This is a genomic window from Streptomyces colonosanans (assembly GCF_001866645.1).
Lineage (GTDB): Bacteria > Actinomycetota > Actinomycetes > Streptomycetales > Streptomycetaceae > Streptomyces > Streptomyces colonosanans.
Map to the genome: position 1 here is coordinate 57,672 of NZ_MLYP01000036.1, position 41,925 is coordinate 99,596.

Sequence of the window (41,925 nt, forward strand, 5' to 3'; positions counted from 1 at the left end):
CGCTGCCCCGGGCCCCTCGCCCGGCAGCCGCGGGCGGCATGAGGCCGAGGGACCCGTACGCCTGCAGGACGACGGAGGTAGCCCGGTTCCGGACGGGCCCGCCCTCCTCCCCCGCGCCGGTCGCCTCCAGCAGCTCTGCGACCGCGCGCAGCGCCGCGGCCACGGCGAGGCGCTGCGGCCGGTCCGGGTGCACGAGCCGGCCCGACACGGCCACTGCCCAGACCACGGCCGCTCCCGTCGCGGCCAGCGCGGTCTGCGGGAGGACATCGGCAAAGGAGGCGGGTGAGGCATTGGCCGCGACAGCGAACGAGAAGAGCAGCAGCACCGCGCCGAGCCCGCCCAGCCGTGTGGCGTCACAGGCGAACTTCGCCAGTCCCGCCACCGCGGCCATCGCCGCGACCACCACGGCGGCACCGGCTCCCCCCTTCCACGGCTGCGCCCACGCGGCGAGAACCGAACCACAGGCCACACATGCCGTCATGGCCACCGCGACCACCGCAAGGACCCGAGCACGCCGCGGGTAGGGCAGGTTCTGCCCGAACGTGGTGGTGAAAGAGCCCAAGATCGTGTAGACGGCGTACTCGGCCCGCCCGGCCGGCAACAACGGCAGGACGGGCAGTGCCGTGGCAATTGCGGCCTGCAGGGCATGGGTGAACGCCCCGTCCACCTTGCGCAGGGCAAGCGCACCGCGTGGCGAGAGCACGCGCGCCGCGGCCGCCGAACGCCGCCTGACCGCTGCGCCGCCGGTCCCGCTCGGGTATGGCCGCCGCCGTGGGTTCACTCGTGCCGCCGCTGCGGTGCGCGTCGCGGTCCGTGGTCCGCCGCGTCTGTACCAGGGACGATGTGCCGTTGACGCCTGAGCAGGGTGAGGGCTCCTGCGACGGTGACACCGGCGAACTCCGAGGTGAGCGCCATCATGCCGCCTTCACCGGCTGCGGCCCGCTCGACCACGTCAGCGGCATCCGACCATGTGGTGTGGATCGGCCGCAGACTGACCTCACCGCGGTGACGCACGCCGAGCTCCGTCAGCCGGTGCAGGACGTCCTCGGCGACCTCGCGTGCGACGACGGCCTCGATGACATCGCCGACAGGGCGTCTGCCGGCACCGTCGGCGACCGTGAGATGAGCGATGCCCGGTTCCTCCGTGAGAAGGCCCGTCATGGCGGCACTGTCACGGAATGCGCACACCACCCTGAGATGCCTCATGCCTGCAAGTATCAGGACAAGCGGGAGGCCTTACGCACAATGTTGAGCAAATGAACCACTGTGCCGATCGAGCGGGGTCCCCGCACGAGGACCGCAACGAGGCACGAGCGCCAGTCATGTCGATCGGCGTGTCGCCGGGGCCGCGCGCCGGTGGGCGTCACCGTCGGCCGTGCGCACCACCGGACAGCTCGGTGGAGACCTTCCAGATCGGTGAGATGGCGCCGGAGGCCCTCTCCGCCCCGCCGGGATGCAGTCAGTCGCGGGCGCGGAGGCTGGCTTCTTCGAGGTCGAGTTCTCGCTGGATCCGGCGCCGGGTGGCGCTGCTGATCTTGTTCGCTTTGTAGAGACGCTGGAGCTCGGCCGCCTCAATGGCGATGAGTGTCCGACGTATCTCTCGGTAGGCGTCGGCAGGACGTGCGTCGGGGTCGCTGTAGTGGGCGTCTTCGGCCTGGTGGATGCGCGCCTCCAGTTGGCGACGGGCCTGTTTCAAGGCGGCCTCGGCGGCGGCGCCCAGATCCGCGAGCTGATCCAGATCGCCCAGCTTTTTGAGCTCGTCGAGAGCGGCCTTTGCGATGTGTCGGCGGGTCCGGGCCTCTTCGCGCGCGGAGTGCTCCGGCTCCAGAGCGATGCCGGAGAGACGGACGACGGGGGCGAGGGTGAACCCCTGGAAGATGAGGGTGAGCGCGACGGTCCCGGTGGTGAGCATGAGGATGAGGGCCCGGTGCGGCAGCGGCGCCCCTGTGTCGGTGGTCAGGGGGATGGAGAGTGCGGCGGCCAGCGGCATGACGCCTCGGGTGCCTGCCCAGGACAGGACAGCCGGAACGCGCCAGGAGAGGCGGCTGTCGCCCTCCCTGTGCCGGTAGTGGATCAGGGCGGACAACGGGAAGATCCACAGCAGGCGGATCGCCAGCAGAGTGAAGACGATCACCGGGACCCACAGCGGCCAGCCGTGCTCGTCGTGCGCGAGCTGACGGACGGTAGAAGGGAGCTCGAGGCCGATGAGAGCGAAGACGACGCTCTCCAGCAGGAAGGTCACGGTGTCGTAGACGGCGTGGACCTGGAGGCGGACGGGGGCGCTGCTGAGCTTATGGCCGGTACTGCCGAGGACGACCCCGGACACGATGACGGCAGTCACGCCGGAGGTGTGCGTATCCTCCGCGATGACGTACGAGGCGTACGGAGTGACCAATGCGATGACGGTCACCAGCATGGGGTCCTCGGTCCGTCTGCGGATGAGGGTCACCACTCCGGCGACGACCGCGCCGATGAGGGCTCCTCCGCCTGCAAGGATCAGAAACTGCTCGACGGTTCCGCCTACGGTGACGGCGCTGCCGGAAACCGCGGTGACCACGGCGACCTTGTACAGGACCAGGGACGTGGCATCGTTGAACAGGCTTTCCGCCTGCACCATCGCCTGCACGCGCGGTGGGAGAGACAGGCGCCGTCCGAGCGCGGAAACGGCCACGGGGTCAGTGCTGGCCAGGACAGAGCCGAGGATGAACGCGGATACGGTGGTGAGCGGCGTGATCGCTCGGGCGACGTACCCGACAGCGACGGCCGAGGCGAGGACCAGGCCGAAGACCAGGCCGGTCACAGGCCGCCACACGGTGCGCAGGTCGCGGACAGAGATTTCCCCTGCCGAGGCGAAGAGCAGCGGCGGCAGCACCAGCACGTTGATCACATGAGGCGGCAGGCGGACCTCGGGAACCCAGGGCATCAACCCAACGATCAGACCGGCAACCACCAGGAGCGAAGGGGCGGGCATGCTCCAGTGCCGAGCGCCGGTCGTCACGGCTGTGGCCAGGACCACGAGCAGCAGGATGACGGTAAGGCCGGTCATGGAACGTCCCCAGTGGGTTACGGCTTGCTACCCCCTCTGACCAGGTGCTTTATCAACGTAACCGACCTCGGGCGGTAATGCAGCTGCGCCGGACGCGCCCAGCGCCGCCAACCACAGCCGATCCGTCGGCTCGTAGCGCACCGGCCTCGTGAGCTGCCTGCGGGGCCGACGGCGGCCACGCGGACGGGCAGGCCGCCGACGCATGATGTCGACGCCGTCTTCACGGGGACAATGCACGGGCGTGAGGAGGGCCAGGGGCCGGCCCGGCGCATCCTGCACACCCGCTCCAACCTGGGCGGACGAGGTTTTCGTCAAGGGCAGCGTCGGTCCGGCCGGTCCTGCGCTCAGCGGACGTACCGGGCCAGGCCCGTCGCCTTGGCCATCAGCCACTCGAGTGGCCCACGCTGTTGGAAGCGCGACCAGATGGTTGCGAACACCATGGCGACCACGATGAAGCCGAGCAGAACGTGCAGGGGCGATCCGGGCAGTTCGTCGATGCCCAGGAGCTGGATGGCGACGAGGTGGAAGACGTACGCGGTCATCGACATGGAACCGACTGCGATGACCGGCCGGGCCAGGGACCGGAGCCGTGGGAAGGCGTCCGTCGCGGCCAGACACGCGGTCACGACCATGATCGCCACACCCGTGTTGCCCAGGATCGACAGGGTGGTCTCACTGTGCGGGGAAGCAGCCAGCAGCCAGGCGGGGGTGTCCCCGGACGGATAACCCGCGGTGTCGGACCACCACACGCTCGCCCCATCCCCGGTCGACGTCGACGCGCCGATGGCGTTGGCAACGCCGGGAAAGAGGTGCAGCGCCAGCCAGGAGCCTCCGTAGCCGGTGATCGTGAGGGCGGCACCCGTGAGGGCCAGGCGTGTCCGGACGGCGGTGGCAGCCAGGTCCAGGCGGGCCACGGCCATACCGGCGATCACGAACGGGATCCAGGTCAGGGCCGGGTAGGCGCCGGTGAAGAGCAGCGAGACGATGCCGTCGGGCTCACCGGGCGAGCGGACGGCGCTGTCGCCGAGCGCCTGCTGCACGACGTAGAGCACCTGGGGCAGGACGAGGGCCGTTCCCACGGCGATCGCCGCCAAGGGGCCGGCGTCGAGCCGGTACAGCGGTAGTACGAGCAGGAAGTACAGGCCGTAGAAGGCAAGGATCACATCGACTGGGGTGCCGCTCATGGTCAGCCAGGTGCCCAGGGCCAGGAGGATCGCGGCCCGGATCACCACCTTGGCCACTGCCTGGCGCCCGGCCCGCCCCGTCTTCGGCGCCCCGCGTCCGGTGATGAGCACAACGGCGAAGCCCGCCAGGAAGGCGAAGAGCGCGGAGGATCTACCGTGGGCCAGCTCCATCACGAAGCCAGTCACCCCGCCCTCGTCAGGGTCGGGCCCCACATGAGCCGCGTACATGCCGAATACCGCCAGTCCGCGGGCCAGGTCAAGCCCGATGAGCCGGCCCGCCTGTGCCTTCCCGCCGTCGCGCACGGGGGCCGGGGCGTCTACCGCAGGAGCTGCGACGTCTGTGTACTGAGTCATGCCTTCCAGGTTTGAGAGTGGGGTGATCGCCGGGTATCCGGCAGATGTCCGGGCCGCCCTCGCCATCCGGCGGAGGCCCACCTGCCGGTTATCTGGAGCCGCTGCTCGCGGAGCCGCCCCGGTCGTCCGGGGCTTTGGGCTCGGTGCAGCAGTGCAGCAGGTGTGGACAGTCATCGGTGTATGTCGTTCGAATGTAGCCGACGGCCGCGATACAGACTGTGGGGCAGAACACATGTGACCCGGATCGCGGCGGTGGACGACGAGGCAGCGTTCCGATCCGGCTTCCGGCTCATCCCCGACGCGGCCGACGATATCCAGTAGAGCTCGCAGTCAGAGTCACCCTTGCGCGGCCGCGACCGTATCGTCAGTGGTCCACTCGCAGCGCTCGAGACCCTGCGTCCCGCACACCATCTCCCACCCAGTGCCCCAACAGGCAACGTTCGCCCCGTCGCGACGCCCGGCACGCCTCCCCCAAACTCTTCGAAAAGGGGGGACCCCCAGAGCACGCGCCGAACACCGCTCCTTGACAGGCGAACGTTGCCTGCCGGGACAGCACAACTAGGCCGTCCAGAGGCATCCGGATGGTGATCCGACGGATTACCGCGGACGATGGTGCTCGAGCCCGAGCCCCCGGGCAGCGCCGGGATTCCTGGGTCCGCCGCGGGGGTCGGAAATCCGCGACGCACCGCGAGGTACGTGCCGCAGGAATTCGGCAGGGGGCTTGTCGGAGGGCGCTTGCCCCGTTCAGTGCCTCAGTGACGGTCGAAGGAGACAACCCCGTGGGTTCTCTTGGCATACGCCGGTGCCGACCGGCGGGACTTCTCCCGGTCGGCTTGGGTGCGCATCCGGTCGCAGTCGGTCGGCACGGTCGGCGCATGGCGTGCGGCCTGCGGCCAAAAGAGGTGATCACGTGAGGACTCCCTCCAAGTCCGCCACCACCACCCGCCTGCGTGCACAACGGAACCTGGCGAAAAACAGACGGTCGCGGGTCTCCATGGTGGTGATCCTGCTGGTCCTCCTTCTGACTACCGGGTTGCTCAGCCGGTTCGGCGTCGAAGACTTCAGCGGGGCCCTGACCTTCCCCGGTCGCATCACCGGTGCCGTCCTCATCGTGGTCGCGTTCACCACGTTGCTGGGCGCTGCCGCGGTCGTGGACCACTGGGTCTGGCACAGCTTCCCCTACTCGGGACTGGTGGCGCTGATCGGCGCATTCGCGGCCTTGTTGACCAACATCCTGCTCCTGGCCGACATACTGAAGAACGGCGATTCCGTGGCCTACCCGGTGCTGGTCGGCGCGCTCACGGCGGGCTCGGCGTGGGCTGTCTTCGCGGTGTGGCGCACATCGGTCGTGATCCCCGCCCCGAAGCGGGTGGCCGCGGCACTGATCCTCTCCTCCGTCATCGCGATAGCCAATTTCGGCTACCAGAACCTCTACCAGCCGTCCCAGCACGAGGTCAGGCCTGTCATCAAGTTGACCACGGGCAACCCTGTGACGAGTCAGGACCACAAGGCATTCTCAGTTCCGGTCGACATCACGCTTGAGAACCGCAACGATGCGCGTTTCTACGTGCTCGGCACCGAATTCCACGCCATGGCGCAACGGGTGCCGCTCAGTTCGAAGGACCGGCTCCGCCAGCAGTGGCGGGCTGATGCCGAGCAGTGGACCAAATACCAGGAGATCAACCCGCTCTCCCGTAGGGAGATTCACCAACCCGGCGAGCTGATCGAGGCGCAACCGTGGCTTCCCACCGGACAGTGGATCGAGGCGAACGACACCTTCTCCACCCGGATGGTTGTGCAACTGCCCATGGACACGCCATACGATCAGGTAGCGTTCTACGCCAGCGCAAGTCTCGCACACAAGGACCGCGTCATCCTGAAGCAAATCGATTTCCAGGGTTACTCCTGGCGCGGCGGCAAAGTGCCCCCATGGATGAACACGAAGGAAACCGACTCCCTCATCTATCGCGGCAGATTGCACGAAAACAACGCGATCGACGAGCACACGAGGGTCCCTCGCTTCGTAACTGTCTATTGGACCTTCGGCGCGCAGGGCGCGGGCATACGGGAAACCATCACGCGTCACGGCAGCGAAGACCACACCCAGGCGGAGTTGGTGAGCCGGTACGGTCTTGTCGACGTCCTGACGGGCCCGATCGAACGAACCCTGTGGGACATCAAGAGCCGGCGATGACCGGCACGGCCGCGCCGAGTGCGGGGGGACGCCGGTCCAGTCGCTCCAGCCACACCACCAGGGCGAGCGAGCTGTTGAGACGATCCCAGGCGTACGCGTCCCCTAGGCCGAGTTGAGCCTCCCCCACCGCCTGGCACAGCGTGTCGATGTTGAACATCTCCGCAGTCAGCGGATGCCTGGCGGAGTGGCAGAGGTCGAGAAGTTCGTTGCCGTGTGTCCGCAGGCCGCGGGCGTAGAGCTCGTTGAACGGAACCTTGACCACCCGGCCGCGGATCCCGGGCGGGAGCAGATCTGCCATGGCCTCGCGCAGAACCGCCTTCGGGCGGCCCGGATGGAACGTCGCGTCGGCGGGGAGGCGGCGCATCGTGGCGATGACCTCCGGGTCGAGGAATGGATGCGAGAGGACGAATCCGTCCTGCGGTGCACGGTTCCAGGACAGCGGGTCGGGGGCGGCAACGTAATTGGCAGCGTCGTAGCGGGACTGTTCCGGTGTGCGCCCGAACACGAAGCGGCTCTCCGCGATGCTGGCCTCGCGGTAGCCGTGCGCCCGCGCGAATTCGGATCGCAGCCATGGGGGGCGGGCGAAGTTGCCGAGGCCGCCGAGCACCGTTCCGCGGCCGTGGACGAGTGCTGTGACCCGTTCGGCTGCCAGCGGAAGAGCCGGCTGCACTACGTAGGCGGAGACGACGTCCCACAAGCCCCGCTCACTGCCCACGGCCCAGGCGCGTGCCTGCTTCGCCAGCCGCCGGAGTTGTGCTGTGCGGGCCAGCCTATGCAGGTGGAACGGGTTGACGTCGACGATCGGATCGGCCCCGCAGCCGGTCAGGAGGGTGTCACAGCCCAGTTCCGCCGCAGCGGCATGCAGCCTGCTCCAGAACGGGGCACGGAAGGCGTGCGCGTGAGGCTCGTCCGTGTCCCCCGCGTGGTGCTGGAAGTCGTCGAAGTCGGCCACGTCGTCGACGTCGACGATCATCGGGCGGGCTGCGGGTGCGTGACGGCGGATCGCCTCCATCGCCTCGTCGAGGTACGGCTGTTCCCCTGCCAGTTCTCCCCTGCCGAAGCGTCCGGCGAGCAGGACGAGTTCCCCCAGGTGGCCCTGTCCCGCGGCCAGCTGACGTGCTGCGAGCAACGCGACGCTGGTGGAGTCGGTGCCGCCGGAGACGTGGCATGCGGTCATCCTGCCCACACGGCACCGGACAGCGCTCTCCAGTGCGAGGCGCAGGTCCTTCGCCGCCCCACCGAAGTGGGGTCCGTCTGCTGCCGGTACCGATGGCTCGTGGGCCTGACGGCCGCGGCGCATCACCCGACCGTGCATCTCCCCGGTGATCGACAGTTCCACCACCTCGCCGCCAAGGACACGGTGTACCGCGACGAACGGGGTGAGTTCCCAGTGCGGTTGCGCCATGTTCCCGGTCAGGTAGCGGCAGAAGTAGCGACGTTCCAGCTCTGCGATGTCGCCCAGGCAGCGTGCCGAGGTACTCACCGCGGTCACACGGCCACCGGACTCCCTGAAGAACAGGGGGATACGTGCCTGCGCGTCCCGCACCAGCAGAACCCGGTCGCGGCACACCAGGACGGCCGCATAGTCGCCGATCGGCAGACGAGGTACGGCTCCCGGTCGGCCGAAGTCCTCGAGGAGGCCGCGTGCGCCCGCCACACGGTCACGGACCGAGCCGACCCAGCCGACGACCGCCGCGGTGCCGGCATCTGAGGAGACCGTCGTCACGAGTCCCTGCCGCGCCATGGCCTCGGCTGTCCAAAGCTTCGGTGCGCCCCCGACCCACGCGAGGCGGAGCGCTTCCATGTCACGGTCCTCCGCAGCCGATCGAGAGCACCGGCGTGAAGGCGTGCCCTCGCGGATCGGCGTCAGGGATGCACAGGCCGGCCGAAGACGTCCAGGCGTGCAAGGCGAACGGGTGCTCGCGCACACCGACGTGAAGCACGGCCTTCAGGCCGCGCCGCCGCAGCAGGACAAAGGCCGTCACGGCCTCGGCCTTGCAGTCGTCGTTGACGAACCAGCTTCTGCGGCCGTGTGATTGCAGTGCCTGCTTCAGCCGCATGACGTCCTCGGCTGAGGGGAGGTCCGCACGTGCGTAATCGGGGGCTGCCAAGGACAGCAGCCGAAGGACGCGCCCGAATCCCATGGTCCGGATCAGCAGGTGCACTCCACGCAACCAGAGCCCGACCTCGACGCGCGGATGCGTCTTTCGGCGGGTCGCACACCCGGCGCGAACGAGACCCGTGACGAGTTCCGCGCGTTCCTCGGAGCTTCCGTCAGCGAACTTCTGGACGTCTGCCGTCGCCATTCCGAGAAAGCGCGTCCGCCTCCAGTCCGCAATCAACGCTCCGCTGGACATCCTGGTGACACGGCAATGCGGTGACAGGATCCGCGCCATGACCACCAGGGCATCGGTGTCCTCTGCCACCGCACATCCTCCAAGGTCGGCCCGTCGACAGCGCCTTCGCGGCAGCGGACGGTGTCAGGACTGGTATCCGTGACCGTCGTAGAAGCCGCCGCTGAAGCCCCGGATGAGTCGGCCGTTTCCGAGAAGAACAAGCCGATGCGGCCTGCCACGCCGCAGCAGTCGGAAAAACATCGCTACCTCCAGGATTCAGGCAACGTCGGTCGATTCCACGCTACTCTGCCCTGGATGGCCCGCAACCGGACTGCCGAGTGCGTGCTGGGTGCGGCGTCCTTGCTGAGTTTGTTCCTCACATGCTCGGAATGAGCTTCGCGGCGACGAGGGTGTTGTACACACCTTCAAGGTGAGAGGTCTGGGTCCGGGCAGGGTTGTCGCCCTTGGAGACGGGGACGACAACACCGGCCAGCGGGTCGTCATCGCGTGGATGTTCCAGGGTCAGGACCTCTCCGATGCCGGGGGCGGCGTTGTCGCGGGCGGTGAGCGGGGGCAGGCCCCAGCGCTGTTCGATCGTCTTGAGCACCGAGGTGTGGTCCAACGGCACGCTGTCATCGGGGACACGGAAGACGGTCCCGGGCTCGATGAGGGGGGAGACCAGCACCGTAGGCACCCGTAGCCCGAACCGGCTGAAGTCGAAGTCGAACTCCACGCCTTTGATGTTGTCGGGCGGCGTCGCGCCGGCGGGTGGAGGTACATGGTCGTAACAGCCGCCGTGCTCGTCGTAGGTGATGACCAGCAAGGTCTTGGCCCAGTCCGGTCCGCCGCGCAGCGCCTGGTAGGTGTCGTAGACGAACTGTTCGCCGGAGGCGACGTCATCGTTGGGGTGTTGGCTGTTTCCGCTGTAGCCCCAGGAGGGCTCCAGGAAGGTGAACGCGGGCAGCGAGCCGTTGGCTGCGGCGTTCTTGAAGTCCATGAAGTGGCCGAAGTGCCGTTTGTCGGCCTGATGGGCGTCGGGGAAGTCGGCGGGGGTCAGCGGCAACTTGTTGTAGCCGTAGACCATCCAGTCAGTGTTGTTGTCACTGAGCCGGCCGAAAATACTCGGCGTGTCGAACATGGGCCTTTTCGTCTTTTTCACCAGATCCATGCTGGTCTTGTCGATCAGGTAGCCCAGGCTGGTCCCGGCGAGGGCGAAAGCCCGGTTGGGCAGGGTCTGGGTCGGCACCGAGCAGTACCACTGGTCGCACACCGCAAAGCCGCGGGCCAATCCGGACAGCACCGGCACCCCTTCCGGGGTGAAGCAGCCCATGATGTCGCTCGGGGTGACACCCGGGGAGTTGCCTCTCCGCTTCGGAAGCATCTCCGCGTAGTCGGTGACGAAGCCTTCGTTGGTCGCGGCGGGGGTGGGTGTGGGCGGATCGGCTGTGCCGAACAACTGGATGTTGACTCGGTCGAACTCCTCCCCGGGGATGGAGCCCGGCATGAAGTACGCCCCGGGTTTGGCCGGGTCGATCCGGAAGACGGTGACCTTGCTGCCGTTCCCGTCCGGGTTGGACTCGGTGCCGGTCAAGCCTTCGAAGGGCTGGCCTGACGGGGTGCGGTTGCCCTGGTCGGTGTAGAGGAACCCGAGCATGTTGTCGAGGGAGCGGTTTTCCAGCATGAGGACCACGAGATGGTCTATCCGGCTCAGAAGTGTGGAATCCGATGTCATCTGGCACCTCCCGCAGATCGCGCGGGCTGGAGGGGCGAGGCCCCCACCGGCCTCGGCCGTGGCCTCTGTTACCACCGTAGAACGAAGGCCCATACCTCGCTCGACGGCCCCGCGCACGCGGAAGGTGCCGCCCTGTACACCATGCTGGCGAATCCAGCCCACAGACCGGGAGAGCCGCCCCGTGCCAGGGGACCAACGCACTATGAAGAACCACTCATGCGTCTGCACCATCGTCCCGCCGCACATCATCGACGCTCTGGCGCAATGCGGCGATCCCGAACTGCGCGAGATCGGCCGGCGTAGCGGGGAACTCGACCGGCAGCACCGCCAGCAACGGCTACAGGCGGCCCTCGCCGCGCCGGGGGCCGCTGCTGACCATCCCGACCGCACCATCTTCGACGCCAGCCACCGCACGAACCTGCCGGGCAATCGCATCAGACGCGAGCAGGACCCGCCGACCGCCGACCCGGCCGACAACGAGGCATACGACGGCCTGGGGGCCACTTTCACGTTCTACTACGAGGTCTTCCAGCGTCGTTCCGTAGACAACGCCGGGCTGCCCCTTGACGCGTCCGTCCATTACGGCCGTAACTACCTCAACGCCTTCTGGAACGGCCAGCAGATGGTCTTCGGCGACGGGGACGGCAGAACCCTCCAGAACTTCACCGGATGCCTGGACGTCATCGCGCACGAACTCACCCACGGCGTTACGCAGTACTCGGGGGGCCTGGACTACCAGGGCCAGTCCGGCGCGCTCAACGAGTCGATCTCCGACGTATTCGGCTCCCTGACCAAGCAGTACGCCCTGCGGCAGACCGCCGAAGAGGCCGACTGGCTGATCGGAGCAGGAGTTCTCGCTCGCGGTATCAACGGCGTGGCACTGCGCTCCATGAAGGCACCCGGCACCGCCTACAACGACCCGCTGTTCGGCAAGGACCCCCAGCCTGCGGTGATGGACGACTACGTGGACACCAAGCTCGACTCCGGCGGGGTGCACATCAACTCGGGAATCCCCAATCACGCGTTCTACATCGTGGCCGACGCCCTGGGCGGCTATGCCTGGGAGCAGGCCGGACACATCTGGTACCAGACCCTCGTCTCAGGCACCCTGCCCTCCGACGCCGACTTCGCCACCTTCGCGCGTGCCACCATTGAAGCCGCCCACTCCCTGTACGGGGCCGGAGCCGAGGAAGACGCAGTACGCAAGGCATGGGGCCAGGTCGGCGTCAACAGCAACGGCTGACCCACACGCCCACGCAGAGGAGCCCCATGCGTATCCGTGTGACCCGCAGCGGCGGCCTCGCCGGTCTCACCCGCCACGCCGAGGTGGAGACCGGCGACCGCCCTGAGACGGCCGAACTGGAACGCCTCGCCACGGAGGCGGTCGCCGCCGGCCACCCTGAGCCGCCTCCCGGCGTCCCCGACGGCTTCCACTACGAGATCACGGTGGATGACCACACCGCACACTGCGCCGACCCTCACCTGACGAACGCCCAACGCGAACTGATCCAACACCTGCTCCGCGAAGGCGCCTGAGCCAAGAGCGGAGGTGATGTCCCGTAGTTGCGGCATGCTCCAACTGGTGCCGCGCACCCACGGCGGCTCCACCGCCCCGTCCGCCGGGCCGGCCATCTGCCGGCCCGACGGCTGCCCGCTCGGACGATCCCGCGGACACCAGTACTGAAGAGGCCGCGGCATTCCTCCGGTACTTGCGTCAACTCTTCGCGGCGCTCGTCCACCGCTGGTGTCCCGCGCGCATGCTGCACCGGCTCGTTCCACCGGTCCTCCGGGACGGCAGGCCGCTCGCCGAGCCGCTGACGCCGCGCGAGGAGGAGGAGGAGGAGGAGGTCGCGGCGCTGGTTGCCGGGGGGCTGTCCAACACCGACATCGGCGAAGAGCTGTTCATCTCGCTCACCACCGTCAAGTCCCATGTGGTCAGCCTTCAGCGCAAGTTGGCCGCCCGTAACCGGGTCGGCATCGCCGCCCGGGCCTGGGAGTCGGTCTGGGGGCGGTTGGGCGTCCCTGATCAGCCGGATCAAGGACGCCCGACAGTGCCATGGGGGCGGACTGCGTCGGCGAGGGCCGAGCGCTTGCAGGCACTGCCCCAGCTCCTACCGGATGAATTGACGTGCTCCTCGGGTTGAAGCCCGAGGATTCTGGCCGTCCCGCGGGTTGCTGTGCCGCTACGCGGCACGGTTTCCGTGTGGGATTCCCTGGCTTCCTGTTTCTTCACGCTGTGCCAGAACGGGTTCTGGTCTTACCGGCGCTCCGCAGGCTGTCACCGCCAGTCCGGCGGCCGATTTCACGTTCTTCGCGGCGTTGTGGTCCCGGTCGTGGACCGTGCCGCAGGCGGTGCAGGTCCATTCCCGCACGTGCAGGGGTTTGGGGCCGTCGTGGTGGCCGCAGATGGAGCACACCTGGCTGGTGGGCTCGAACCTGCCGATCTTCACGAAGGTCCGCCCGTACCGGGCCGCCTTGTACTCCAGCATGCCCACGAACTGGGACCAACCCGCATCGTGGACACTCTTGGCCAGCCGCGTACGCGCCAAGCCTTTGACCACCAGGTCCTCCACGGCCACCGCTTGGTTCTCACGGATCAGCCGAGTGGACAACTGGTGGTGGAACTCACGGCGCGCGTCGGCCACTTTTGCGTGGGCGCGGGCGACCTTCAGGCGGGCCTTGGCCCGGTTCTTCGATCCCTTCTGCTTGCGGGACAACTCCCGCTGTGCCTTCTTGAACTTCTTCTCCGCGCGGCGCAGGAACCGCGGGGAGTCGATCTTCGTGCCGTCGGACAGGACGGCGAAGTGGGTCAGTCCGAGGTCGATGCCGATGCTCTGGTCGGCCTGGGGCATGCGGGCCGCGTCGGCGGCGGGGTCGGTGTCGATGACGAAAGAGGCGAAGTACCGGCCCGCAGCGTCCTTGATCACGGTGACGCTGGACGGGACAGCCGGCAGGGTGCGAGACCACTTCACCCGCACCTCACCGATCTTCGGCAGGTTCAGCCGCCCGGACGGTGTGAGGGACCAGCGGGCGTTTGCGGTGAACCGGATCGACTGCCGTGCGTCCTTACGGGACTTCATGCGCGGCGCGCCCAGCTTCGGTCCCTTGCGTTCGCCTTTCAGCGAGGCGAAGAAGTTGCGACAGGCGCTCTCGGCGTCCCGCAGGGACTGCTGCAGCACCACTGCGGAGACCTCGCCCAGCCAGGACCGCTCGGCGGTCTGTTTGGCCCGGGTGATCAGGGTGCGGGACAGGTCCGCGGCCTTCGGGAACGGCAGGCCCTGCCTACGGGCGTCCTCGCGGGCGCGTACCGCGTCGTTGAACACGACACGAGCGCACCCGAACGCCCTGGCCAGCGCAGTGCGCTGGCCTGGCCGCGGGTACAAGCGGAAGCTGTACCGAAGCTGCACACCGAGGACTCTACGTACCTGAGTTATGGCGGAGATGCAGAATATCCGGATCGGTCGGCAGTGATTTTTCGTGATGCATGTTCACTGGGACTTTGTGACCGAGTTCCGGTACAAGGTGTTCACGGATGATCATCTGTGGTGCATGAAGGAGATCATGCGGGCGGTACCGGACATCGAAAGCGACCCGCCCCATGTGAAGCCCTTTCCGGCTCCGCCGGAAAACCACCGCGCCGCTCCGCGTCGCGCCTTCAGGTTCGCTTCACCACCGGGACGCGACTTCACCGCGTCCTGTCCGAACGAGTGGTGGGTCGCCGACTTCACCTATGTCGCGACCTGGTCCGGGATGGTCTACGTCGCCTTCGTCGTGGACGTGTTCTCCCGGGCGATCGTCGGCTGGTCGGCCGCCACCAGCAAGCGGGCCAAAGGACACCACCAACCAGCGTGGCCGTGCGTTTCACGCGTTCTGGCTGGCGCGTACGCAGCTGGACCAAGGCGAGCTCGACCAGGCGTGCCACACGGCCACGCAAGCACTGGAGACCGCTTCGATGGTGGCCTCCGAGCGAGTATCCGGTCATCTCCGTGAGTTCTGCGACCAGTTGACGCCGCACGGGCAGGAGCCCGTAGCGCTGACCTTCGAGGCACGGCTACGGGAACTTCTTCCACCGGTCAGCGGATTGCTTCACCCGGTCCCTCTCGATCGGTCTCCAGGGTCTCAGACCGATCAAAAGGCGGGCACAAGTCCGGCCCCTTTCGCGTCTGTCAGACGCGATGGCCACACGCCGTTGTCAGGTAGTGGGCTCGGAAAGGTTGGTCGCGTCGAGTGCTGGGCGGATGGCCTTGGCGAGGCGCGTGCCGTCGCCGGTGGCCCAGAAGTGCAGGTAGAAAAGGCGTGGCTGGTCGTTCAGCATGTGGTTGTGGAGCTCGACGATGTCGATGCCGCCGCGCCGCAGGGCGCGGATGACCTTGTTCACCTCGTCGGCCGTCATGACGAAGTCGCCGTTGATTGCGGCCTTGCGGTCACCAAGGGGCTGGAAGTTGACCGCGGTGGCAATACCCAGGGCCGGGGGCAGGACGTGCCGGCCGTCGGTGACGGTGTCCCGGCGGGGGATGGAGAACTTGTAGATGCCGCCGTCGGCGGTGCCCTTGCGGCCCATGGCGTTGTCGATGGCGGCGGTATCCAGGTCGATGCGCGGCTGAGTCGGCTTGGACGGTGACGCGGCCGGGATGCTTGTGGCCGCGAGGGCTTCCTTGAGGCCGCGGGCGAGGGTGACGGGATCGCCCATCCCGTGGATGTGGGTCCACCAGATGGCAGGGGATTGCTGCAAGAGGTGCTTGTGGAGCGCTGTCTGCTCGATGCCCGCCTTCTGCAGAGCATCCGTGACCTTTTGCAGTTCGTCCTCGGTGACCACAAGGTCGCCCATCATCATGGCGTCGTCGCGGTACTTGGCGAAGTTTACGTACCCGCCGAGCAAGAGACCCCCTTTGATCTGCACGCCCTTGCTGGTGACCTTGAGGTCCGTGCGAGGCAACGCGACGTGGTAGACGGTTCCACCCATCAGCGACCCGGTGCGGCCAAGAGCGTCGGCGACCGACTTCCAGTCGGATCCCTTGGTGGGCAGCGGAGCGGAAGGCTGCGAGGTGGGATCGGCGCCCGAGTCGGATATGGAGGTCTGCGGGGCCCCTACGGTCGCCGAGGCCCCCGTGAAGCCGGAACCGGCCACGATCAGCGTGGATGTCGTCAGCAGGGTCAGTGCCAGCCCGCCGAGGTTCGAAGAACGCCATGTGCGAGGCATGGAGCCTCCTCTGAGTCGAGAGCTACCCCTTGCTCACCGTAACCACGCACCTACCGACAATCCTTGGCAGGCATGGCGTATGGGTGAAAGCGTCCCGGCCCGAAGATGCCACGAAACGCGGCCGTTCGTGCAGGTCAGCGCTCGAACAAGACCGCAAATGATCGCAGCTTCCCAAGCTGAGAGCGCGAGTTCGATTCTCGTCACCCGCTCCACAGAAAAACCCCAGGTCAGCGACCTGGGGTTTGTTCGTTGTCTAGGTCAATCTCACTCCCATGCCGCCTACGTGGCTCCGCCGGCAGCAGCCTGTGCGAGGGAGGCGCGCGCCGTACGCCGGTTTCTTGCAGCCCGCAGCCCCAGGAAGGCCAGCAGCCCGAACGGTGACAGCAGGATCGTGAGGACCAGCAACGGCCCCATCAGCAGGGCGGAGAAGCCCAGCCGCCTGCCCTCCAGGTACATCCACTGCCCGATCAGCAGATCCCAGGCGATGACCTGTGCCCAGACGGCTCCCGCCCCGTTCGCCAGGGCCGCCAGCTCGCGGAAGGTGTCGAGGTCCGGGCTGCTGACCGCGCTCCAGAGTTCGGGGAACACCGGAACCGCGAGCCCGAGGTAGACGAAGAGTACGGGCACCACGGTCCACGGCGATCCGGCGATGCGGGCAGTCGGGCCCCACGCCGGCGCGAAGATCATGAGCAGCCAGACGGGTGCGGCCAACCAGAAGGAAAGCTCGAAGAGGAATCCGGTCATGACATGAGTTCCTTCGAGACGGAGGCGCCTGCGGCGTCAGTCGCCTTGTACGAGGAAGGCGTCCGGGCTACCCGCAAGGATCCGTACGTCCCGAGCGTGACGGTCAGCAGGATCAGGCCGGCCACCCCCAGCGTCGCCCCGTCCGGATGGATCAGCGGCTGGCCTCGCAATGCCTGCCAAAGGACCACCGCGAAGACGGCGGTGTATGCCCCCGAAGCGAGCAGCACCAGGCGCAACCGAACCCGATCGTCGGCGAGGCGGGCGAAACGCGGTGCGAGCACGGTCAGCACCATGACCATTGACGGCAGGAGTTGGAGCGCGTGCATACCGACGAAGTGCGGGATCCGTAGATCGCCGCCAGCCGTGGACCAGCCGGTCAGGGGCATCGAGGAACCGCCGTCCGGCACGCCCACACTGTGCGCGCCGACCACCTTCGAGACGCCACGCCGCTGCCCCGGTGCGGGCTGGGTCATCAGGAAGCCAACAGCGGCCCCGGCCAGGGCCAGGACGATGCCGGAGCGCATCGCCCAAGCGGATGCGCGGTCGGCGATTCGGGCGCGGAGCAGCAGCACGGCGAGGACGAGCGTGGCCGTCCACAGGATGACGACCGTGACGGCCATCGTGTTGAACAGGGCCGCGTCGAAGGGGGTTTCGTAGTTGAAGTGGCTGCGCTTTCCGCGTGCGGCCTGCCCCGTGATGATCACCATCTCGACGAGGCTCGCCAGCGCGATGACGGCCCCCGCCCACCATCCCACGCGTCGGCCGCTGGGGAGGAAAGACAGCATCCAGGCCAAGGAGAGGCTGTACGCCACGAACGAGACCGAGAACTTGAACGGCTTGGCCCAGAGCGGCGCGCCCGCCAGGACGCGGTCGTCGACCACGAGTCCCACCGCGGACATGACCGCCATCGCCGCCGAGAACAGCACCAGCGGTCGGTGCCATGACCGCCATGGCGCCGAAGACGACCACTGCGGCGCAGGCCACGAGGACACGCGTAAGGAAATCACGACTACCTCCCATGAGCGGATAGTGGCACTATCCGCCATCCGATAGCGCCACTATCTATCATGGGTGACGGGCTGGCAAGGGCCGGCGAGGTGGGCAGGGCGAAGTCCAAGGAGTGAACCGACGGTGCGTATCGGAGAGTTGAGCCGGAAGACCGGAGTGCCGGTACCGACGATCAAGTACTACGTTCGTGAGGGTCTGCTGCCTGCGGGTGAGCTGACCAGTCGGAACCAGGCGAGCTACGGCGAGGCGCACGAACGTCGGCTGCGGCTGATCCGCGCCCTGCTCGATGTGGGCGGCATGAGGGTGGCCGAAATCGCGGACGTACTGGCGGCCGTCGACGACCCGGAGCGTCCGCTGCACAACGTGCTCGGCGCCGCGGCGGACCGTATCGGCAGCGCGAGCGTCGAGCACGACGACGCCGAGTCGGCGGCTGCCCAGGACGTCGTCGCCGGCCTCATCTCCCGGCGTGGCTGGCGCACGCATGAGTCGAACTCCGCCGCCGCCGACCTGTCCAAGGCCCTTGCCGCCATGGCCCGGTTGGGCCACGAGGCGTTCGCCGAAGTGCTCGACGACTACGCCGACGCTGCCGAGCAGGTCGCCCGCGCCGACCTCGGGTACGTGGACCGGCAGGTGGCGGTCGCTGACGTAGTGGAGAGTGTGGTGGTCGGGACCGTTCTGGGTGAGGCAGTGTTCAGCGCGCTCCGGCGACTGGCCCATGTGGACGCCTCGGCGAGGCTGTACGGCGAGGATGGGGCGCAGGAGCGCAAGACGATCTGAGACGACCGGACTTCGAGTGCATGGCCGCCGTCACCAGCCAAGCACTCCGGTGGTACGGCCCTAAAGCCGGCAAGTGCACGGCCGGAGCGTCAGCACTTTCGGCCAAACACGACCGCCGATCCTGCCGTCGAGCCGCTCAGCACTCCGTCCGGCGCCCATCGCCGCACTCAGGTTGTCTGCTTTCAGACATGCCGTGTTCTAGCCAGTCACAAGGCATTCACCACTGGACCACTGGGCTTACACACTGGGCGACGCCCGCCGTCGTCCTTGCGGGCACCTTCGAAAAGGAGTCCCTGTGAAGAAGACTGTCTCCCTTGCGGTCAGCCTGGCAATCGCCGCGACCTGCGCGGTCGGTGTGGCGCTCCCCGCGCACGCCGCTGACGCGACTGGGGCCGCGACTGCCAGCAGCCAGTCGCTCCAGTCGGCCATCGACACGTCCACGTTGCCTCCGCGACTCAAGGCCCTCGCCGACAAGATCCTTGCGAAGCTGCCCGCCGACTGGCAGTCCCGCGCCAAGGCTGCTGCCGCGAAGTACGGCATCGACGATTCGCAGTGGAGCGAGCTGCGCGACAGCGTGATCAACCCCGACGACTACCAGTGCCCGTCGACCGGGCTCAAGACCTGGGCCCGCTCGCTCCTCATGGGCGCCGAGGACCCCTTCGCCATCTTCATGCTCTCGATCTTCGATGGTTTCAACCTTCCAACCTACGACGCGCTGATCTTCGGCAGGGAGTCGAAGTCCAACAAGTTCGGTGTCAACGGTGAGTACACCCAGGAGCTCACCTCCGAGATGAAGAACCTCAAGCGGTTCTGGGACATCAACTCGGCGGACATCCAGCTGGTACCGCTGCACGGCGCCGATGTCTTCTCCAGCCCCGAGCGGGTCGCGCGCACGCTCTCCGTGCTGTACGGCGGGACGCCGGAGTCCCAGCTCGACCTGGCCGAGATGTTCATCGAGCTCGTCGACATGGAACCGATCCTCAAGGGGGGCGCCAACCCGATCTTCTCCTTCAACGCCTTCGCCCACAGCGAGAAGCGCAACCCGGGGACAGGCGTCTCCGACAGGATCGTCATGGGCGACGGCATCCTGCAGGGCATGTCAGCCGTGGGTCTGGGCGACGTCGCCCCGCGGGCGATCGAGGCCCACGAGTTCGGCCACCACGTGCAGTACCAGGACGACCTGTTCGTGAGCGACCTGACCTGGGCTGAGGCCACCCGCCGTACGGAGCTCATGGCCGACGCGTTCGGCACGTACTACCTGACCCACGCCCGCGGCGAGGCGCTGAACACCAAGCGACTTCTGGACTCTGAGCAGTCGTTCTACGAGGTCGGCGACTGCGGCTTCGACAACCCGGGCCATCACGGCACGCCGAACCAGCGGCTCGCCGCGTCCAGTTGGGCGGCGAGCGTGGCCAACGACGCGGCGAACCAGGGCCACATCCTGCCGTCACTCAAGTTCGCCGGGCAGTTCGAGGCCAAGCTGCCCGACCTGGTCAAGCCGGACGCCGGCTGACGCTGCAGTTCGGCCGCAGGGCGCGCTCACTCGAGCGACCCAAGATCCGCGTGGGGCGGGCCGGATCCCGCACCGGCCCGCCCCACGCGCTCGTCACGTGTGGGCGATGCCGCCGACACAAGGGCACGGGGAGGAGTAGGCGGCCGGGTATGCGGGCGAAGCTGTGCTGTCCTCTCCGACCTGGGCGACGGTTCAAAGGACGGTTCAAAGCCAGCCCTGACGGCTGGCCTGGACACCGAGCTGGAACCGGGTCTGGGTACCGAGTACCTCCTGCAGGCGGGCAATACGTCGGGTGACGGTCCGTTCGCTCACCCCAAGCTCACGCGCGATCGACTCATCGGTGAGCCCGGCGCTGAGGTAGCCCAGGAGCTGTCGCGTCTCGTTCGTGGGACGGGCCCAGCCCTCGGTGGGCTCGCCGGCCCGAGGAAGCGGGACGGCTATGCGCCAGTACGACTCGAAGACTCCGATCAGCCCATCCAGGACGCCCGATGGTTGGACGACGACGCTGTGGTGTCCCGCGCGATTCGGCGCGACGACGGACAACACGGCCAAACGGTCGTCACAGAGCAGGAGATTCATGGCGAGGTCAGGAGAGACCCGCGCCTGCTCCCCGCGGTCGACACACGCGTGCGCCGCCTCCAAGGCCTTGGGTTCCTGCAGGATGTCGACGCTGTACACCACCCGGTAGGCGATCCCGCGGGCCAGGGCGTCCAACGCTTCGGTGTCGACCTCCGGCGCACGCTCACCCCCGCCCACCGGCCCGATCGACAGCGCGCGCACCTCTGCCACTGCCTCGTTGTGGACCCGTTGCTGGATCTTGTCAGGGCTGTGGGAGGTGTCGACGACCTCGATGTAACTCGACCCCGAGGTGTGATCGCGCCAGAAACACGAGAGGAGCGTCGCACTCTCGTGGGCGATCCGGGCCTCTCGTGCGCGCCGCTCGGCTATGGCCTCCAGTACTGCGCGAGGGGGCTGGGCGGTCAGCCTGTCATCCGTGCGGGACACCAAGCCGATAGCGGCAAGCTCGTCGACCGCGTGGTGCAGCCCTTCGGCAGGCGATCCGGCCTGCGCAAGCCGGCCGGCGAGCTTGACCGGGGTCAGCGGACCGTGCTCCACGAGCGCAAGGTAGGCAGCCTCAGCTGCGATGGAGAGACCGAGATTCTGCAGTGGGCGCATGAGTAGTCACTCCCAACCCAGCGGCGCCGCACGGCACTCGTTGTCGACCCCGTTCCTACGGGGACTTTCCGTCTGCTGGAGGCAGCCAGCCTAGCACCACGTGATCATGGCGGCCGAGTCGGAAGCCGGAACGCGGCGCGTGATCCGGATCGGCCGCGCGGCCCTACGCTGCCTGCTCGCCCGACGGGGGACCAATGAGAGGCCCCCGGCCAGGCCGGGTCAGGCCACCTGATGCTGCGTCAGCCCGCGACCCCGGGCACGACCAGGCCGGTTTCGTACGCGATCACCACCGCGTGGGTCCGGTTCTGTGCGCCGAGCTTGGTCAGCACGTTCCCGACGTGCGTCTTCACCGTCTCCAGGCTCACCCTGCACGACTTCGCGATCTCCGGGTTGGACAGGCCGGTGGCCATCAGGCGCAGCACCTCCTCCTCCCGGCCCGTCAGCGCCGCCTGCGGCAGCGCCTCGGCGGAGCCCAGCGGGCGGGCGGTGACCATCTGGCGCAAGGCCGCCGGGAAGAGGATCGCCTCGCCCGCCGCGACCACCCGCACTGCCTCCGCGATCTTGGGGACCGGGAGCCGCTTGAGGACGAAGCCGCTGGCCCCGGCGCTGAGTGCGGCGGTGACGTAGCCGTCGTTCTCGAAGGTGGTGATCACCACGACCTTCGGTGGCTCGGCCAGCTCGGCGAGGAGCTGCCGGGTGGCCTCGATGCCGTTGAGGCGTGGCATCCGCACGTCCATCAGGACCACGTCCGGCCGCAACTGCCGCGCCTGCTCGACCGCCTCGACGCCGTCGGCGGCCTCCCCGACCACTGCGATCCCCGGCTGCATCCCGAGCAGCGTGCGCAGACCGCTGCGGGTCACCTCGTCATCGTCCGCGATCAGGAGGGTGACGGGGGTGTTGCCGGAGGCGCCGGCGGTGCCGAGGGCGGTGCCAGTCGTGACGGCTGCGCTCGCGTCAGGGCTGGTCGTGACCGCTGCGCTCGCGTGTGAGCCGATCATGCGGGCAAGCGTACCGGCAGCCGGACCACGAGCCGCCAGTGCTCAGGCCCGGCCGGACCGGCCTCGATCTCGCCGTGCAGCAGCCGCACACGCTCGGCGAGCCCCGGCAGGCCGTGCCCGGACGTCGGGAAGGCACCCGCACTTGAGCTCGTCCCCGTCCCGCTCCGATTGACCACACCGAGCTCCAGCGCGTCCGGCGCAGCCGCCACCGTGACCCGGATCGGACCGCCTGCTCCGTGCCGCAGCGCGTTCGTAAGCCCCTCCTGCAGGATCCGGTACGCCGCCCGGGAGAGCGTCCCCTGCACCTGTGTGAAGTCGCCCGACAGCTCCGGCTCCACCACCGCGCCCGCGTGCCGCAATCGGTCGAGCAGCTCGGGCAGGTCGGCCAGGGTCCGGGGCGGCGCCGTCCCCGCTCGATCCTCGCGCAGCATGCCCAGCACATAGTCCAGGTCCTCAAGGGCGGCCCGGGTCGACTCCTCGATGCTGCGCAGGGCGGCCCGCGCCGCCACCGGGTCGGCGCTGAGCACCTCGCCCGCCACCGCCGCCTGGATCGTGGCGGCCGTCAGCGTGTGCCCGATCGAGTCGTGCAACTCGTGGGCCAGCCGGTTGCGTTCGGCCAGCACCCGCTCCCGCTCGGCCGCCAGCGCGAGCTGCTCGGCCGCCGACGGGCCGAGCAGCCTGGGCGCTAGCCACCGCAAGGCATATGTCACCGCCAGGCACAGAGCCGCCGCCAGCAGCAGGCAGCCGAGCGCCGCTGCCCAGCTCTGCCAGCCGCTCTCCGGCCGCAACGACCAGCCGTTCACACTCACCCCGGCCTCGGCGCCCGCCCAACCGCCGGGCAGGAGCAGGCCCGCGATGAACAACAGGACGCTCAGCTGCGCCCCTGCCCACCCCAGTGCCACGTGCGACAGCAGCCAGAGCGGGGTCCGCCAACGGTCGGCGCCCGACGCCGTCGAACAGGTCGACCTGGCACCAGGAGAGCCCGCACGCCGACGCTCGCCCACGGGATCCGGCAACGGCACCCCCAGCACCCGCCGTACGCACGCGATCAGCACCTGCCGCGTGGTACGAGCCAACCCGATCACGCCGATCAGTACGGACCAGACCAGCGCGGTCAGAACGAACTGCACTCCCACTGGGGCGGATGACCACGCCAGCGCCGGCAGCGCCGCGAAAGGCAGCAATGGAAGGCTCGCCAGCGCGCCGCAATAGGCGAAAAGCGCACCCGAATACGTGGAGCCGCGCAGTAGCGGCGGGATTCCCCTGAACATAGCCAGGTCAGTATGACCGGAGGGCCCACCGGCGGCCTCCCCCGATCGGGGGAGTGAATTCTCCCGCCTTCCCGCGATGTCCCCGTGGGCCCCGAAAACCAGAATCGGGGCCTCACCGGTCGACAGGACGGAAGGACGGGCTGATGAACGCCCAGGGAATCGAGACGCCGCTGAACCACACGGCGTCCGCTCAGGCTCAGGCCATACGGACTCGAACGGCACCGAACGGAATGGCACCGGGCCTGACGGCGCCGAAGAACGGCCTGGCCACGGCCGCCATGGCACTGGGCGTCATCGGCCTCCTCACCTCTGTCGTCTTCATCGGTGGCCCCCTCGCCGTGATCGGTCTGATCCTGGGCATCGCCGCGCTGATGACGGCCAAGCGGACCGGCGTCGGCCGCGGCAAGGCCATCACCGCCTTGGTGACGTCGTCCCTCGCGATCGTGGTGTCCGGGCTGGTCGCCGTCTTCATGGTCTGGTACGCGAACAAGACGCAGGAGTGCTACCAGCCCGACAGTTTCCACCAGTACGCGCAGTGCGTCCGCCAGCACCTCAACGGAAACTGACCGACCTTCCCTCACCGGTGAACCGGCGCCCAACTCTTCTCGGCAAGGACGAGCAACACCGTGCGAAACAGAAACACTCGCAGAGCCCCCCTACTCGCCGCCGGCCTCGCGGCGGCCTCCCTTTCGGCGCTGACCCTCGCAGTGGCCTTCGCCGCATCCAAGGCATCCGACGCCTCCACCGCCAAGGACCCCCTGCGGCAGTACACGCAGCAGAAGCTCCAGTGGAAACGCTGCGACGCGAAGGGCCCTGACACCTTCCAGTGCGCAACGCTCAAGGTGCCGCTGGACTACAGCGACCCCGGCGGCAAGACGATCGGCCTCGCGATATCCCGTCTCAAGGCGGGCAGCACAAAGGAACGTCGCGGCGTTCTGCTGCTCAACCCGGGCGGCCCCGGCGCACCGGGACTGCACCTGCCCGCCGACCCGCTCATGAAGTTCCCCGCGGAAGTGAAGCGGCGGTACGACCTCGTCGGCTTCGACCTGAGGGGCGCCGGGCAGAGCACCCCGGTCAGTTGCGGTCTGACCACCGAGGAACAGTCCGACCAGCCGTACAAGGCCGAGACCTTCACGAAGGACGTGGACCGGGTACGTACGGTCGCCGAGAAGTGCCGAGCCAAGGCCGGTGACAATCTGCCACACCTCACCACCCGCAACAGCGCCCGCGACATGGACGTCATACGCGCCGCGCTGGGCGAGAAGAGGATCTCCTACCTGGGGATCTCCTACGGCACCTACCTCGGCGCCGTCTACATGCAACTGTTCCCCCAGCGCGCCGACCGGATCGTCCTGGACAGTGCGACCGACCCCACGCGGATCTACCGGGGGATGTTCCAGGACATGGCGAAGGCGGCCGAGCAGGCTTTCACGCGATGGACCGAATGGACCGCCCGACGGCACACGACGTACGGACTGGGCGACACCCCGGCCAAGGTCCGCGAGACCTTCTGGAATCTGATCGCGCGGGCCGACCGCGGGCCCATCGCTTTCGAGGGGCAGAACCTCACCGGTGACAGCATCCGCGCCGACAACCGCACGTTCTTCCACGTCCAGAAGGCCGCCGAACGGATCGCCGGGCTGAAGAAGGCGGCCGAGGGCAAGAACCCGGCTCCGTCCGGCACGCCCGGCCAGGCCGAGGAGCCCGACGACAACTACGCCTCCATCGCTTGGTCCGTCATGTGCGCCGACACCCGCACCTGGTCGCACGACCCCGAGCGGTACCGCCGCGAGGCGATCCGCGACACGGCTCGGTATCCGCTGTACGGCGACTTCGCGGCCACCATCACGCCGTGTGCCTTCTGGAAGCAGGGCAGTGAGCCGCAGACCAAGATCGACAACAAGGTCGGTGCGCTGATCGCGCAGAACGAGTGGGACTCCCAGACGCCCCTCTTCGCCGGTCAGGCCATGCACCGGGCCCTGCGCGGCTCCCGGATGCTCACCGTCGCCGGCGGCGAGGGACACGGCGTCCTCTACGCGCCCGACGGCAATCCCTGCGCAGACAAGGCCGCCACGGTCTACCTGACCACGGGCAGGCTCCCCGCCAAGGAGCTGACCTGCCGGGCTACGGCCGGGCAGAATTAGCAACCCCGCACGTTTCCCGTCCCAACTCCCCCGGGCTTGCTCCCGCCTCACGCGTCAGGGGCCCTTCAAGGATTTGAACCTGCAACCCCTTGACCCCCAGCAATGTGGTCGATCTCGGTTTGAAGGCTTGTACCGCCGTTGCGCGCGAGGGCGCAGTCATTGCCGGTTCACGAACATTGATGCTCCCCCGCTCCGGCAGGGGCTCGACCAACGCGCCGATGACCTCATACCAAGAAGAAGCTGTCCGCCGCCAAAAGGTGCGGAAGACCACCACTGGTACGACTGGGCGCAGGTCGCCATCACCACCCCCGGCCTGCCGGGCCATCAGCACGGCTCTGCCGCCGCAGGGGACCGCCGTCGAGTTCGGAGTGCGGGTGCCTCCCAGCAACGAAATCACCCTGGTGACGGGCAGGCAGCGAGTCGGCATCCACCAGGCACTCGCCGGTAGGACACTGACGGTCTGGGCAAACCACCGCAGCGTCCACTTCCTCCTCGACGGACACCTCGTCACCACGGTTCCGTCCCGGCTGCGACCGGAGGATCTCGCCTACCTGACCATGCGCTACGGCGCCCGTCCTGTCGGCCCCGAGCCCGCACCCGGCACTTTGCCCAGGGCTCGCAGCGGCACGGCCATCCTCGCAGCCGGCGAACCGGTCGAGGTCGACCGCAAGGTCCTTCGCGAAGGGATCGTCTGCCTGGCCGGCGGCCGTCACCGGGTCGGATTCGCCCTGGCAGGCCGCACGATCACTCTCCGACCGGACGGGCACCTCATGCACGCCATCGCTGACAACGCACTGATGGGAACGTGGGCCTGCCCCGTTCCGGCCGATCGTCTGGGGCAGATCCACGGGGCACGGACAGCGACGTCCCCGCTGCCGCCTCCGCCCCTGCCAGCTGGTGCCATCCGGGCCCAGCGCAAGGTGCATGCGAGCGGCCGCTTCATGATCAACGGCCAGTTCATCAAGCTCGGTCCACGGCATGCCGGAAAGATCGTCACCGTCGTCATCAAGGACACCCGCTACCGGATCCTGCACGGGGAGGACGAACTCGCTGTTAGGCCCCGCAAGAACGTCGGACCGATCACCAGGCTCTACGTCAAGGGCATGGGCACCCAGCGGGAGCGTCAAGTATCTGCTGAAGACAAACCGTCAAGGAAGTCCTGAGAGGGCGTTTGATCTAGGTGGATTGCCCTTTATCTCCTAGTAAGTTCCTCGCCAGGTGGGTGTCGTCTCGTCCGTTATGCGCTTGGTGAGGTTGTCGATCGAGGCAACGTGGATCATGGCCTCGGAGCTGGCGGGCAGGGTCTCGTAGTCTCGGGCGAGGCGCCGGTGCATCATGATCCAACCAATACTTCGTTCGACAACCCAGCGCCTTTTGACAACGTGGAAGCCGCGAACTCCTGGGTTCCTGTTGACGACTTCGACGTCGATTCCGACGGCGTTCTCGGACAGGCTCGCGGCGGTGACAGTCACGGCGAGGATGAGTCCGGCTGCTGGTGGAACGCTGCGGCAGAGCCACGGCGGGTGGGGATCTTTCGCTCGCGCGATGTCCGGCCGTCAGACTCAACACACAGGAGCGCAGCGAAGAGGCATGCCGGCAGGGGCCCTTGACTGCACGCGGTGGCGAACACCGCGTGCAGTCACGGCCACGCGCGGGTTCCGGGCCGCGCCGCCGCGCGCGAGGTCTTCGCGGAGCAGGGATGGGAGGCCCCGGTCTCCGCGATCGCCCGCCGGGCCGGCATCGGCATGGGCAGTCACTACCGCCGCTACCCCAGCAAGGAGCAACTCGCCCAGCGGATGCGGATCGTGGGCATGGAACAGCTGATCGCTCTCGTGCACACGGCTCTCGCCGAAGAGAACGAACCCTGGGCGGCCTTCGCCCGCTTCCTGCGCGGCGCACCCTCCGCCCAGGACCTCGGCACTCCCCTGCTTCCGGTACTCGGCGGCCGACTGCCGGCCACCGACGAAGTCGACGCCGCCGCCGACCAGTTGAGGACCGCCTTCGACGCCCTGGTGGGGAACGCGCATCGAGCCGGGGTGCTGCGCACAGACTTCACCTCCGCCGACCTACCACTGCTGCTCGAACACCTCACACCCAGGCTCCCCGTCCCTGGCGAACGTGCCGCCGCCCTGCACCTGCGCTATCTCGACCTGGTTCTCCGGGGGCTGCGCACCTCTGCCGCCGGCTCGCCCACCGCACTGCCGGGTCCGGCACCGGACTGGGCGGAACTTCGAGAGCTGTGGAACGCTCCGGCAGAGTGACCCAGCCTGGTTCACGTTGAACGTGTCCGGACAGGGCCGACACTTCGCCCACTGGTCGTGTCAGGCCCTCACCGGCGGCGCGACCGGGCCGCCGGCGTCGCCGCCCGAGGCACTGAAGGCCTAGACCTTGCCACCGTGGGCGTCGAGCTTCTCGACGCCCACGAACACATCCGCGCCTTCTCCGGTGACGCACTCCAGAGCGATCGAGAGAGGGCCGTGCGGCCGACGACCAGGGTGTCCTCGGGCGCACGGCCGCACATCCACTACTTGTCAGATAAGTGCGAGATGGGGGCGCCCGGCGGACTGCCGGACGTTTCACCGGGCCTGCAGTACCGGCAGAGCGGGGGCTCCGGAGGGCAGTATGTACTTGGCCGCCATCACCGGGGTCCGCCCCACCCGTACGACCTGCGTGGCCAGGATGGCAGGGGTGTCCGCGGGGCGTGCGAGCTGTTGGCCGCGGTGCTGCCCGAGCATGGAGGCCACCATCGTGGACGAGCCGCGCAGCGGCAGCTCCCGCCCCGCCTCCAGGAGCACTTTGAGCATGGAGCTCGGCAGCGTCGGGGGCTCGCTCAGCGCATCGGCGAGCTCCGGGAGCAGCTCGCACAGCCTCTCCCGGGGAGCTGCCCACTCCTGGGCCAGGCAGCATGCGAGGCCATCGAGTTCCAGGACGACCTCCCAGAAGGGGACCCGGTCCTTGGCGGAGAGCAGCAGGTGCTGGGTGGAGAAGTCCGTCGGCTCCGCCATGTCGTGTCGCAGGACGGCTACCCGCACCGGCCGTCCGCCGCCGAGCAGCTGCTCCATCGGGCGCAGTTGCTCGAACCCGCGCTGCGGCGGCTGGTTGACCGTGCGGCGGGCGCCTTGCCGCGCGTCGAGCACGCCGTCTTCTTGGAGCAGGATCAGTGCCTCGCGCAGTGCGGGCCGGCTCACTCCCAGGTCGGCGGCGAGCTTGGGCTCGCTGGGCATCGGTGAACCCGGCGGGTAGACGTCCGCGTGAATGGCTTCCACGATTCGCTCGTACAGCACGACCACCGGCCGCCGTCGGGGCTGGTTGGCAGCCACCGGCACCTCCTTCTTGACGCATCCCCTGCGCTCACGTTAGAAGTGTCTCGCGAGTTACGCTTGTCTGACAAGCACCCGGCAGAGAACGAGGACGCCGCTCGCGATCCCCCCATTTCCCCTGACGAAGGTGAAGGCGCCGTCATGTCCTTGACGAGCCCTGTCGTTGGCCGTTCCGGTAGGCGCCAGTTCGGGCTTTTGACCGCCCTTGTGCTGGCCGTCCTCGGATACCAGATCAACGCCACCATGATCAGTCCGGCCCTGCCGCGCATAATCACGGAACTGCACACCACCCCGGGCATCGCCGGACTGTCGCAGACGCTGTTCTTCCTGCTCGGGTCGCTCGGCCAGGTCACCCTGGGCCGGCTCAGCGACTACCGGGGCCGCAAGCAGACGATGCTGCTCGCCTGCGCGATCCTGCTGGTCGGCAACCTCGCCTGCATGCTCGCCCCGAACGTCGGGGTCTTCCTCGTCGGCCGCGCACTGCAGGGCGTGTCCGCCGCCAACTTCCCCCTGGCCTTCCTCACGCTGAACCAGGTGATGACCCGGGAGCGGTTCGGCTGGGCCGCTGGAGTCATCACCGCGGTCAACGGGGGCTTCGCCGGAGTGGACGCCATCGCCGGCGGGAAGATCGCGGACACCATCGGCTTCCGCGGAGTCTTCGGCGCCAGCCTGCTGATCAGCGTCCTCGGCATACTCGCGGTGATCTTCATGGTACCGAAGCTGCCGGCCCCGTCCGTCGGACGGATGGACTGGGGCGGCGCCACGCTGCTCTGGATCGGCCTGTCCGGCATTCTGATCGGCCTGGCCCAGGGCCAGAGCTGGGGCTGGACCTCCGCGCCCACGGCGGTCTGCCTGCTCGGCGGACTCGCGGCCCTGGCGGTCTTCGGCTTCACCCAGCGCGGCGCACGGCGCACCGGGGCCACCAAGCCGCTCGTCGACATCAGCCTGCTCGGCTCCCGCCGCGCCTGGCCGCTGTTCGTCACTTCGGCGATGACGCTGGGCGGCGCGTTCGCCGCGCTCGCACTGACCATTCCCCTGTTCACCCAGGACAAGCACGCCGGGTTCGGGATGTCCTCCTCCGCCTCGGCGCTGCTGTTCTCCACCCCGGCCCAGGTCATCGGTGTGATCGGCGCCCCGATCGCCGGCTGGATCGGCCCGCGGCTCGGCTGGAACCGCGCGATGAGGATCGGCGCCACCGGCACCCTGGTGGTCTTCGCCGTCGCCTGCGCCTGCCTGGACTCGCGGTGGACCGTCTTCGCCATGCTCGCCCTGCTCGGCATCACCTACAACGGGCTGAGCATGACGGCACTGAACGGTTACTCCGTGGTGGCCATGCCGGAAGCCGAGGGCGCACTGTCCGGCCTGAACGGCGCCTGCATCGGCATCGGCGCCTCGTTCGGCATCGCGCTGGCCTCCGCAGTGGTCACTGCGGGAACCCACGACGGGCAGACCGGGCACGCCGCCTACGCCGAGGCCATGTGGACCGGATGCGGCCTGCTGGTACTGGCGCTGATCGCCGCCATCGCACTGGCCAAGCCGCCGACGACCGAGCAGGCAGAGCACCTGGAGGGCGAGTCCGACCACCCGGGCGCCGTGGTGGTACCCGCCACGGGGCACTGAACCACACCACACACCACCCCTACCCAACACGCACGACCCGGCCGGACTGCGGGCCAAAGGGCCCCGCACCACCCGGTACCGATAGGAGATCGACCCCCGATGACCACCACCACCGAAACGCCAGCCGACACCGCCGCCCTCGCCAGCGACCCCACCGCCGCAGCAGAACAGGCAGCCGGCCGCATCACCGAGCTGACCGGCGTCACCCGACACGATGTCGCGCTGGTCATGGGCTCCGGCTGGGGCCCGGCCGCAGACGCGCTCGGCACCCCCACGCACGACCTCGCGTTCACCGACGTCCCCGGCTTCGCGCCGTCCGCAGTCGCCGGACACGCCGGCCGGATCCTCTCCGTCCCGGTCGGCGACCGCCGCGCCCTGGTCTTCCTCGGCCGCACCCACCTCTACGAGGGACGGGGCACCGACGCGGTCGCACACGGCGTGCGCACCGCGGTGGCCTCCGGCTGCCACACCGTGGTGCTCACCAACAGCTGCGGAGGACTGCGCACGGACATGCGCCCCGGCCAGCCCGCACTGATCAGCGACCACATCAACATGACCGCCGCCACCCCGCTGCACGGCGCCCACTTCGTCGACCTGACCGACCTGTACTCGCACCGACTGCGCGAACTGTGCCGTCGGATCGACCCGACACTGACCGAGGGCGTGTACGCCCAGTGGCCCGGCCCGCAGTACGAGACCCCGGCCGAGATCCGCATGCTGCGCACCCTCGGCGCGGACCTGGTCGGCATGTCCACCGCCCTGGAGGCGATCGCCGCCCGCGCAGCCGGCGCCGAGGTCCTCGGGCTGTCCCTGGTCACCAACCTGGCCGCCGGAATGAGCGGGGAGCCCCTGGACCACGCAGAGGTCCTGCGGACCGGCCGCGACTCGGCCTCCCGCATGGGCGAGCTCCTGACCCAACTGCTCACCGAAATGTGACCGCCGACCCACCCACCACGACCGGGAGAACCGGATTACCGGCAGCATGCGGTCTGAGGGAGCCGTCGCCTGGACGACGACGCCCGCCAAGTCCGCGAACCGGTTCGCCGGCCCGCCGCGATCCGCGCCAGGCCGAGCGGCGCGCCGATACGAGCCCGAACCAGCTGAACCACAACGCGATCACCAGCACCACCACCGGGCCGACCACGAACGACACCCCACGGCCAGCCCGCGACAGCTACGCCATCCAGCTTCACCCCCTACCAGGAGCACGTCATGCAACCAGCCTCGAACACGCCCACCGATCAGGACCGGACCCACCTCCTCGCGGCCATCGGCCTCGCGGCCCGCGCGCGCGAGCACGGCAACCATCCGTTCGGCGCGCTGCTGACCGACGCGACCGGGAACGTCCTGCTCACCGCCGAGAACACCGTGATCACGGAACACGACGTCACCGGCCACGCGGAGACGAACCTGGTCCGGCAGGCGTCGCGCACACTGACGCCGGATCAGCTCGCCGAGGCCACGCTGTACACCAGCACCGAGCCGTGCGCGATGTGCTCCGGCGCGATCTACTGGAGCGGCATCCGGCGGGCCGTCTACGCGCTCGCGGCCACGGAACTGAACGTCATCGCCGGAGTGAAACCCGACGAGCCGCTGCTCGACCTCCCGTGCCGCCAGATCTTCGCGGCCGGCGGGAACACGGTCGAAGTTTCGGGGCCCTGCCTCTACGAGGAAGCTGCCGCGGTGCACCTCGGGTACTGGGGGTAGTACGCCTGCCCCTCGTAGTGCTCCACACCTGCTTCACCGCTGCTGGCCTCGGACAATGTGGCCGAGGCCAGCCGTCCGGCATGATCGGTCATCGTGCTCGTACGGATGACCCACCTGCTCGCCACGCGGAGCTTCGCCCAGCCGGCGCCGCTGTACGGATCCACCGCAGCCACCGCCTGCTGCGGGATCTGCTCTTTCGGTGACGAAACGTTCGCCGGCTTCCGGGGCCGGCGGTGATCGTGTCGGGCCGCTGCTCGGCCTTGGACGCGCAGGTCACCACACTCGCGAGCGGTGGCTCCCGGAGGCGCCCGGGCGGGTGGTGGCCGAAGCGTCGATCATGGGGGATGGCTCCAAGCGGATGACTTCCACCGCCGATGAGGAGACGGATGAGCATGTCCGGCGATCATGCGGGCGGCCTTTCCCCCGGTGCTCTGGCAGCCGCTGTGCTCGACGATCAGGGCAGGGTGCTGTGGTGCTCCGGTGTGGCGGCGGACCTGCTGGGATGCTCGACGGACGCCATCCGCGGCCGCCCGGTCCGGCAGTTGCTGGCCGGGGAGCCGGGCCGGCCAGACGGGGGCGCGTGCGACGGGGCCGGCAGCGCGCAGGAGGTGCTGCCCGCCACCGGCCGGGCGCGGTCGCGGCACCGTTGCGGCGGCACGGTCGATGTCACCTTCCAGGCGATCCGGATGCCGGACGGCCTTCTCGTCCTGGCGGCGCCCACCCGGGACGTGACGGTGCTGGCTCGCAGAACTGAGGAAACGCCGGGCGGCTTGACAGTGCCGAAGCCAGCAGCCCGGTCGTTGCCTAGCTGCGCGCATGGCCGAACGAGTACCGGTACGGGAGATCATTAACTTTGAGGGCCGAAAACTGCTGCGGATCACCCGCCGAAGCGTGGGTTCGCTGGCGACCTGTCGACGGGCGCAGATAGTGGGGGCTTGACCCAAGGCCCGTTCGAACCTGCCCGGAGCCTGACAGGCCGACATGAAACGGCCATCGTCAACACCAGCGACCCGACTCGGACCGGCGCCGAGCGATGCACTGTACAGCCACGGGCAGCCACGTGGGGGTGCGCCGCGCAGGTACAAGCGTCCGCTCCAGCGCTGCTCCATACAGCCCGCCATCGCTCCGTACTGCCACTCCCTGCCGACAAAGGGGACCCACACGACGCCCAGCACTCCAGTCGCAGCGCCTCTGACCTGCACAGACCCCGACGATCGTGTTCAAGGTCTTGATGCACTGGCCATCCAGACAGGGAGCCCTCGCAGTCAAGGGGACACTGAAATCGAACAAGGGGTCGCCCATTCACACGACTCCCTTTGAAGGGCTGGGAGCATGCCGACCCCTTGACCAGTAAAAGCCGGGAGCAGCAGGCCCGTCGCCGTGCAAGCACGACCGCCTCGACCGGATCGGGCGATGGGCGGTCAACATCGGTTGACGTCGATATTGACGACTGGGAGCGATGGGAGCACGGGGAGCGGAAGAGGGCTCCCAGGCCGCTCCCGCCAACGCATCAGGGGCCCTCCGAAGAGAGCCCCTGACCTGCGGAAATTTCCGACATCACTGTCGGGACGACAGGATTTGAACCTGCGACCCCTTGACCCCCAGTCAAGTGCGCTACCAAGCTGCGCCACGTCCCGTTACGCTCCCGCGGTGATCCGCGCGACCGCGCAGGTAAAGACTACCGCACCGGGGCTACGGCGCCGCACCCGCAGTTGCCGCACCCGCGGTCGTACACGGCGCCAGGGCCCCGAGACAGGGGTGGGGCACCGGCAGGACCCGGACGGGCTGCAGACCCACGCGCTCGGCCAACGGGCGGCTTCCGCGGACTCGGAGGTGTGCGGCTCGAGGGGGACGTCCCGCCGCGACCTGCCACAACTGGGCCTAATGTCCGAGCTTCTCCAGGAAAGCACTCGAAGGAGTGTGTTTACTCACCCTTTTCCGCGTTGTCGGTGCTCGAACAGCTCGTGGCACTCCTTCGTTCTGGTGCACTTCCCCTGATTTGCAAAAGAGTTGACTGGGCATCAGGGGGAGCGGTGACACATCGCAGCAGACGGCTCGGAACGACGCTTACGGTTCTTTCGATGGGGAGCTTGCTGGCCGGCGCGGCCCTCGTGGGGGCGGCACCGGCCAGTGGTGCGCAGAGCACCAGAACGATCGCGCCCGGCGTCCAGTACAGCGAGTTCGACATCGCGGCGGCCAAGGGGGTGACACACGCGCACCTTCTCAGCGTCGACCTGCGCAATCCGCACGTACGGATCGGCCTGTTGCATCCCGGGGCCGTGGCGGCGCGGGCCACCGTCTCACGGCTCGTCGGCGCCCAGGGAGCGGTCGCGGCGGTCAACGGCGACTTCTTCGACATCACCGAGGCCCAGCACCCGGGAGTCGCGGCGACCGGCTCGTCCGACGGCCCCGCGATCGCCAACGGGCGCCCGCTCAAGGCCGCCGTCCCGAACGGGCAGCGCTTCGGGCCCGCCCTGCCGCCCGGGACGACCACCAAGGACGTGCTCGGGGTGGGCACGGACCGCAGGGCCCGACTCGGCCGACTGGCGCTGACCGGGTCCGTGAGCACACTGCAGGGGCGACTGAAGCTCGGCGGGCTCAACCAGTACGCGCTGCCGCAGGGGTCGATCGGGGCGTACACCTCGGACTGGGGCAGCGCGTCACGGGCGCGTGCCACCTGCGGCACGGACACCCGCCGAGCCGCACCGTGCAGCAGGAACACATACGAGGTGACCATCAGGAACGGCCGGGTCATCGCCACGGCCCAACGGCCCGGCAGCGGCCGCATTTCCGCCGGCACCACGGTGCTCGTGGGCCGCGAGGCGGGGGCACGGAAGTTGCGCGGGCTCTTCAAGGGCGAGCGGGTCCTGCTGCAGCATCGTCTGGTGGCGGCCGGACCCCAAGTCCCGTACACCTTCGCCATCGGAGGCTTCCCCGTGCTGCGGCACGGCACGCCGCTGCTCGGCCTCGACGCCACAACATCCGCCGTACGCACCGCGGTCGGCATCAAGGACAGCGGCCACTGCCTGCTGCTCCTGGCCCTCGACGGCGCGCCCCGTTACCGCAGCGGCCTCACCGTCGCCGGAGTCGCCCGGACCCTGCGGAAGCTGGGTGCCACGGACGGCTTCAACCTGGACGGCGGCGGCTCCTCGACGCTGGTCACCAGGACCTGGGGCGCGAGCGCGGCGACCGTGCGCAACCACCCCAGCATGGGCGTCGAACGCCCGGTGCCGAACGGGATCGGGGTCTTCTCCCGCCCCTGAAGGTCATGGATGCAGGCCGCTGACGATGTCCGCCGTCGCCGCCAGCCCCTGGTGAATGGTCGGAGCCACGCTCGAACTGGCCAGGTAGAAGCCGAGCATGACGCAGATCGTGGCATGCGAGATCTTCAGCGCGCCGTTGCGCAGGAAGATCACCGCAAGGAACAGGAGCAGCAGTACCACAGAGAGGGAAATAGCCATCGTCGTCCTCCTCCACCGCGCCCACTTCGCGGCTTTCCGCCGCAAGTTTGGCGTAATGAAGGGTTGGTCCGGGCGGCTGACGTGTCCTCCGAACGTGTGGTTCTACGGCAACTCGTGGGCGTCGAGGTGCGCCAACGGGCCGACGAGGCCGTCGGTGTGGAAGCGAGGACGCCCAGGAAGGGCCGTCGGCCCGGCTCGCGTTGGCCCATCCGTCGCACGGTGGCGGTGGTCCCGGGATCCGGCGTGCGGTCACCTCGTCACGTCCGCGGAAACCGAAAGGCCCGCACCGGGTGGGGCGGGCCTCGTCCAAGAGGGCTTACGGAGAACGGAGGTCGACGAGTTCGGCCAGTGCCGCGCGATGCGCGCCGACGGTTCCGTACGCGATCGAATCCGCCTTCGCCCGCTTCAGATACAGATGGACCGGGTGCTCCCATGTCATACCGATACCGCCGTGCAGTTGCAGTGCCTCCTCGGCGGCACGGACGGCCACGGGTGCCGCAAACGCCTGGGCGACGGCGACCGCGACACCGATGTCCTCACTGCCGGTGGCGAGCGCGTCGGCGGCGTTGCGCGCTGCGGCGCGCAGGCCCGCGACCTCCAGCCACAGCTGGGCGAGTCGATGCTTGAGGGCCTGGAAGCCCCCGACGGGCCTGTTGAACTGCTTGCGTTCCTTCAGGTAGCGGACTGTATCGGTCAACATCCTGTCGCTGATGCCGAGTTGCTCCGAGGCGAGCAGCCCGGCGCCGGCGCTCAGGGCACGGCGCACCGCGGGCGCGGCTTCGCCGAGGCGGCGCCCCGGGGCTCCGTCGAGGGTGACGGTGGCCAGTGGCCGGGTGAGGTCCAGGGGCACCTGCGGGGTGACGGTCACAGCGGAGGCGTCGACCGCGTACAGCCCGTCGTCGTCGGCGGGCACGAGCAGTACGTCGGCGACCGTCGCGTCCGCGATACCGGTCAACTTCCCGTGCAACGTGCCACCTTCGAGACGGACCGTCTTGAGGGGAGCACTGGGAGCGGCGTGCAGGCCGACCGCGAGTGTGCCGATCGCCGTCGCGGTCGCCAACCGGCTCAGCAGGTCGTCGGTCCCGCACGCCAGCAGCGCCTCGGTGGCGACGACAGCGCTCGTCAGGTACGGCACGGGCGCGACCGCCCGGCCCAACTCCTCCAGGACAACGGCGGCTTCGCGGTGCGTGGCGCCCTGGCCGCCGAGTTCCTCGGGCACCAGCAGACCGGCGAGACCCATGCCGTCGGTGAGGGCCTTCCACAGCGACACGTCGTGCAGGGTGTCCGACTCGGCGCGGGCGATCACGCCCGCCGCGTCGCAGCGGTCCGTGAGCAGATCACGGACGGCGGCGCGGAGGGCCTCTTCCTCCTCCGAGTACAGCAGATCGGTCATCGAGCCAGGTCCTTCCAGGGGACGTCCTTGTCGGTGCGCGGCTCGGCAGGCAGGCCCAGGACGCGCTCGGCGACGATGTTCAGCAGGACCTCACTGGTCCCGCCCTCGATACTGTTGCCCTTGGCGCGCAGGTAGCGATACCCGGCCTCACGGCCGGTAAAGTCCACCAGCTCCGGGCGGCGCATGGTCCAGTCGTCGTACAACAGGCCCTCTTCGCCGAGGAGTTCGACTTCCAGGCCGCTGATCTCCTGGTTGAGGCGGGCGAATGCGAGTTTCATGCCGGAGCCTTCGGGGCCCGGCTGACCCAAGACGAGCTGCTGGCGCAGTCGTTCGCCGGTGAGGCGGACGACCTCGGCCTCGACCCATAGCTCCAGCAGCCGCTGGTGCACCTCGTGTGTGCGCAGTTCGGGGCGCTCGCGCCACGTCTTCGCGATCGGGCCGATCATGCCGCCCTCGCGGGGGATGCGCATACCGCCGATGGACACGCGTTCGTTCATCAGGGTGGTCTGTGCGACCCGCCAGCCGTCGCCGACCTCACCGAGGCGACGGGAGTCCGGAATGCGGACGTCGGTGAGGAAGACCTCGTTGAACTCGGCCTCGCCGGTGATCTGCCGCAGCGGCCGGACCTCGACGCCGGGGTCGGTCATGTCGCAGATGAAGTAGGTGATGCCCTGGTGCTTGGGCACGTCCGGGTCGGTGCGGGCGATGAGGATGGCCCAGCGGGCCAGATGGGCGCTGGACGTCCACACCTTCTGGCCGTTGACCACCCAGTCCTTGCCCTCGCGGACGGCGCGCGTTCCGAGGGCGGCCAGGTCGGATCCGGCGCCCGACTCGCTGAACAGCTGGCACCACACCTCCTCGCCCGTCCACAGGGGCTTGAGGTAGCGCCGCTTCTGCTCCTCGGTGCCGAAGCGGAGGATCGTCGGCGCGGCCATGCCGAGTCCGATGCCGATACGTCGCGGATCGTTGCCGGGCGCGCCCGCGGCCTCCAACTCCGCGTCGACGACGGTCTGGAGCGAGCGCGGGGCGCAGAGTCCGCCGAGGCCCTCGGGGTAGTGCACCCAGGCGAGTCCGGCGTCGAAGCGGGCCCTGAGGAAGTCGAGACGGTCGGTGTCGACGGGAGGGTTTGCCGTCAGCAGCTCCCGGGTGCGTGCGAGCAGTCGGGCGGTGTCGGTCATACGGCTCCTCCGTTCTCCAGCACCACGGCGACCCGGCCCGTGGTCATGCCGTCGGCCACGCGCTGAACGGCGGCCGCGGCCCCGGCCAGCGGCACCCGCTCGCTCACCAGCGGCTTGACGGCGCCCTGGGCGGCCAGTTCGGTGAGCCGTTCGTGGCAGTGCTGGACCAGCTTCGGGTTCTTGGTGTGGTACAGGCCCCAGTGCAGGCCGAGGATCGAGTAGTTCTTGACGAGGGCGTGACCCAGGGCCGGGCTGGGAATGGACCCGCTGGCGAAGCCCACGACGACGATCCGCCCCTCGAAGGCGACGACCTTCGCGGACTGCGCGTAGGCGTCGCCGCCCACCGGGTCGTAGACGACGTCCACGCCCCGGCCGCCGGTGGCCTGCTTCACCGCGGCGACGACGTCGTCGGCGCGCCGGTCGATCACGACGTCGCATCCCAGCTCCCGGGCCACGGCGGTCTTGTCGGCCCCGCCGACGACACCGATGACGGTGGCGCCCGCCGCCTTGCCGAGCTGCACGGCCGCACTGCCGACACCTCCGGCGGCGGCGTGGACGAGGAGCGTCTCGCCCGCCTCCAGACCGGCCCGGCGGTGCAGACCGAACCAGCCCGTCTGGTAGCCGATGTGCAGGGCGGCGGCCTCGGCGTCGTCGAGGGCTTCGGGCGCGGACAGGACGGCCGCGGCGTCGGCGACGGCGTACTCGGCGAAGCCGCCGTACGGCAGCGCGGGATTGGCGATCACCCGCCGTCCGTCCGCGGTCTCGCCGCAGACCTCCATCCCCGGCGTGAACGGCAGCGGTGGCCTGACCTGGTACTGACCACGGCACAGCAGCGCGTCCGGGAAGTTGATGGCCGCGGCCCGTACCTTCAGCAGCACCTGACCGTCGCCGGGCGTGGGCCGTTCCCCCTCCTGGAGCCGCATCACCTCGCTCGGCTCGCCGTTCTCGTTCACGTGCCATGCCTGCATACGGGGCCTCCACGGGACTGCTTCGCCGGAGCGGGGTCGATCGCATACTAAGCAGTTGCTTGCCGATCGGGCACCGTCTCGCGCGTCATCGGCCGACGGGCCGCACACTCACGTGCATCCGCGAGGGCTTTGCCCACCCGGCGCGCAACCACCCCCGCACACTGCCCAGGAACGGCGAGCGGTTCATCCTGGACAGCGAGGTCATCGCCCTGGACGAGGAGGAACGGCCGTGCTCGTTCCGGGAGACCTCCGGGCGCGTCGACTCCCGGTCGAGCGGCCGGAGGCGGCCGCCTCCGTGGAGACACCGCCGGCCACGCATCCCGAGGTGATGTCATGAGCAAGCGGGACAAGCACAGCGCCGGGCTCCTGTTGTTCCGGCACACCGATCACGGCCTGGAGGTCCTGCTCGGCCATATGGGCGGCCCGTTTTTCGCCCGCCGGGAGGCCGGGGCGTGGACCATGCCCAAGGGCGAGTACGACCCCGACGAGTCCGCGTGGGACGCGGCGCGTCGCGAGTTCCGGGAAGAGCTGGGGCTGCCGCCGCCCGACGGGGAGGCCGTACCGCTCGGCGAGGTGCGGCAGACGGGCGGCAAGATCGTCACGGCCTGGGCGGTCGAGGCGGATCTCGACCCGGCATCGGTCGAGCCCGGCACCTTCACGATGGAGTGGCCGCCGAGGTCGGGACGCGTCCAGGAGTTCCCCGAGCTGGACCGTGTGGAATGGATCGGTCTCGACCGGGCCCGGGATGTCATCGTGAAGGCGCAGGCGGCTTTCCTCGACCGGCTCACGGAGCACACAGTCTGAGAGCCGAAGGGACGCCGGCAGACGAACCGGGAGTCACCGCCGCGTTTGCGGTGGCCACCGCCGCGCGGGAAGGTCGAAGCAGAGTCCGTTCCCAGGAGGTCGGCCATGCCCATCGCCACCGTGAACCCGGCGACCGGCGAGACGCTCAAGACGTATGACGCCCTGGGCGCGGAGGAGCTCGAGCGCAGGCTCGCCGCCGCCGAGACCGCGTTCCGTACCCATCGCACGACCACGTTCGCCGAACGGGCGCTGCGCATGCACAAGGCCGCGGATCTGCTCGACGAGGACCAGCAGCACATCGCCCGGGTGATGACCACCGAAATGGGCAAACCCGTACGGCAGGCCCGTGCGGAGGCCGCGAAGTGCGCCAAGGCGATGCACTGGTACGCCGACCACGCCGAGGAACTGCTGGCCGACGAGGAACCCGCCTCGCAGGATGTGAAGGACTCGGGCGCCTCCTGGGTGATCGTGCGCTACCGGCCGCTCGGCCCGGTGCTCGCCGTGATGCCCTGGAACTTCCCGCTGTGGCAGGTGGTCCGGTTCGCCGCGCCCGCGTTGATGGCGGGCAACGTGGGGCTGCTCAAGCACGCCTCGAACGTCCCGCAGACCGCGCTGTACCTGGAGGACCTGTACCGCCGGGCGGGCTTCGCCGAGGGCTGCTTCCAGACCCTGCTCATCGGCTCGGGCGCGGTGGAGAAGGTCCTGCGCGACCCGCGGATCAAAGCCGCCACTCTCACGGGCAGCGAACCGGCGGGCCGGGCCGTCGCGGCGGTCGCCGGGGACGAGGTCAAGAAGACGGTCCTGGAGCTGGGCGGCAGCGACCCCTTCGTCGTCATGCCGTCCGCCGATCTCGACCGAGCCGCCGAGGTCGCGGTGACGGCACGGGTGCAGAACAACGGGCAGTCGTGCATCGCCGCCAAGCGGTTCATCGTGCACACGGACGTGTTCGACGCGTTCGCCGAGCGGTTCACAGCCGGCATGACGGCGCTGAGGACCGGCGACCCGATGGACGAGGAGACCGAGGTCGGACCGCTCTCCAGCGAGCGGGGCCGTGCCGATCTGGAGGAACTCGTCGCCGACGCAGTGGAGAGCGGTGCGACGGTGCTGTGCGGGGGCGAGCGTCCCGCCCGGCCCGGCTGGTACTACCCGCCGACCGCCCTCGCCGACGTCACCCCGGAGATGCGTATCCACCACGAGGAGGCGTTCGGCCCGGTCGCCACGCTCTACCGGGCCGCGGACCTCGACGAGGCGGTGGCGATCGCGAACGACTCCCCGTTCGGGCTGAGTTCCAATGTGTGGACGCACAACGGCATTGAGGTCGACCGCTTCGTACGGGATCTGGAGGCCGGCTGCGTGTACGTCAACGGGATGACGGCATCCCATCCGGCGTTCCCGTTCGGCGGGGTCAAGCGGTCCGGTTACGGCCGAGAGCTGTCGGGGCACGGAATCCGCGAGTTCTGCAACATCACCACCGTATGGCACGGGGCGTAAGCGTTCCGCGAGCTACGATCGCTCCTGTGAACCGCGAAGTGACCCTTCCTCTGATCGTCGACGACCGCGGCACGTTGCAGGTGGCGGCGGCCGACGTCAGCAAGCTGCTGCGCACGGTGGGCGGCCGATGGCTGCGCCTGGTGGAGGCCGGCGAGGACGGGCTCGACGAGGACACGGTGGCCGCGCTGACCATCGAGCTCGCCAAGCTCGCGGATCGGATCGACGTCGCGTGCATCGCGCACAGTTCGCTGCGCTAGGGCCTGTTCTGAGTTCCCCGTCGTCCGCGCGGAGCGCGGGCGCAGCGGC

37 protein-coding genes, 1 tRNA gene and 4 pseudogenes (1 of these 42 cut by a window edge) are annotated in these 41,925 nt (G+C 68.9%); 21 read left to right on the top strand and 21 right to left on the bottom strand.

The genetic code is table 11. From position 1 onward, the window contains the following. From BIV24_RS13195 to BIV24_RS13210, 4 genes are all read right to left on the bottom strand, one after another. On the bottom strand, positions 1-703 hold the 5' end (the start) of the coding sequence (locus BIV24_RS13195; RefSeq protein ID WP_245766792.1) for an FUSC family protein. 986 nt of this gene lie to the left of the window's left edge; 703 of the gene's 1,689 nt are visible here — the first part of the coding sequence; it begins with the start codon at positions 701-703; the stop codon falls past the left edge of the window. Between the two features lie 74 nt (positions 704-777). Then, positions 778-1,161, bottom strand: a complete 384-nt coding sequence (locus BIV24_RS13200) for a hypothetical protein (RefSeq protein ID WP_143064605.1) — start codon at positions 1,159-1,161, stop codon at positions 778-780. A 298-nt stretch (positions 1,162-1,459) separates the two neighbouring features. Beyond that, entirely contained in the window at positions 1,460-3,046 is a 1,587-nt protein-coding gene (locus BIV24_RS13205; protein WP_071366461.1) for a Na+/H+ antiporter, read from the bottom strand. Positions 3,047-3,390: 344 nt separating this feature from the next. After that, positions 3,391-4,584: a DUF418 domain-containing protein gene (locus BIV24_RS13210; RefSeq protein ID WP_071366462.1), complete on the bottom strand. Its 1,194-nt coding sequence runs from the start codon at positions 4,582-4,584 to the stop codon at positions 3,391-3,393. A 910-nt stretch (positions 4,585-5,494) separates the two neighbouring features. Between BIV24_RS13210 and BIV24_RS13215 the strand changes: the two genes are divergently transcribed. Next, on the top strand, positions 5,495-6,778 hold the full coding sequence (locus tag BIV24_RS13215; RefSeq protein ID WP_245766793.1) for a hypothetical protein: 1,284 nt from the start codon (positions 5,495-5,497) through the stop codon (positions 6,776-6,778). Here the strand turns inward: BIV24_RS13215 and BIV24_RS13220 are convergent. Both BIV24_RS13220 and BIV24_RS31800 read right to left on the bottom strand, forming a co-directional pair. After that, complete coding sequence (locus BIV24_RS13220) at positions 6,762-8,582, bottom strand: asparagine synthase-related protein (RefSeq protein WP_071366463.1); 1,821 nt, start codon at positions 8,580-8,582, stop codon at positions 6,762-6,764. The two genes, BIV24_RS13215 and BIV24_RS13220, sit on opposite strands and share 17 nt — an antisense overlap. A gap of 1 nt (position 8,583) precedes the next feature. Then, complete coding sequence (locus BIV24_RS31800) at positions 8,584-9,204, bottom strand: lasso peptide biosynthesis B2 protein (protein WP_245766794.1); 621 nt, start codon at positions 9,202-9,204, stop codon at positions 8,584-8,586. 69 nt (positions 9,205-9,273) lie between these two features. Here BIV24_RS31800 and BIV24_RS34380 point away from each other — a divergent pair, with 69 nt between their 5' ends. Further along, the gene (locus BIV24_RS34380) at positions 9,274-9,507 is read left to right on the top strand and encodes a hypothetical protein (protein ID WP_177198706.1); all 234 of its coding nucleotides are present in this window, start codon (positions 9,274-9,276) and stop codon (positions 9,505-9,507) included. Here BIV24_RS34380 and BIV24_RS13230 read toward each other — a convergent pair. Continuing rightward, positions 9,491-10,846, bottom strand: coding sequence for an alkaline phosphatase family protein (locus tag BIV24_RS13230; RefSeq protein WP_071366464.1), 1,356 nt, complete (start codon positions 10,844-10,846; stop codon positions 9,491-9,493). The two genes, BIV24_RS34380 and BIV24_RS13230, sit on opposite strands and share 17 nt — an antisense overlap. 202 nt (positions 10,847-11,048) lie before the next feature. On the opposite strand from BIV24_RS13230, the gene BIV24_RS13235 reads away from it, so the two are divergent. From BIV24_RS13235 to BIV24_RS36035, 3 genes are all read left to right on the top strand, one after another. Next, a complete protein-coding gene (locus tag BIV24_RS13235; protein ID WP_071366465.1) occupies positions 11,049-12,089 on the top strand; it encodes a M4 family metallopeptidase in 1,041 nt (346 codons plus the stop codon). A gap of 26 nt (positions 12,090-12,115) precedes the next feature. Beyond that, complete coding sequence (locus BIV24_RS13240; protein WP_071366466.1) at positions 12,116-12,382, top strand: protealysin inhibitor emfourin; 267 nt, start codon at positions 12,116-12,118, stop codon at positions 12,380-12,382. A 173-nt stretch (positions 12,383-12,555) separates the two neighbouring features. Then, positions 12,556-12,990 (top strand): helix-turn-helix domain-containing protein, encoded by a 435-nt coding sequence (locus BIV24_RS36035; RefSeq protein WP_281247744.1) that lies wholly within the window; start codon positions 12,556-12,558, stop codon positions 12,988-12,990. Positions 12,991-13,029: 39 nt separating this feature from the next. Here the strand turns inward: BIV24_RS36035 and BIV24_RS13250 are convergent, their stop codons facing one another. Beyond that, positions 13,030-14,253, bottom strand: a complete 1,224-nt coding sequence (locus tag BIV24_RS13250; protein WP_071366468.1) for an RNA-guided endonuclease InsQ/TnpB family protein — start codon at positions 14,251-14,253, stop codon at positions 13,030-13,032. 271 nt (positions 14,254-14,524) lie between these two features. Here BIV24_RS13250 and BIV24_RS31805 point away from each other — a divergent pair. Together BIV24_RS31805 and BIV24_RS35345 are read left to right on the top strand one after the other, a co-directional pair. Further along, a pseudogene (locus BIV24_RS31805) lies at positions 14,525-14,671 on the top strand (DDE-type integrase/transposase/recombinase); the annotation flags it as partial. A gap of 13 nt (positions 14,672-14,684) precedes the next feature. Further along, positions 14,685-14,939, top strand: a pseudogene (locus BIV24_RS35345) (hypothetical protein); the annotation flags it as partial. Positions 14,940-15,038: 99 nt separating this feature from the next. On the opposite strand, the gene BIV24_RS13255 reads toward BIV24_RS35345, so the two are convergent. The 3 genes from BIV24_RS13255 to BIV24_RS13265 form a co-directional block, all read right to left on the bottom strand. Then, positions 15,039-16,046, bottom strand: a complete 1,008-nt coding sequence (locus BIV24_RS13255; RefSeq protein ID WP_071366469.1) for a DUF1259 domain-containing protein — start codon at positions 16,044-16,046, stop codon at positions 15,039-15,041. Positions 16,047-16,325: 279 nt separating this feature from the next. After that, the gene (locus BIV24_RS13260) at positions 16,326-16,790 is read right to left on the bottom strand and encodes an ABA4-like family protein (RefSeq protein ID WP_071366470.1); all 465 of its coding nucleotides are present in this window, start codon (positions 16,788-16,790) and stop codon (positions 16,326-16,328) included. After that, positions 16,787-17,698 carry a hypothetical protein gene (locus BIV24_RS13265; protein WP_071366495.1) on the bottom strand — a complete coding sequence of 304 codons (912 nt, stop codon included), beginning with the start codon at positions 17,696-17,698 and terminating at the stop codon, positions 16,787-16,789. The genes BIV24_RS13260 and BIV24_RS13265 overlap by 4 nt, the downstream gene beginning before the upstream one ends. Positions 17,699-17,921: 223 nt before the next feature. On the opposite strand from BIV24_RS13265, the gene BIV24_RS13270 reads away from it, so the two are divergent. Together BIV24_RS13270 and BIV24_RS13275 are read left to right on the top strand one after the other, a co-directional pair. Continuing rightward, the gene (locus tag BIV24_RS13270; RefSeq protein WP_071366471.1) at positions 17,922-18,575 is read left to right on the top strand and encodes a MerR family transcriptional regulator; all 654 of its coding nucleotides are present in this window, start codon (positions 17,922-17,924) and stop codon (positions 18,573-18,575) included. A gap of 295 nt (positions 18,576-18,870) precedes the next feature. Further along, positions 18,871-20,088 (top strand): hypothetical protein, encoded by a 1,218-nt coding sequence (locus BIV24_RS13275; RefSeq protein WP_071366472.1) that lies wholly within the window; start codon positions 18,871-18,873, stop codon positions 20,086-20,088. 204 nt (positions 20,089-20,292) lie between these two features. Here the strand turns inward: BIV24_RS13275 and BIV24_RS13280 are convergent, their stop codons facing one another. The 3 genes from BIV24_RS13280 to BIV24_RS13290 form a co-directional block, all read right to left on the bottom strand. Further along, complete coding sequence (locus tag BIV24_RS13280; protein ID WP_071366473.1) at positions 20,293-21,264, bottom strand: helix-turn-helix transcriptional regulator; 972 nt, start codon at positions 21,262-21,264, stop codon at positions 20,293-20,295. A 239-nt stretch (positions 21,265-21,503) separates the two neighbouring features. Continuing rightward, positions 21,504-22,262, bottom strand: a complete 759-nt coding sequence (locus BIV24_RS13285; RefSeq protein WP_079168236.1) for a response regulator transcription factor — start codon at positions 22,260-22,262, stop codon at positions 21,504-21,506. Beyond that, positions 22,259-23,533 carry a sensor histidine kinase gene (locus tag BIV24_RS13290; RefSeq protein WP_071366474.1) on the bottom strand — a complete coding sequence of 425 codons (1,275 nt, stop codon included), beginning with the start codon at positions 23,531-23,533 and terminating at the stop codon, positions 22,259-22,261. Before BIV24_RS13290 ends, BIV24_RS13285 begins: the two co-directional genes overlap by 4 nt. Positions 23,534-23,676: 143 nt before the next feature. Between BIV24_RS13290 and BIV24_RS13295 the strand changes: the two genes are divergently transcribed. The 3 genes and pseudogenes from BIV24_RS13295 to BIV24_RS13305 form a co-directional block, all read left to right on the top strand. Next, positions 23,677-24,099: a DUF4190 domain-containing protein gene (locus BIV24_RS13295; RefSeq protein ID WP_245766795.1), complete on the top strand. Its 423-nt coding sequence runs from the start codon at positions 23,677-23,679 to the stop codon at positions 24,097-24,099. Between the two features lie 60 nt (positions 24,100-24,159). Continuing rightward, positions 24,160-25,677: an alpha/beta hydrolase gene (locus tag BIV24_RS13300; RefSeq protein ID WP_071366475.1), complete on the top strand. Its 1,518-nt coding sequence runs from the start codon at positions 24,160-24,162 to the stop codon at positions 25,675-25,677. 332 nt (positions 25,678-26,009) lie between these two features. Beyond that, positions 26,010-26,840 (top strand): annotated as a pseudogene (locus BIV24_RS13305) (IS481 family transposase); the annotation flags it as partial. A 36-nt stretch (positions 26,841-26,876) separates the two neighbouring features. On the opposite strand, the pseudogene BIV24_RS13310 reads toward BIV24_RS13305, so the two are convergent. Then, positions 26,877-27,164: pseudogene (locus BIV24_RS13310) on the bottom strand (transposase); the annotation flags it as partial. Positions 27,165-27,296: 132 nt separating this feature from the next. On the opposite strand from BIV24_RS13310, the gene BIV24_RS13315 reads away from it, so the two are divergent. Beyond that, a complete protein-coding gene (locus BIV24_RS13315) occupies positions 27,297-27,938 on the top strand; it encodes a TetR/AcrR family transcriptional regulator (RefSeq protein ID WP_245766797.1) in 642 nt (213 codons plus the stop codon). 315 nt (positions 27,939-28,253) lie between these two features. On the opposite strand, the gene BIV24_RS13320 is transcribed toward BIV24_RS13315, so the two are convergent. Beyond that, positions 28,254-28,997 (bottom strand): GntR family transcriptional regulator, encoded by a 744-nt coding sequence (locus BIV24_RS13320; RefSeq protein WP_071366477.1) that lies wholly within the window; start codon positions 28,995-28,997, stop codon positions 28,254-28,256. 195 nt (positions 28,998-29,192) lie between these two features. Here BIV24_RS13320 and BIV24_RS13325 point away from each other — a divergent pair, with 195 nt between their 5' ends. From BIV24_RS13325 to BIV24_RS13340, 4 genes are all read left to right on the top strand, one after another. Continuing rightward, positions 29,193-30,617, top strand: a complete 1,425-nt coding sequence (locus BIV24_RS13325; protein ID WP_245766798.1) for an MFS transporter — start codon at positions 29,193-29,195, stop codon at positions 30,615-30,617. A 99-nt stretch (positions 30,618-30,716) separates the two neighbouring features. After that, a complete protein-coding gene (locus tag BIV24_RS13330; RefSeq protein ID WP_071366479.1) occupies positions 30,717-31,553 on the top strand; it encodes a purine-nucleoside phosphorylase in 837 nt (278 codons plus the stop codon). Between the two features lie 276 nt (positions 31,554-31,829). After that, positions 31,830-32,324, top strand: a complete 495-nt coding sequence (locus BIV24_RS13335) for a nucleoside deaminase (RefSeq protein ID WP_071366480.1) — start codon at positions 31,830-31,832, stop codon at positions 32,322-32,324. Between the two features lie 386 nt (positions 32,325-32,710). Continuing rightward, positions 32,711-33,175, top strand: a complete 465-nt coding sequence (locus BIV24_RS13340; protein ID WP_071366481.1) for a PAS domain-containing protein — start codon at positions 32,711-32,713, stop codon at positions 33,173-33,175. A 712-nt stretch (positions 33,176-33,887) separates the two neighbouring features. On the opposite strand, the gene BIV24_RS13345 is transcribed toward BIV24_RS13340, so the two are convergent. Further along, a tRNA-Pro gene (locus BIV24_RS13345) sits at positions 33,888-33,961 on the bottom strand. Between the two features lie 444 nt (positions 33,962-34,405). Between BIV24_RS13345 and BIV24_RS13350 the strand changes: the two genes are divergently transcribed. Beyond that, positions 34,406-35,587 (top strand): phosphodiester glycosidase family protein, encoded by a 1,182-nt coding sequence (locus BIV24_RS13350; protein WP_177198707.1) that lies wholly within the window; start codon positions 34,406-34,408, stop codon positions 35,585-35,587. A gap of 3 nt (positions 35,588-35,590) precedes the next feature. Here BIV24_RS13350 and BIV24_RS31815 read toward each other — a convergent pair whose 3' ends face one another. The 4 genes from BIV24_RS31815 to BIV24_RS13365 form a co-directional block, all read right to left on the bottom strand. Further along, complete coding sequence (locus BIV24_RS31815; protein WP_079168237.1) at positions 35,591-35,785, bottom strand: hypothetical protein; 195 nt, start codon at positions 35,783-35,785, stop codon at positions 35,591-35,593. Between the two features lie 316 nt (positions 35,786-36,101). Further along, a complete protein-coding gene (locus BIV24_RS13355; protein WP_071366482.1) occupies positions 36,102-37,178 on the bottom strand; it encodes an acyl-CoA dehydrogenase family protein in 1,077 nt (358 codons plus the stop codon). Next, on the bottom strand, positions 37,175-38,356 hold the full coding sequence (locus BIV24_RS13360) for an acyl-CoA dehydrogenase family protein (RefSeq protein WP_071366483.1): 1,182 nt from the start codon (positions 38,354-38,356) through the stop codon (positions 37,175-37,177). The genes BIV24_RS13355 and BIV24_RS13360 overlap by 4 nt, the downstream gene beginning before the upstream one ends. After that, positions 38,353-39,324: an NADPH:quinone oxidoreductase family protein gene (locus BIV24_RS13365; protein WP_071366484.1), complete on the bottom strand. Its 972-nt coding sequence runs from the start codon at positions 39,322-39,324 to the stop codon at positions 38,353-38,355. The genes BIV24_RS13360 and BIV24_RS13365 overlap by 4 nt, the downstream gene beginning before the upstream one ends. Before the next feature lie 333 nt (positions 39,325-39,657). Between BIV24_RS13365 and BIV24_RS13370 the strand changes: the two genes are divergently transcribed. The 3 genes from BIV24_RS13370 to BIV24_RS13380 all read left to right on the top strand — a co-directional run bounded on the left by BIV24_RS13370 (position 39,658) and on the right by BIV24_RS13380 (position 41,876). After that, entirely contained in the window at positions 39,658-40,128 is a 471-nt protein-coding gene (locus tag BIV24_RS13370) for an NUDIX hydrolase (protein WP_071366485.1), read from the top strand. A 105-nt stretch (positions 40,129-40,233) separates the two neighbouring features. Next, a complete protein-coding gene (locus tag BIV24_RS13375) occupies positions 40,234-41,619 on the top strand; it encodes an NADP-dependent succinic semialdehyde dehydrogenase (RefSeq protein ID WP_071366486.1) in 1,386 nt (461 codons plus the stop codon). Between the two features lie 26 nt (positions 41,620-41,645). Continuing rightward, on the top strand, positions 41,646-41,876 hold the full coding sequence (locus tag BIV24_RS13380) for a DUF6213 family protein (RefSeq protein WP_071366487.1): 231 nt from the start codon (positions 41,646-41,648) through the stop codon (positions 41,874-41,876). Positions 41,877-41,925 lie beyond the last annotated feature (49 nt).

What these genes read in the sequence shown, in the direction of transcription:
- BIV24_RS13240 (WP_071366466.1), top strand. Translation starts at nt 12,116, where the DNA reads ATGCGTATCCGTGTGACCCGCAGCGGCGGCCTCGCCGGTCTCACCCGC.
- BIV24_RS13220 (WP_071366463.1), bottom strand. Translation starts at nt 8,582, where the DNA reads ATGGAAGCGCTCCGCCTCGCGTGGGTCGGGGGCGCACCGAAGCTTTGG.
- BIV24_RS13370 (WP_071366485.1), top strand. Translation starts at nt 39,658, where the DNA reads ATGAGCAAGCGGGACAAGCACAGCGCCGGGCTCCTGTTGTTCCGGCAC.
- BIV24_RS13265 (WP_071366495.1), bottom strand. Translation starts at nt 17,698, where the DNA reads ATGGCGGTCATGTCCGCGGTGGGACTCGTGGTCGACGACCGCGTCCTG.
- BIV24_RS13285 (WP_079168236.1), bottom strand. Translation starts at nt 22,262, where the DNA reads ATGATCGGCTCACACGCGAGCGCAGCGGTCACGACCAGCCCTGACGCG.
- BIV24_RS13340 (WP_071366481.1), top strand. Translation starts at nt 32,711, where the DNA reads ATGAGCATGTCCGGCGATCATGCGGGCGGCCTTTCCCCCGGTGCTCTG.
- BIV24_RS13330 (WP_071366479.1), top strand. Translation starts at nt 30,717, where the DNA reads ATGACCACCACCACCGAAACGCCAGCCGACACCGCCGCCCTCGCCAGC.
- BIV24_RS13295 (WP_245766795.1), top strand. Translation starts at nt 23,677, where the DNA reads ATGAACGCCCAGGGAATCGAGACGCCGCTGAACCACACGGCGTCCGCT.
- BIV24_RS13205 (WP_071366461.1), bottom strand. Translation starts at nt 3,046, where the DNA reads ATGACCGGCCTTACCGTCATCCTGCTGCTCGTGGTCCTGGCCACAGCC.
- BIV24_RS13375 (WP_071366486.1), top strand. Translation starts at nt 40,234, where the DNA reads ATGCCCATCGCCACCGTGAACCCGGCGACCGGCGAGACGCTCAAGACG.
- BIV24_RS13210 (WP_071366462.1), bottom strand. Translation starts at nt 4,584, where the DNA reads ATGACTCAGTACACAGACGTCGCAGCTCCTGCGGTAGACGCCCCGGCC.
- BIV24_RS31815 (WP_079168237.1), bottom strand. Translation starts at nt 35,785, where the DNA reads ATGGCTATTTCCCTCTCTGTGGTACTGCTGCTCCTGTTCCTTGCGGTG.
- BIV24_RS13260 (WP_071366470.1), bottom strand. Translation starts at nt 16,790, where the DNA reads ATGACCGGATTCCTCTTCGAGCTTTCCTTCTGGTTGGCCGCACCCGTC.
- BIV24_RS13350 (WP_177198707.1), top strand. Translation starts at nt 34,406, where the DNA reads ATGGGGAGCTTGCTGGCCGGCGCGGCCCTCGTGGGGGCGGCACCGGCC.
- BIV24_RS13355 (WP_071366482.1), bottom strand. Translation starts at nt 37,178, where the DNA reads ATGACCGATCTGCTGTACTCGGAGGAGGAAGAGGCCCTCCGCGCCGCC.
- BIV24_RS13290 (WP_071366474.1), bottom strand. Translation starts at nt 23,533, where the DNA reads ATGTTCAGGGGAATCCCGCCGCTACTGCGCGGCTCCACGTATTCGGGT.
- BIV24_RS13280 (WP_071366473.1), bottom strand. Translation starts at nt 21,264, where the DNA reads ATGCGCCCACTGCAGAATCTCGGTCTCTCCATCGCAGCTGAGGCTGCC.
- BIV24_RS13200 (WP_143064605.1), bottom strand. Translation starts at nt 1,161, where the DNA reads ATGACGGGCCTTCTCACGGAGGAACCGGGCATCGCTCATCTCACGGTC.
- BIV24_RS13335 (WP_071366480.1), top strand. Translation starts at nt 31,830, where the DNA reads ATGCAACCAGCCTCGAACACGCCCACCGATCAGGACCGGACCCACCTC.
- BIV24_RS13235 (WP_071366465.1), top strand. Translation starts at nt 11,049, where the DNA reads ATGAAGAACCACTCATGCGTCTGCACCATCGTCCCGCCGCACATCATC.
- BIV24_RS13255 (WP_071366469.1), bottom strand. Translation starts at nt 16,046, where the DNA reads ATGCCTCGCACATGGCGTTCTTCGAACCTCGGCGGGCTGGCACTGACC.
- BIV24_RS13365 (WP_071366484.1), bottom strand. Translation starts at nt 39,324, where the DNA reads ATGCAGGCATGGCACGTGAACGAGAACGGCGAGCCGAGCGAGGTGATG.
- BIV24_RS13360 (WP_071366483.1), bottom strand. Translation starts at nt 38,356, where the DNA reads ATGACCGACACCGCCCGACTGCTCGCACGCACCCGGGAGCTGCTGACG.
- BIV24_RS13230 (WP_071366464.1), bottom strand. Translation starts at nt 10,846, where the DNA reads ATGACATCGGATTCCACACTTCTGAGCCGGATAGACCATCTCGTGGTC.